This window comes from Bacillus sp. F19 (assembly GCA_023823795.1).
Taxonomy (GTDB): Bacteria; Bacillota; Bacilli; order Bacillales; family Bacillaceae; genus Bacillus_P.
Window position 1 is genome coordinate 4728099 of sequence record CP085710.1, and the last position, 57671, is coordinate 4785769.

Below are 57671 nucleotides of genomic sequence, written 5' to 3' on the forward strand. Positions count from 1 at the left end.
GATCCGTTCATTTTCCACTTGCTTGATGGCCTGTACATAGATTTGTTCCTGCTTGAGTGTTTGCTGCAACACAGTCAGGTCTTTTGTTTTCAAGGCTTCTGTTTTTGTTTGCGCTAATTGGTATAGCTGCCGATTCAGCCCGAGCAGCTTCTCAAGCTTTAGAATTAATGACTGTGCTGACACTGCAAGTCCTCCCGAAATCTATTTTTGGTAATGTTTGATGATGCTGTTTGCGATAGCTTTTGGATCAATGGAATAGGTGCCGGTTTCTACTTGCTTTTTTATTGCAGCTACCTTTTCTTGTCGTGCCTGGTCAATGGCATTTTGCTGCTGAAGCTCTTTTGCCTTTGATGATATTTCAACCTTATCCTGCTTTTTAGCCGGCTGCGCTGCTTCCTGCTGCTTTTCTGCAGTTCGTTTATAAGGATTTATCCCTGCTGAGTTTAAGTGATTAATCTTCATCCCTTTTCCTCCATTCTTTCGTTCTTTCTCGTTACTTTCTATATCGGCTGAAATTAATTGTTATTAATAAATTTAGTTATTTTCAGGCTGAAAGGTATAGTAGGTCGCCTGCTTCTCTGTGACTTTTTGCCGGCGTTCTTCTTCCTGTTCTAATTCAAACAGCTGAGTTTTAATGTCTTCCCCGCAAGAAATACAAAGCTTATTTTCTCTGATCAGCTTTCCGCATTTCTGACAATGATAACCGAGGTTCGGGAAGTTGGCGAGCTGAATTCTGCCCTGTCTGATAAATTTCAGAATCAGCTCCTCTTCAACTCCCGTATGCTCTTCGACATTTGATAGAGTTGCTGTTCGATTTTTACTCTGCTTTATAAACCCGTAAACGAATTCGAATTTACGTTCTTCTTCTTTATAACATGCATCACAAACCGTTTTAAATTGTGTTTTCACAAATAGCTGGTAGCATTCCGGACAGTTCGATAGTTCTCCCATTCGATGATTCTCCTATCATTGTAATATATCTTTACTATCGGAATCAGTTTGAAAACGTTTAGCCTCGAACGAGCGTAAGAGAAGAAACACTTTCAGCACCATGGTCTATAAGCAGTTTGGCTGCGTGTCTGATCGTGGTTCCTGTTGTATAAATATCGTCAATCAGAAGAAGGTTTTCTCCGGAAAATTCAGAGTTGCTATTTATGAAAAAAACATTTTCAGTCTGCAGGCGTTCGGTTCTTGTTTTCTTAGATTGTTTTTCTAAGTGAATACGCATGAGAGGTTCGTGAATTGGGGCATGGAGTAAGTCAGCAAGCAAGCGTGCCTGATTGAATCCGCGTTCATAAAGCCGCTCTTTACTGAGAGGAATGGGGACAAGAAGGGAATTCTTTGAGAAATGCTTAGAGAAGATGTTTTGAAAGGGCTCGTAAAAGAGGTCAGCTAATTGTGCATCGCCTCTATATTTGTATCTGGCGATTAAATCTTTCATAAATTCATTGTATTGATAAACAGAATGATTACTCGCAAGGACGCTGCCAAACAGGGGATCTGCTTGCCATCTTACACAGTCATAGCAAGCTTTTGCCTCAGATTGGGGCCGATCGCACATTGGACATACAGTACCTTCAATCAAACAGAACTTAGATGAACAATCAGCACAGCATGCACTCTCTTGTTCATCTAAAAAAAATACGCTTCTCCAGGATACAGCTTTTTCAAGCTCACCCTGGCAAATAAGACATCTGTTCATTACTCACCTCTGACATAAGTTTCGCACTTCGGTGTATCGGAGACCATCTTTGCACATTCTGCTAATTTGACAATTAAAGTCGTCATTTGCTGTTTGTCGACAAATTCTGCTTTCACATAAGCAACCTTATCCGGGTTGGTTAGGTATCTCGGCTGAATCCTGTTTAAAACAAGGGCAAGCACGTCATTTAAGCATTCCTCACACGTACAATTCATCTGCAGAGCAGTCTTATATTCATCTAATAAATCGACCATGATTCGTTCCATCGCATTAACTACCACCGCTCTACCCCCATCCACATTATCTTGTAGATGATTATGCCACAGAAGGAATATGTTGGATAGAAATAATACCTTAAACAGTTACAAAGTCACTCTTTTCGCCTCAGCATTCATCATTTGGATATGCTTTTTGGCACGAATCATCGCTTCTGTTTTACCGTAATGAAAAAATCGCACATCTCCGCTTGGGTGCTTCGCACTTCTGCCGACACGGCCGGCAATTTGCACCAGCGCACTCTCTGTAAAAACATTGTCCTCTGCTCCCAGCACAGCAACATCAGAATTAGGAATGGTGACTCCTCTTTCTAAAATAGTGGTGGTAATAATAATGGGAATCACTCCATCTCGGAAGCGCTGAACCTTTTCTTTACGAGCAGGGTCTTCTGCAAAAACCCCTTCTATTAAAGGATCCTGCTTTTTTAATAGAGCCGTCGTTTCTTCTAATAACGGTATGGATGGAACGAATAGGAAGGCTTGTTTTTTTGATTCCAAATGGGAGGAAATCCATTCTTGAACGTTTAATGGGAGTTTGTCTTTTTGAAGTGCCCTTTTATAATTCCCGCACCATGAAAAGACAGGTAAAGGAAGCGGATGACCGTGGTATCTTTGAGGGATTTTGACTTGATTGGCAATCTTTTTCTTCAGGCTGCTGGAAGGTGTTGCCGTTAAATAGATGAGGGAGCTTTGTTCTTTTCTTGCCCGTCCCGCAGCAAACTGGAGACTTTGATCAGCTGAGTAAGGAAATGCATCTACTTCATCTATGACCATTAAATCAAACGTTTGTTCAAAACGGAGAAGCTGGTGAGTCGTGGATATGGTGAGGTTAGCCTGCTTATATCGGTCTTCGCTCCCTCCATATAGAGCAGCAATTTCCGCTTGAGGAAAAACGGACTGAAACCTTGGGGCAAGTTCCAGGACAACATCCATGCGCGGCGTTGCGATGCAGACTTGCTTGTTCTCTAATAAAGCTTTTTCAATTCCTTTGAAAAGCATTTCTGTTTTCCCTGCACCGCATACAGCCCAAATCAGCAAATCGCTTTGATTTTTCAGCGCATGCAGCATTCGGTCTGACCCTTTTTGCTGCTCTCTTGATAGCTTTCCTTCCCAGTGCATCGCCTTAAATTTTTTATGCTGAATGTGTGATTCAGGACCAGCCCACCTAAGTAATGGCGTGCATTCACTGACTCTTCCCATAAGAATGCAAGAGCGGCAATACGAGCAATGTTCACCGCACCTTGCACACTTAAAGGAGCCGATCAAGCTTTGATCACTGTTGTTGCAGCGATTGCATCTAAGCCGTTTATTTGTTTTCTCCAAGCCATACGCATACTCAATATAGCCGTTTTCATAATGCCGGTGTATGATTTCTAACGGAAATGGAATTTCATCTATGAGCAGTTTTCTTCCCTGAAGGTGTTTTTGGAGGTCATTGGAATATGTAAACGATGGATTGATTTGGCTAACACGGAGGTGATGCTTTGAAATAGGCAATCCTTCTTTGTTATTCTCTGTGGGTTTCAACAATCCGTTATGTATGTGAAATTTCATTCTTCATTGAACTTGATTTTTCTGAATCTTTTTTCCGCACTGATGGGAGTTCGATTTAGTTGTCTTGCAATATCCCGGAATTTAACACCTTGCTTTCTTAAGTCCATTAACTTTTTGTCCTCTAATGTTGTCCAATGACGGTAGGCGCGTTTCTGTAAGTCAATTTCCTGCATGTGACCACTCCTCTAGTTTAATAAAGCATTATCTAAAGTATGTTAAATTCTGCAGAAATTGTCTAGTCTTGTCACATTAATTACAAAATGCGGAAAACAAATTTTCGGTGCGAATTTCGTTATTTTTTCGTTGATTTTTTAAAATTTGTTGTTTCGACAAGCGAAATAGTATGGAGGTCTCCTATCAAGGAAAAGGCACAGAAATCGGAAGCCGTTGAGCCTTGTTTTTGAAGAGAATTAATTATCAATTCTTCATTTTGGCTTTCAATAAAATTATTTTCTCGTGTGGGACACTTTTATGAGATCTAAGATTTCCCAAAATAATTCCCGGACTTTCCGATTCCAAGACTTTTCCTATTAATTACGAGACTTTCCGCGTTAATTCCTAGACTTTCCGCGTTAATTCCGAGACTTTTAGAAATCATTCCTCAAAATTGTGAAGAAATGCAGATTCATCAAAAAAACTGACCCAAAAAGCAGCATGTTGCAACTTTTTGAGTCAGCCTCTTATCTCTTATACCACCCAAGTCCTATTGCTCCTTCACCTAAATGCGTGCCGATAACCGGTCCGAAATAGCTGATGGAGTATTCTACATGGGGATACTTTGCTTCAAGTTCTTCTTTCATTTGCTGAGCTTCATCCGGGCGATTGGCATGAATGATGGCCGCACGCATCGGGTCTCCAGCGCCAGCGACTTCATCGAAAAGCTCATAAATGCGGTTGATTGCTTTTTTGCGTGTGCGGATTTTTTCAAAAGGGACGATCAGTTTGTCAACAAAATGCAGAATTGGCTTTACCTGCAGCAGGCTGCCGATCAGTGCCTGTGCGCCGCTTAAACGTCCGCCGCGCTGAAGATGTGATAAATCATCTACCATGAAATAAGCTTGAATTGATTTTTTCACTTCGTTTAGACGTGTCATTATTTCCTCAGGTTTAATGCCTTCTGCAGCAAGCTCCGCTGCCTCAATGGCATAAAAACCCTGGACCATGCAGCTGACTTCCGAATCGAATGCATAAACATCAATGTTATCGACCATTTGACCTGCTGACACAGCTCCGTTGTAGGTACCACTGATTCCACTTGATAAATGAACACTGATCACTGCATCATATTCCTTAGAAAGTTCTTCAAATAATTCAACAAATTTGCCAGCAGACGGCTGTGAAGTAGTCGGAAGCTCGCCTCTGTTTCTGACTTCTTCGTAAAAGTCTGCAGCGGTTATTTCAACTTCCTCCCGGTATACTTCCCCGCCAAAAATCACGCTCAGCGGAATCATCTGAATATTTAACCGCTCACGTGTTTCTTTTGGAATATAAGCTGTGCTATCCGTAACTATTGCCGTTTTCATATATGTACCTTCCTTGTAATCGACTTCTCTTAATGTACTTTTCATTCTATAAGATAATGCTTCTAATTTCATTACTTTGTATGTAAATAAATGGTGAAGAAATAAGAAAAGTGCAAGCGCCCGTTTAGCGCAGGCAGACAGAGAAGAATCCGGCAGAAAAGTCCGGGTTTGACTTTTTGCCGGATTTGTTCTGGCCGAGGAGTTGGGCGCTTCCGCTTGCCATCAATGCGCAAAACTTTATACTTTCTTATTTTTAAATAAATCCCTGCTATCTACTATAACAGGGATTTGCGAGATATAGATATGCAACTTTTAAAAAGCGCCGTGAAAAAGCAAAAAACCTGCCGAAGCAGGTTTTATCGCACTTCCACCCAGCCGTTTTTGATAGCAACGACTACTGCTTGAGTACGGTCATTTACGTTCATTTTTTGAAGAATGTTGCTTACGTGATTCTTAACTGTTTTTTCACTGATGAAAAGGGCTTCGCCGATGCCGCGGTTGCTTTTTCCGTCCGCAAGCATTTGCAGCACTTCACATTCACGGCGAGTTAAAATATGTAATGGGCGTCTGATTTCAGTCGTGATGGTTGTTGTGCCCCCGCCTGATCCGCTTGTAGCAAGACGTCTGAATTCATTCACAAGGTTATGTGTTACTTTAGGATGCAAGTATGACCCGCCATCAGAAACGACTTTTACAGCTTCGATCAGTGTGTCTGCATCCATTTCTTTTAACAAATAGCCGCGAGCGCCTGTTTTCAAAGCGTGAGTTACATAGTTCTCATCGTCGTGAATCGACAGGATGATTACTTTTGTTTCTGGATTTGATTCCACCAGCTGTTTTGTAGCTTCCACGCCGTTTACTTTCGGCATGTTGATGTCCATGATGACAACATCAGGCTTGCTGTCTTCAACGATGGCTAATGCATCTTCGCCGTCATCGCCTTCTGATACAACTTCAAAGCTTGGTTCGAAATCCAAGATTCGTTTAACGCCTTCTCGGAATAATTGGTGATCATCGATAATCGCAATTCTTGTCTTCATGCATACGCCTCCCATTTTTTATTCTAGTCTATTACACGGTGATGTCGTCAATATGCCTTTGGTCTATTTTTTCAGACATTGAGAGGCACCTGTATCATAATGAATGTCCCAAGACCTATTTTAGAATCGATTGTGATTCGGCCGTTTAAGAGCTCTACACGCTCTCTCATCCCAAGGAGACCGAATGATTTCTTCTGATTTTGCTTCATTTCTCTTGTATCGAAGCCTTTTCCGTTATCTTTGATCATCAGAATAATATTATTCTGATTCACCTCAACTTTAACCTGAATCTCACGGGCTTCGGCGTGCTTTAAAGCATTCGTGACTGCTTCCTGAGCCAGTCTGAATAACGCTACTTCAAAGCGGGGCGGAAGCCTGTTTTCTTCAAAATCGCCGAGGCTTGAAAATAAGATACGGGTTTTCCCGTTATACTCTTCGATTGTATAAAGGTACTTTCTGAGGGTTGGTATGAGTCCAAGGTCATCCAGTGCCATTGGCCTTAAATCATAAATAATCCTCCGAACCTCATACAGGGCATTGCGGACATTTTGGCGAAGGCTGCGGATTTCTTTAAAACCTTCGTCAGACCCCCGCTCTCTGAAGATCCGTTCAATCAGCTCTGAACGCATCATCACGTTCGCAAGCATCTGAGCAGGCCCATCGTGAATTTCCCTTGAAACGCGCTTGCGCTCCTCTTCCTGTGCTTCAATGATCCTTAGACCAAAAACCTGCTTCTGCTGTGCATCCTCAATCAGCATGCCGACCTGACGAAGATCCTGATGCAGATAATTCAAGACAACAGATATTTGGCTCACAAGCACCTCTGCCCGTTCAATCGTTTCCTGAAGCCCAAGCAGCCTTCTCTCTAAATCATCCCGCCGATCTCTGAGCTGCTTCTCTTTTTGCTGAAGCATGGTGAGCTCCACCTGAAGCTTGTGGGCCTTCTCATAGGCTTCCCTGATCTCTTCCTCGCTGAATTGCTTAAAGTGCTTGCTCACCTCAGACAGACGCTTTCTGGCAAACCTGGCGTGAACCTCAAGCTTGTCTCCCTGTTCAATCACATCATTAACCTGTATCTTAATTTGTTTTAATTCTTCTACAAGCTCTTCATATTGCTGACGGGACTGCTCGCCGATCTTAAAAATTTCGCCTTTGCTGCCGTCAACCGTCGCTACCATCTTATCCAGAATTTGATCAAGCACCTTGCAGTCAAGCTTCTTGGAGTCCACTATATCTCCTCCACTAATAATGGGTTAAAATAAACTTCACACAATATTCCACAATATAATGATTGAAGTGAAAATTTTGTCGCTTTATAATATAAGAATGTGCATTTATAATTCCATTTGCCTTCTATAAGCTTGCAAGGAGGTGTACAAGCATGCTTTCACACTATTATACCGTAAAAGGATACGGAGAGCATGAAATATCCATTCAGAAATCACGTTTTATTTGTTATATAAACCGCGCAACAACCGAAGAAGAGGCGCAAGCCTTCATTCAGCAGATAAAAAAGAAGCATTGGGATGCGACACATAACTGCTCAGCCTATTTAATCGGCGAACACGATCTGATTCAAAAAGCAAATGACGACGGAGAACCAAGCGGAACCGCCGGCGTGCCTATCCTTGAAGTGCTTAAAAAGAGACAATTAAAAGATACAGTTGCCGTTGTCACCCGTTATTTTGGAGGCATAAAGCTCGGCGCAGGCGGACTGATCCGCGCATACGGGAGCTCAACCTCTGAAGCCCTGAATGCAATCGGCATTGTCGAGTGTAAGTTAACGCGCGTGATGCATACTAAGATTGATTATACATGGCTTGGAAAAGTGGAAAATGAACTCAGAAATTCACACTATCAGCTTAACGAAATTCATTACCTTGATAACGTTGAGGTGGAGACGTTTGTCGAAGAAGGCCAAAAGGATCAATTCATAGAATGGATGACAGAGCTGACAAATGGCCAGGGTGAAATCATCGAAGGTACTCAAATCTATTTAGAACAGCCAAAAATTTAAACGGACAGAGGAGTAATTTATGAATAGGCAGGAAGTTAAGAAAATAAAGAAAAAGAAGAAAAAAAGCGTTTTTAAACGAATATTATTTTTGTTCTTCATACTATTTCTATTAGTTGGCGGATATGCAGGCTATGTCTTTTATCAAACCTATCAGGCCGCTAACAATTCATATGATGATTTAGGAAGAGATAAATCCAAATTGCGCGATGAGGCCGTGAGCATCTCTAACGATCCTGTTTCCATTTTGTTAATGGGGGTTGAAAATTACTCAAGCGGAGGATCCGGCGGACGGGCTGATACACTTATGGTAGCTACTTTTAATCCAAAGGATCAGACGATGAAATTATTAAGTCTTCCGCGCGATACACGCGTAGAAATCCCAGGTAAAGAAACAAAGCGCAAAATCAATTCTGCCTATTCAACTGGCGGAAAAGAACTGACAATTGAAACGGTCGAAGGTTTCTTGGATATTCCAATTGATTATTATGCAACAGTTAACTTCGAAGGCTTTAAAAACATCATCGATATCATAGGCGGCATTACAGTGGACGTTCCTTTTGATTTCACACAAAACAGTGATGATCCAAAAGCCGAAAAACTTGAGTTTACTGAAGGACCAATGAAAATGGATGGAAGATACGCTTTGGCCTATGCAAGAATGAGGCTGCAGGATCCTAACAATGACATTGGCAGAAATGAAAGACAGCAGCAGGTTGTAAAAGAAGTCATCAATGAGATTGTATCAGCAGGCACTCTTCTGAAGGTTGATCAGCTGACAAGTGAAATTGGAAAGAACGTAGAAACCAACATGACAATGTCAGAGCTATTAGGTTTTTATAAAAAGTACAACAACTTTAACACGGATAAGATTGAAACTGTGAAGCTTGAAGGCGTAGGAGAATACATCGGCAACGCCGCTTACTGGATTCCAGATGATACAAGCTTAGAAGAAGTCAAAGACGAGTTAAAAGACCATTTAGAGCTTAAATCAGCTGAAGACGATAACTTAGACAGCAATTAATACCGAAAAGCTCCAGCCTTACATGGCTGGAGCTTTCTTTATTTTATAACAAAGCTTTAGCGAAGAGAGAACAGTAAACGACTTTCCTTGCTTTAATGAAAATTTGGCGTCAATCCACGCAGAGCACCCAACTCGCAGAAAATGACATTCATTTAGCAAAAAACCTTATCCAATTCGCAAGAATCCCTGTTCAATTCGCAAAAACGGGCTTCCAACTCGCAAACCTTAATTTCAACGGATAAACTGCATTAAAAATGCCTGTTTTGGCTATTTTATCGATGCTGCTGCTGAAAACGAATGATTTTTAGCTGTGTAGGCATCTCCCTCTCGTATATCAGAGCACGCAACTAGCAAAAAACCTTATCCAATTCGCAAGAATCCATGTTCAATTCGCAAAAACGGGCTTCCAACTCGCAAACCTTACTTTCAACGGATAAACTGCATTAAAATGCCTGTTTTGGCTATTTTATCGATGCTGCTGCTGAAAACGAATGATTTTCCGCTGTGTGTAGGCATCTCCCTCCCGTTTCAGAGCACGCAACTAGCAAAAAACGACATTCATTTAGCAAAAAACCTTATCCAATTCGCAAGAATCCCTGTTCAACTCGCAGAAATGGGCTTCCAACTCGCAAACCTTACTTTCAACGGATAAACTGCATTAAAAATGCCTGTTTTGGCTATTTTATCGATGTTGCTGCTGAAAACGAATGATTTTCCGCTGTGTGTAGGCATCTCCCTCTCGTTTCAGAGCACGCAACTAGCAAAAAACCTTATCCAATTCGCAAGAATCCATGTTCAATTCGCAAAAACGGGCTTCCAACTCGCAAACCTTACTTTCAACGGATAAACTGCATTAAAAATGCCTGTTTTGGCTATTTTATCGATGCTGCTGCTGAAAACGAATGATTTTCCGCTGTGTAGGCATCTCCCTCTCGTATATCAGAGCACGCAACTAGCAAAAAACGACATTCATTTAGCAAAAAACCTTATCCAATTCGCAAGAATCCATGTTCAATTCGCAAAAACGGGCTTCCAACTCGCAAACCTTACTTTCAACGGATAAAATCCCTGTTCAACTCGCAGAAATGGGCTTCCAACTCGCAAACCTTACTTTCAACGGATAAACTGCATTAAAAATGCCTGTTTTGGCTATTTTATCGATGTTGCTGCTGAAAACGAATGATTTTCCGCTGTGTGTAGGCATCTCCCTCTCGTTTCAGAGCACGCAACTAGCAAAAAACGACATTCATTTAGCAAAAAACCTTATCCAATTCGCAAGAATCCCTGTTTAACTTGCAAAAATAGGTTTCCAACTCGCAAACCTTACTTTCAACGGATAAACTGCATTAAAATGCCTGTTTTGGCTATTTTATCGATGCTGCTGCTGAAAACGAATGATTTTCCGCTGTGTGTAGGCATCTCCCTCTCGTTTCAGAGCACGCAACTAGCAAAAAACCTTATCCAATTCGCAAGAATCCATGTTCAACTCGCAAAAATGGGCTTCCAACTCGCAAACCTTACTTTCAACGGATAAACTGCATTAAAATGCCTGTTTTGGCTATTTTATCGATGTTGCTGCTGAAAACGAATGATTTTCCGTTATGTGTAGGCATCTCCCTCTCGTTTCAGATCACATAACTAGCAATAACCGACATTCATTTAGCAAAAAACCTTATCCAATTCGCAAGAATCCATGTTCAACTCACAAAAATGGGCTTCCAACTCGCAAACCTTGATTTCAACGGATATACTGGATTAAAATGCCTGTGTTGACTATTTTATCGATGCCGCTGTGTAGACATCTACCTCTCGTTTCAGAGTACACAACTAGCAAAAAACCTTATCCAACTCGCAAGAATCCCTGTTCAACTCTCAGAAATGGGCTTCCAACTCGCTTAAGCTCCATTTCCAGTGAAGAAAACAAAAAAACCGCACAGCAGCAGCTATGCGGAATTAATTATCTTTTTGAGGCTTTGGCTTAGCCATAAGCTTTCTGAATGCATTTATAAGCGGTTTATGGCCTTCCCCGATTAATCCGACGAGCTCAGCTGTTATCTGGATGAAGAACAGCAGAATCATCATAATTAAGAGAGCCATCCACATCGTTGCATTTGAGAAAAGAATAGCCGACAGACCAAAGCATGCGCTGAAGAAGTAAATAAGCAGCACGGACTTTCTGTGGCTGAATCCCATGTCCACTAAACAATAGTGCAAATGAAGCTTATCGGGTGCAGCGATGTTCTGTCTGTTCACCAGTCTTCGCACAATCGCAAAAAGTGTGTCAAAAATAGGTATAGCCAAAACAATGATCGGAATAATAAAACCGAATAATGTGATGTTTTTAAATAATCCCATTGTCGACAGAATAGAGATGGAATATCCGAGGAACAGCGCTCCGGTATCTCCCATAAAAATCTTCGCCGGGTAGAAATTGTGAATCAGGAATCCGAGCGTGCTTCCGATCAGAATCACACACAGGGATACAACTGCAAATTGAAAATTAGTAAACGCCATGATCAGGATACTGGTCATCGCAATTGATGAAACGCCCGCTGCCAGCCCGTCTAATCCATCGATCAAATTGATGGCATTTGTGACGCCGACGATCCAGAGAATGGTTACAGGATAGCTCCAATAATCAAGATAGATCAGTCCGAAAAATGGAAGGGTAATCTTGTTAATAAGCAATCCGGATGAGACAACGACTGCTGCTGCAGCCAACTGCCCTGCAAGCTTATACTTTGCCGAAAGAGTAAAGCGATCATCAAGAATACCAATGATGATAATGATGAAAGCACCGATTATAATCTCTTTCATATACATTGATTCAGGACGCAAGTACAGGTAGCCTGCCACAACTCCGATAAAGATGGCAAGACCGCCAAGCCTTGGCATTAGGCCCTGATGGATTTTTCGCTTGTTGGGCTTATCAACCGCCCCGATTTTTATCGCAAGTTTTTTTATAAGTGGCGTAATAGATACAGCCACTATAAACGATATTATAAAAGCTATAATATATTTAGAATAATCTAACATGCTTACACCAACTTGTGTGAGATATTTTCACTTCCTCCATCATAGCAAAAATATATAAACTTGCAATTATTATTTTGTTAAGATTTTGTACGCTTTATTCTAAGTATGAACTCTTTTTGAACAAAATCATAATCGCTATTGCTGCTTCAGCAATTTTTTATAAAATGAGACTAACTTTTTTTCTTCAGTTTCCCAATTATAGGTTGTTTCGAAACTCTTTCTTCCATTTACACCAAAATCTTTTGTCTTTTCCGGATCATGCAGGAGCACATTCAATGCTCCAGCAATGGATTCAGGCTTCTCAGGATCAATCAAAAGTCCGCTGTGTGAATTCTCTACCACTTTCCGGTAATGAGGGAAATCAGAAGCCAGAATCGCAACGCCTGCTGCCATGTATTCAAATAGTTTATTGGGCAGACAAACCAAATGATTGAGCTCAGGCAAGTAAGGAATAATACCTATTGAAGCCTTTGACAGATAGGTTTCGATTTCTGAATAAGGCACACTTCCCATAAACTCCACCCGGTCAGCCAATCCATAATCTTTTACCTTCTGTTTGATTTTCCGTTCGAATGCTTCAGACTCAAATCTTCCAACAAAAACAAACCTTGCATCCGGATGCTTTACCGCTGCCAGTGAAAAGGCCTCTGTTAACTGTTCAATCCCTCTGATAGGAGTTATTCCGCCAAGATAAAGAATCATGTCAGGATCTTTCAGCGCAGAGTGATTGAGCGTGAACATCTCAGTCAAAGGATAGTTTTCAATCTTGCAGGAGTTATATCTCTGATACCTCTCTCCTACTTCGTCCGTCGTATAAATAACACCTGACAAAATAGGCAGAGAAATTCTCTCAATGGCTTCGTAAATGAAACGGACAGGTTTTTTCATCCAGCTTTTCAAGTATTTTTTGCTCATAATCGCATTAGGGTAATGCTCATGGGCATCAAAGATTACAGGCTTTCCGGTAAAAATACGAAGCAGAACCCCAACTGGAATAAGCTCTGGATCATGAAAATGATAAAGGTCCGCATTTGTATTTCTTGCTGCTTTGAAAACGGTAAACGTATGTAAAAAACGCTTGAATTCCTGCTTTGGCTTTTCGATTGGAATAAGCGCTATTGAATCTTCCAGCATCTTCTCAGGCTTCGGTGCGACAAGTGAAACATCATACCCCGCCTTAACAAGAGATTTGCATTGCTTATGATAAATACGGCCGTCATATGCGTTATGAACAGACGTGATTACGCAGATTTTCTTCATAGATATCCATTCCTTTTTAAAGTTATAGCAGAGTATAGCGTTTAGCGCATTGATGTTCTCTCAACTCTAAGTTGTAACTTTTCAATTTATACTTTACACTATTATATTGACATATCCTAATTTTTAATAGAAAGGGATCACTATGAAAATCGTTTATATAACACAGCACTTTCCGCCTGAAATTGGTGCAGCACAAGGCCGTGCCTTTGATTTGAGTACGAATCTTTCAAACTTAGGGCATGATCTGCATGTGCTTACGGCCTTTCCAAATCATGAGTCAACTTCTAAATTGTACAGCAAAGAGAAGGTGAACAAGCTTTCCGTTTATCGCTCTTTTCGCATACGTGATACTAAAAAAAGCTCAATCCGGCGTTTAGCCAACTACTTGTCATTCATGTGCTCAAGCATCTTCAGCGGCTTGTTCGTTAAAAAACCGGATATTGTTTATGCAACCTCCCCCCAGCTCTTTCAAGGGGTTACCGGGTATGTGCTGAGCCGCATTCATAGAACAAAGTTCGTTTTTGAAGTCCGTGATTTATGGGTAGACTTCGCTGAAATTTTAGGCCAATTTAAAAACAAAAAATTACTGAATCTCGCCAGAAAGCTTGAGAATTTCATTTATAAAAAAGCGGATCTGATCGTTGTCGTCACTCACGGCTACAAAGATCGTCTGATAGACCTGGGTATTTCAGCAGAAAAGATCATCGTCATTCCAAACGGAGTGAATCCAAATACCTTAAAACCTGTTATAAAAAGGAACGATGTGAAAACGGAATACGGGATCGAAGATAAATTCCTCGTTCTTTATACAGGCAATATTGGGGCAGCGCAAGGTCTTCAGACCATCATAACAGCTGCGGTAAAGCTGAAGGGTGACCCTTCTGTCTGCTTTATGTTCATAGGTGAAGGTGTTGAAAAAGAAGCTTTAATGGAACAAGTGAAAGCAAATGAGTTAACCAACGTGCTCTTTCTCGACAGCAAAAGAAAAGAAGAATTGGCTTCCTACTACGACAGCGCTGATCTTGGCATTGTCAGTTTAAAAAAGCACCCATTATTCGAAATCACCATTCCATCCAAGGTGTTCGATTATATGGCGGTTTCACTGCCGGTACTGATCGGTGTTGAGGGTGAAGCCAGAGAGATCGTTGAGAAAAATCATGCCGGCTTCACATTTGAACCAGAGAATCCGGAAGACTTTATCCGTGTACTCAAGCTCGCCCAAAGCCAGCCTGAAACAATTAAAGAAATGAAGAAAAACCTGCGTCACCATCTTCTTCAATCTTTTAATAGAGAAACACAGGCAGCAGAGCTTTCTCAAGCCCTGCAAGACTACATTGAATCTCAAAGCATCAGCCGCATAAAAAAGACGACCTGATTTCAGCATCAGGTCGTTTTTTTTTTGATTTAAAAGAAATATAAAGTTTTGCGCTTTACTTGTCCAGCTCCACCGCCCAACTCCTCGGCCAGAACGGATCCGCCAAAAAAGTCAAACCTGGACTTTTCTGCCGGATCCTTATCTGTCTGTCGGAGCTAAACGGGCGGTTCCGCTTTTCTTATTATACTTGGAAAGGATCAGGCTTTTCATCACGCTTTTTGAAATAGTGCAGAATGGCTTCCACGATACGTCTGGAAGCTTCTCCGTCTCCATATGGATTAGAGGCTTTCGACATCTCTTCATAGCGTTCTTTATTGTTAAGCAGCTCGTAAGCAAGCTTATAGATCGTTTCCTCATCAGTACCTGCAAGCTTCAATGTTCCTGCTTCAATTCCTTCAGGGCGCTCTGTTGTGTCCCGCAAGACAAGAACAGGCACTCCAAGAGATGGCGCTTCTTCCTGTACGCCGCCTGAATCTGTAAGGATAATATGAGCCTTAGAAGCGAAGTTATGGAAATCATAAACGCCAAGCGGTTCGATTAAATGAATTCTAGGATCATTGCCAAGGATTTCATCCGCTATTTCACGAACAGCCGGATTTAAATGGACAGGATAAACTACCTGTACATCATTATGCTCTGTGATCAGGCGTTTAATCGCACGGAACATGTTTCTCATCGGCTCCCCTAAGTTCTCGCGGCGGTGAGCTGTTAATAGAATCATGCGGTCAGATCCTACCTTTTCAAGCACCTCATGAGTATAGGAATCCTTAACAGTTGTTTTTAAAGCATCAATCGCAGTGTTGCCTGTTATGTAAATCGTCTCGCCTTTTTTATTTTCCTGAAGCAGATTGGCCTCCGCTTTGTCCGTTGGAGCAAAATGAAGATCTGCAATCACACCTGTAATTTGACGATTAACCTCTTCAGGGAATGGAGAGTATTTGTTCCATGTTCTTAGTCCTGCTTCTACATGCCCGACAGCAATTTGATTATAAAATGCAGCTAAGCTTGCAACAAACGTTGTCGTTGTATCGCCATGAACCAGTACAAGATCAGGCTTAATTTCCTTCATCACTTCATCTAAGCCTTCGAGCGCCTTTGTTGTTACACCTGTCAGCGTCTGGCGGTCCTTCATAATGTTCAGATCATGATCTGGAGTCACTTCAAATAATTCCAATACCTGATCAAGCATTTGGCGATGCTGGGCAGTTACAGTAACGATTGAATCAATTTCATCCGGATACTTTTCAAGTTCAAGCACAAGCGGTGCCATTTTAATGGCTTCAGGTCTTGTACCGAAAATAGTCATGACTTTTAATTTGCGATCCATATATACGTAACTCCTTTTATAGTCCAATTTATGCAGCTAGTCTTATTATATCACGTGCCTGAAAAAGAGTATTTTTCTTTATTATTAGAATTTCATTTCATTTTAATTAAATATTTATAAAAAAGATGTGGTGCTTTAACCCCACACCACTACGATAAATTGTCATACATCTGTATCAGCTTTTTACTTTCTGCATCCCAAGTTAAAACCTCTCTGGCAAGCAGGCAGTTTTGCTGATAGTAAGAATATTGATTCATAATCTCCATAATGCCATTTACAATGCCTTCCGGAGTTTCCTCTGCCAGCACGCCGGTTTTGTACTCGCCAATAATGACAGACTTGCCGGGATGATTGGAAGAAACAGCAGGAACGCCTGCCTGAAGGTATTCAAAGATTTTATTAGGCGTTGAATAATAATTGTTCTTAGAAACCTTCTCATACATCACAAGGCCGATGTCAGCCTTCGCTGTATAATGAATTAAATCCTCAGAAGATACCTGATCGTGAAAAAAGACCCGGTCTGACAGTCCAAGAGATTGAGTACGGCTGACCAGCTCTTCTTTCAAAATACCCGAACCAATCATCACAAGTTTAAAGGTTTCAGGAAGCTTAGCCATCGCCTCAATGATCAATTCGAGTCCCCGGTACGGAGAAAATCCGCCTTGATAGAGCAGAATCGTATCTTCTTCCTTAAACCTATAATCCCAGTCAATTTGCTTATCCTGATTCAGGAAATCCTTGTGAAAAAGAGGAATATTTTGAATGAGCACACATGGTTTTTCACCGTTTTTTTCAAATAGATAATCTCTCAGATAAGGATTCACAGTAATAAGATAGTCTATCTTTTGAAAAAGCCGTTTTTCCATTCTGTATCCTACAATGCGGTCGAGCTGATTTCGCCCGGCCATCTCGTTAAAGATTTCATGTGAATCATAGATTAGCTTTGCAGAGAGATCATTTGAGAGCATGTGCCCCTGCCACAGCGTATTTAAATCATGACAATGAACGGCATCAATCAAGACATCTTTTAAATTCGCTTTGACCTTTTTATAAAATTCATAGTAGGCAAGGTAGTCTTTAGGAATTTTAACAATCGGCAGTCTGGCTGTGCGGACGATCAGCTTTTTTACTGCTGATTGTCTTGTTTGACCGCCGGCATTCCCTTTAGACATAGTTGCTTTCATGCTTTTAACTGTAATGTCAATCCGAACCAAGTGAATGTTTTTATGTAAAAAAGGAGCAGGCTCCTGGAATTCTCTGACGCAGGCTAAGTATACGGCATGTCCTGCATCAGCTAATGCCAAGGCCTCTCTTTTTACTCTCGCATCATAAGGAATATCCTTATACAGCAGCATGAGAATATTCATTATCTTGCCTTTTTCATAAACTCATCATATTCCTTGACGATCGGGCCTGTTTCTCCAACAGCCTTTTGCTCGCCAAGGTGAATCCAGACAACACGGTCACAGATCGCTCTTACTAGATTCGATGAGTGGGTTACAAGAATAACCGTTCTTTCTTGTTTGATTTTCTCCATAATTGCTTCACGGCATTTTAGCTGAAAAGCCGTGTCGCCTACTCCTAAAACTTCATCGATGAGAAGAATTTCAGGATCAAGCGAAATAGCAGTAGCAAAAGCGAGTCTTGATTTCATTCCTGCAGAATACGTACGGACAGGTTTATAGATAAAATCGCCAAGCTCGGAGAATTCTATAATATCATCGATTTTTTCATCAATCGTTTTCTTTTTATGACCTAAAAGGAGGCCATTCAGATAGATATTCTCGATCCCCGGCAGCTCAGGCTGAAATCCCGCTCCCAATGAAAGAAGAACTGGATGCTCCTCGTCCATGATGCTGAACTCGCCTTTATCTGGAGAAATCAGGCCGCTGAGCAGCTTTAAGAGTGTACTTTTACCAGAACCGTTTCGGCCGATTACGCCAAGAACCTCGCCTTTTTTCACTTCGAAGTTCAGGCCTTTCAGCGCCCAGAACCGGTCCTCTTTTTTATGAACACTGATTAGTTTTTTAAATGGTTTTTCTGTATGCTCCGGGTACGAAACCCAAAGATCTTTTACTTCAATTATATTTTCACTCAATTAAATCACCTTAGCATATTCTTTTTCATTTTTGTTCAGCAAACGGATGCCTAAATATAAAACGGCCATTGAAAGAATGGTTAAGATAGCCAGCGGCATGAACTCTGGAGGTTTTCCATACACCAGAATGTCCCGATATGATTCTATAAAAACCGTTAAAGGATTCAGATAAAGCAGCGGAATTAATTTTTCCGGAACGGTATTCAATTCAAACAATACAGGGGACAGATACATCATAGTCCTTGTAATATACTGCATCATGTTTTTCACATCGCGGATAAAGACACCAAGATGTGCCAAGAAAATCATACCCCCTAATAAACAAAACGCATTCAGGACAAAGATGAGCGGGAAATACAGTACGTACCACGTAAAGTCGATACCGTAAATAGCCAAAAACAAAAAGAGAACGACTACACTTATCAAATATTTAATACAGTTAACAAGCAAGCGAACCAATATGAAAATAATTTTCGGTACATACACCTGCTGCAGAATATTCCCTTTGGAGGAAATGGAGTTCGTTCCATCTACTAGAGCAGCAGTGAAAAATTTCAGAGGAATTAAACCAGTAAAGATGACGACTGGATAATCTGGCGTGCCTCTATCTAGTATGACAACGACTAATAAGTAGAAAATTGCCATATAAAAAATCGGATCCAGAATCCACCATAGAAAACCAAAATATGTCCTTGAGTTATTCGCTTTAAAGTCTGAAGTAGTCAAGTGATATATTAAATCTTTATTGTTTTTTATGGTTTTTATTGTATCTAATAGCATAAGATGTTCTCCTAACTAGCAAAATGTTGCACCTTAATAATAATATACTTACTTAAATCACCTTTCAAGTTTTACTCCAAATTGTAAAAGGATTGACATGAATTGAAATCGCAGAATAGGAACCCGCTGTACTCTATGGAAATTATTGTCTGCCCGATAGTGCGCTAAAAGCTCTGGATGATACCTCATGATTCCCCAACGAAGCTCTAAACCCAGAATCGGATAACCATTGAGAGCGTATGATGCCCCAAGTAACTCAAAACCCCGAATTGGGTAACCATTGAGAGCGTATGTTACCCCATAACCGCTCAAAACAAAACTAGGGTAACCAAAGTAACCGGATGTTACCCCGTAACTGCTCAAGCCGCAAAATCCGGTAACCACAGAAAGCTCCTTAACAGGCTAAAATTGTCTTTTCTAGCGCAAGACCAACACCAGCTAAAAGGATTTCCCTTTATTTTATCTGTCTAGATTACCCCTAAATTTCGCAGCCCAAAACCTTACAGCAGAATAAAAAAAGACCATAAACGAATATGGTCCATTGGATTCAAGTTTGACTTACTTTACAAATTTATAAAGGTTTCCGAAGTTGATATACGTGATCTCTTCCGGGCACTCTTTTACAATGTTTTTCGTGTCAAAAATTCTCTTTGTTTTCATGCCTGCAAAGTCAGCTGCTTCGACTGATTTGAATTCGTTGTGGTCTGTCAGAACTAAAACAAGATCAGAATGGTTAACTGCTGCTTTAAGGTCTTTTTCTACCCAATCTTTTTGAACATGCGGGTCGTAAGCGATCACTTCGTTTGCACCAGCCATTTTTAACTGCTGGTAGATATCCATTGCAGGACTTTCACGAATGTCGTCTACGTTTCCTTTGTATGTCAGACCGAATACAGTGATTTTTTTATCATCTAAGCCGCCAAGCATTTTAGATACGTTTTCTACAACAAATGAAGGCATCGAAACGTTGATATCACGTGCCTGATAGATAAGCTTCGCCTGTTCAGGAGCTTCAGCAACGATGAAATACGGGTCAACAGCTAAGCAATGTCCGCCAACGCCCGGTCCAGGGTGATGAAGGTTTACACGGGGATGCTTGTTGGCCATTTCGATTACATCAAGTGCATTGATATCAAGCTCGGTACAGATTTTCACAAGCTCATTTGCAAGTGAAATGTTTACGTCACGGAATGTATTTTCCATAAGCTTGGACATTTCCGCTGTTTTTGCATCTGTTAAAATAAGCTCGCCTTCAACAAAAGTGCTGTATACTTTTGCTCCGGCTTTTTTACAAGCTTCTGTCACACCGCCGATGATGCGGTTATTGTGAATTAATTCGTGCATAATTTGTCCAGGAAGCACGCGCTCTGGGCAATGTACTAAGAAGATATCTTCCCCGATCGTAAAGCCGTGTTTTTCAAGCAGCGGTTTTACATGATCGTCCGTTGTACGCGGAGCGATTGTTGATTCAACAATAACAGTGTTGTTTTTTTCCAAGTAAGGAATCATCATTTCAACAGCGCTTAAAACATATTTTAAATCTACAGATCTATATTGATCATCTTTATTTGGAGTTGGAACAGCAATAATGAATACATCTGCTTTTTCAGGTTTCGTTGCCGCCTTGAATTTGCCGGATGCCATAACCTCTTCTAATGCATCCTGCAGTCCAGGCTCTTCGATATGAATTTTGCCCTGGTTTAATGAATCAACTACTTGCTGCTGAACATCTACACCAAGCACGCTAACGCCATGCTTTGCAAACATTATAGAAGTTGGCAGTCCAATATAACCAAGACCAAGTGTTGCGATCTTCATGTGAATTCTCCTCCAGTTGGTTGTTCAAAAAATTTCTCTCATACAACAGTACAGCTTTGAAAACAGCATGTCAATGATTTGAGTTACCGCTGCTCTAAGAGAACTTTCTCATATTTCGTTTCTGTTATTTCTTTAAGTTCTGCCTGAATCATTTTGTTTTTTCCGCATTGATACCTGACGATATGTGCAGCTTCTTCGGATTTTTGCAAAAATGCTTTCGGATGATAATAAAGGTATTCAATGGCTTCGGCTAGACCCATATAATCCTCGCCTTCAGCTAAAAACCCGCAAGAATCATCTATGAATTCAGGAATGGCATATACACCGGATGTTACAGGCACCAATCCGCTCGACATCGCCTCTCCAAGGGAAACACCTTGAGAGTCCATTCTGGACGGGCTCAAAAAGATGCCATGTGACTTATGCTGTTCAGCTATTTCCTGCTGAGATAAGAAATAGTTATGAAGATGAACATTTGGGATGTCTCTGATTGGCTCTACCACTTCATTAAATAACGGTCCCTGCCCGTAGATGTCAAAGGTAAGATCATTAAAAAACGGCTTGTCTTTTAACACAAGAATGGCTTTTACGGTCAAATCATTCGCATACGTCCTTGAAGCAAACGGCCTGATTGTTAAAATCCGTTTTCTTTGCTCTTCCGGTTTCTCTACATAATTAAACAATTCATCATCAATTGCATTGTGGATGATGCTGTAGTTTTTAATGATCGTATTTGTATCTTTTTCAGCAACATTTTCTTTGTACCATTTTGAGACGAAGATAAATTTAATATCGTCATCATTTGTCGTATAAAGATCCGCCATAAAGTCAAGCTGCTCCTGGTTCCTTTTTGCATACTCAAGGCTATTGCGTATTTCTTTGGTGCTTTGGTAGAAATTAAACCAGCGGCGGTACCATTTCGTCGTTTCGAACCCGTGAACCCAGATAAGCTTCGGAGTATAACGGGCTTTTGACTTTCTGACAGCTCTGTACATTCTTTCATTTATGAAGTGAAATAATACTTTCTTGTAGGGCTTTGCATTTAAAAGGTTCGTAAGCGCTTCTTCCCCGCCTATAAAGACAGGTACACCATCATATACATAATGAGCAATACTTGCAGGTGACGTATTCAGCCGGTAAATGGCTGCATTAATTCCGCTTTCTTTATACGCAAGCACCCGTTTATGCACGAACATGTTTTGGTAATACGTGTTCTTTTCAGGATAAACATTTGTCACAATCAGGTAATCCGCCTCAGGATATCTCAAAAACAATTCCTTCTGGCTTTCTTCAGTCGGAACATTGTAGGCAATAACAGAAAAATCCGTAATCACTGCTTCTCCGGTTCCTGAAAGCCTAAGTCCCAATGAATAGCTGGCTACATTTTTCGGAAAGCTCAGGTTCATTTCACTGCCTAATGGATTGTACTGAACATACACCTTATTGTTATCTTTGTCATAACCGACGATAACCTGCTGTACCTGCACGCCGCTGTACGTTTTTCCGTCAATTTTGGCAATATACGTGTACTCAGCGTTCAAGCTGCGGTCAACTTTATTACTTTTATCGTAGTAAAGGATGATCGGATTGGCGTCTTTCTTAAGCTGAGTGATCTTAATATCCAGACGGTCACTGCCCTCTATCTGTACATCAAAGCTTGACGTTGTTTTTTTGGGCCATTTATCAAAAAAGGAATCCGTTTTAACCGGCTCTTTTGTTATCAAGACTGTCCCCTCCCGTCCTCAAATAAAAAATTTGAGACTTACCTCTATTTTCTGCGTTTCAGTTCCCAATATTTCAATTGTAATTTTCCAAGTTTGGAATTTTGCAGTCTTGTCAATTTCGTTCTGAGCTCATTTATTGTCCGGTCTTTTTGTTCTAAAAGCTTTTTCTGCTCTTCCTGACCTGCTGAAATCGTTTCAATGGATATACCAGTTGCCGTTAAACTTGCAGCTTTCTGTTTACTGATGAGCTGACCCAGGTTTTCGCGGGATTCAATGTCATCGGCAATTGCTGCCAGAATTTCCTTGAATTCTTTTTCCATTTCCTTCTTATCTTGAATCAGACGGTCTGCTAACTTGCTTAATCGTTCACATTCGTCTTTATCTGTGCCCGTCATCTGATGATTCGCTGTCTCCATCGTTTTCATCCAGCTCCTTTCAAAAACAACCCCGGTCTTAGGCACTATATTGCTGACTTCATTGTCAGCTGCGCCTGGGAAATTTTTTTGAAACCATTTTTTCAAAAACGCCTGCAGCTGCTTTTGCATCGTCAAGAGGTGATAAGTAGGTAATGCCGTCACTTTGGCCTAAAATACTTCCTTCTTCATACACACCCCAAATATCAGTGCCGCTGCCTTTATAATCACTAAGTTTTGAAGGCAGGTAAGGATTTATAGGCTTGTTGTCTTTCGTAGTTGAGTCATTAACAACTAAGCAGTCAAATTTTGTGCATAGGTTCAGGAACGTATAGAAGTCGACAAAGCCATTGACAATAATGGAATCTTCAAGCGGATCATTTTTCAGCTGATCCTCTAGTTCTGTAGGTTTAGCGGTAAATACATGGATAAGCACCTTGCGCTGTGTATCCTCGTTCGCTTCTTTTAACCCTGAGAACAAATCGTTCAAGTTTCTCTTGCTGTAAAAATTACCGAAGTAGGCAACATTTACATGGTCATCCGAAAGCAGAGGATAATTAAACTCCTCCATATGATAATAACGTTCAGGCAGTGTCGGATGCGGCTCTATGACCGCTTTTTGCTTGATGATTGGCTTGATTTCCTCAATCGGGAACATGTCCATCATATATTGATACTGATTTTTGTTGGTGAAAATTAATTCATCCGCAAAGATATACGGAAGGTATTCACACCATACGAACAAACTGCTGTCGTTTGGTGAAGGGTATCCAGCTTTTTTCACATCTGCTTCCAGCTGTTTTAAATACCCCTGATCTGTGATATCAACAAGACGTTTCTTCGCTTCAATGTCATAGATCAAAGGATCTGAAAACTCAGCAATCCACTTCGTTTGCGGATATTTCTTTTTGTATTCATACGCTAAAAAGTGGGAGGCAGCCCACATTGCACGGCTGAAGACCTGCTTATGAACACCATTTTTCTCAACCAATTCGTTTGCGCCTTTCATGCCCATGTCTACAAACGTTTTTATATGGGCCCAGTGAGAAAAGCTTGAAGGTGAATTGATTGGAAGCCTTGTATGAATTAAATCATCCACCATTTGGTTCAATGATGTATTTCTTGTGCGGACTTTGTCCATCGTATTATAGATAACATCAGATACCTTGCCTGCTTCCCTCATACGTTTCGCCATAACGTTTCCGGCTGTGTCGTTATAAGGCGGGAAGCAATAAGAAACGACCAATTGTTCTACCTTGTCCTTGTTAAGGAGATGATAAGGGAAGTAAGTCAGTCTTTTGGATGAAACTTCTTCAATAATCCGGTCGTATTCATCTTTATGCTGTTCATAGTATTTTACAATGAACGAACTTTGTGCGTTTATTTTACGCTCGACGAAATCGCGTTTTCCATGCAAAAGATCAGGAATCTGCAGAAGTTCATTCAGTTTCGCAATAACATCTGCACGCTGTCTTACATTAAAGTCAAACGTCATAGCTTGTCTGGAGATTGAGTTTTCTCTAAGCGTTCTGTAATAGACTGCCTTTTTGGTTATTGGCGCTACAATAAATTCCAAGTCATTTTTAATAAGGAGCTCCGAGAAGAATACAACGTCTTCGCCGCTTTGCAGACTCTCATCAAACTTGTACTTTTGCACAAATAAAGTCGGAATCAGCTTACATGCGTTAATCGTTAAGACTGTATGAAGCTTCATGAAAGGACTTTGCTTGCTGATGACGGATTTTAAAATCTGACGATTAATTGGATTGGAAGATTGTACATTCCCGTCTGGCTCAACGTTAAAAATTTGAGAAATCACCACGGAATTCGGCTTTGCCTGCTTGTACATGTCTTCTAGAAAATTCTCTGACAGATAATCGTCATCATCAAGGAATGTGCAGTATTCACGTGAAGCAAGTGAAATTCCTTTGTTTCGTGCTATTGATGCTCCTGCTTCATCCATTGTAATGACACGGATGTTTGTCAGATTTCTTTCAGAAATCAGCTGATTGATCAGGTCTTCCGTGCGGTCTTTTTCTCCGTTGATAACAACAATGACTTCAAATAATGAAGCATCAAGGGTCTGATCAGCCAGGGATTTTAAGCATTTAACAATGACATTTTCACCTTTGTAGGTAGGCAAAATAATGCTGATGCCTTTATCATAAAGAGGCTTGTCATTCTTCCGGACATGTTCCTCTTCAATGTCATACCCCATTTTCATAGCTCGTGTTAGTCGGACTTTCTCTAAACGTTTGAGTATTTCCACTTTAAGCATTATTTCTTACCTCTTCCGGCTATTTTTTTCTTTAATTCCCAATACTTTAATTGAACTCTGCCAAATCGGGATTTTCTCAGAACATTATAGCGATGCTCCAGATTCGTTACTTTTCTGTTCAGATCTTCAATTTTGTTTGAATAGGCGAGTGCAGCTTTCAATGCTTCTTCTTCACGGTTAAGCACCTCGACCGTTTCAATTTGCAGCTGACGGATGTATTCATCCTTTTCAGCGATTTGCCTATTAAGGTCTTCGTATAACACTTCTATTTTTTCAGATGATTTTTTCACTTTTTGTATTTCTTTTAGTTCTTTTTCATTTTTCGCAGCTTGACCAGCAAGCGTTCCGATGCGCTGCATATAATCTCTTTCCAGCCAATAAAATCCCTGCTCTAATTGCTTCGTGTTTTCTGCTGTATAAAAAGATTGATTATTTTCTTGAACAGCTGTGCAAATTACACCTGTCCACCTGCCCAAATACTCAAAGGATTCAATTTTGAAATGAGCACCTAATTGTTCAGCTAATAATGAGTAATAATAAGTACGTTTATGATCTATGAAATCATTAATGCCAAAAGGAACGGTTACGATTAATCTTCCGCCCGGCTTTAAATGCGACATCGTTTTTTTCAAAAAGGAATCAGGGTCACTGATATGTTCAAGAACTTCAGTAAGCAAAATCGTATCGTAATTTGTGTCTATGTCCTGATCTGTCATAAAGTTAGAAACTTTAAATGAAACGGAGTCTTGTACAGACGGATGTTCTTTACCAAGCTCTGTTTTTGCATATTCTACTGACTCATGTGAGATATCGATTCCATCTACTTTTTTGCCTTCCCGACCTAATAGTATGGCATTTATACCCTGTGAGCAACCAATATCAAGCACTTTGCTGCCTAAGACATGTGTAACAATCCAATTTATGCGCTCTCTTGTTTTCTTGCTGAAATCTGTTCCTAAAGCTCCATAATATGCTTCATTAACACGATCTATAATAAGTTTACTCAAAGAAACTCCTCCAATTAGCTATGTGAAATGGCAATGACGTAATTTCCATTCTCTTTGATTGTAGTTTTTGCAGATTTATTCTATGTATTCTGTAAGGCCCTACTTATTATATCGAAAATTGTCTTTCGTTAACAACCATAAAAAAAAGCCCGCAATCAAAAACGAAGATTGTTTAAAGATATTGTAAAATATGGATGATGGAAACAGCTACCCAAACTTTTATGGTAACAAAAGTTTGGGTATTATGTCATTTTTGCATCAGAACTAAGTTACGGAGTTTTATTGTAAATCTCAAGGTGTTTTTTCAGTTCATCAGAAACTGTACGAAGCTTTTCTTTGTCAGGTATATAATAGTAAGTACCATCAATTGTTTTACCTTTTCCTTCAATTTTGTGCTGCTCTATATTTTTCCGGGCATCTTTATAATTTGATTGAATCTCCCACATATCATCGAAAGCCAAGTTTGTTTTTACATTATTTTCAACGACTTTAACCATCTCGCCAAATTTCGTGATGGAGGATATGTTTGCGCCTTTTTGTATTATAGCTTCAATTACTTGCTGTTGCCGCATTTGCCGGCCGAAGTCTCCTCGCGGATCTTTACTCCTCATCCGAGAATACCTCAGTGCTTTTTCACCATCCAAATGAAGACGACCTTTTGGGTAATGCACACTGTAATAAGTGAAATCTAAATCATTATTTACTTCCACCCCTCCTACTGCATCAACAATTTCTTTAAAACTTTTCATATTTACCTTCACAAAATAATCTACAGGAACATCTAAGAGATTTTCCACAGAACGAATGGTCATCTCAGTGCCGCCAATCGCATAAGCGGCGTTAATTTTGTCTGTCGTCCCGTTTCCTTTGATCTTTGTGTACGTATCGCGAGGGATACTCATCATATGCATCGATTCGGAATGAGGATTAATCGTTAATAAAATCAATGAATCGGACCGCCCGCGTTTTTGACCTGCAGGTTTATCGATCCCCATTAGCAAAACAGATATCGGATTACCTTCTTTGAAGTTAATTTTTTCTAATCGTTTTTCAGATTTTTTCCGGTCGATATCTTCTTGAATATTTGCCACGGTTGACGTTGCCATGTGCCATAAATAATACGTATAACTGCCTGACCCTAAAATTAATACGCAAATAATTGTTAAAATAATTAGCAGAACTTTTTTTCGATTTTTAGTACCCATTATGACCTCACTTTAAAACCTATTAAAATTGAGTATTTTTCATCAATCTTTGTTACTTATAAAATATAAAAATCATTTGAAATTAAACATGGCTAAGCTGCAGGTTTAGAATCAGTTTGATAATTTCGTCCTGTTCGGGCAACTTTGTTCCATTTTTTATTGAAGAAATAAGAAATGCTTCCATACATTACGAAGTACATCGTTACAAATCGATAGACGAAAATGTCAAAGATGATGGCAGACAATAACCGGGGTACATCTTTCTTTCGAAACGAAAACCCGTGGTATTTCCCCATTCTAATTGCCACCAAATCGTACGCTGCCCCAAATAAAAAAATGTACATCAAATAGAATAATAGATAATGAACATAGGAAGATGGAGGGTTCAATATCCCATTTACCACTACGATGCCTGTCATGGCATAAGAAGCGATGGTGCCTACTAGAAATGACTCAAAAATGTAAAAGAAAGAAACGGCTTTAGTAAGTAAGGTTTTCATGAAAAAGGGCTGGAAATGGATAAAGCAATCAATAAATGCTTTTTGCCATCGTACACGCTGCTTGATTAAATCCTTCCAGGTTTCAGGCAATTCGGTATAACTAACAGCTTCCGGCAGAAAAATAATTTTCTTGTTTTTTTGTTTCGATATGTGCCTATGGATGCGCAGCGTGATGTCAATGTCTTCCCCAATTGTTGATCGGTAACCACCCACATCCAGAAGTACTTGTTTCCTGAAAATTCCAAACGCTCCCGATATGATAGCTAGAGCATGAAAGCGTGCAAGAGACACCTTTGTAATATAGAATGCTTTTAGGAAATCCAAAGTTTGAACTCGTATTAGCATGTTTGCACGGAGTAAAGACAAACGATTTAAAGGTTTAGATGTTTTTGTTTGCAAAACATGCACCATTCCGCCGGCTGCAACGACATCATTATCCTCAAAAGTATCGTTAACAACTGATAAGGCCTGATTTGTCAAAATGGTATCGGCATCTAGTGTGATCACCATATTTTTACTGGAATATTCTATCCCTGCATTTAAAGAATCAGCTTTTCCGCCATTCAATTTATCTATGACGTAAATATTAGGGTAGAGCTCGGACTGATAAAATTCCTCAACCTTTTCATGAGACAGTCTTTTAAGCGGAGATTTTGAACATGGTTTTAACTTTAGAAATCTATTCAAAAAACACATTGTTGCGTCCGTTGAACCGTCATTGATATAAATGACTTCAAATTGAGAATAAGATAATGATTTCATGCTTTTAATCGAAGTTTCTATAATTCCCTGTTCGTTGTAACAAGGGACTAAGATGCTTATTCCCTTATCTATTTTTAGGATTTGTTTGAGCTCTTCGTTTTGACCACGAAACCATGGTAAACAATGGAGTAAATGGAGCACAGGAAACACAACACATAAAAAGAACAAAATTTCGACAAAAATATCCAAAAAAACACTCCTTTATTGACATTAGCAAAGCAATTATTACCCTACTTTCACTAATATCTTTTCATAGGGCCTATATTTTTGCGAGAGTAAAATGGTGAAAGAATACTAAATGCCTACTCACTTTGAGGAGATGTGTCGAAAAAAGTGGAAAAATATTTCTTTGAATAATTAGGTTGCCCTATACAAAATGGGGGTCTTTTTTAAGATAATATGACTGTATTGTTTTGTCGCTATAGTGTGCTATGCTTTTTTAGACGATGATTTTCCGTCCTCCGTAATGGAGGGCGTTTTATTTTTTGTAAAGGGGTGACTATAATCCGCAATTAGATGTTAAAAATTCCAAGTCTAATATAATAAAAGTTTAGAAGATCGCTTTCCGTTTTTAAGTGTAACTTTCAAAGTATTGTGATCAGATGAGGTGAAATCATGTTTAAAAAAGCGACCGGTTTAATAGCATTTATCTTAGTTTGTTTGCCCATGTTTGGGAAACCTGCAATGGCTGAAACTTACACAGTTCAACCAGGAGACACCCTTTCGAAAATATCCGACAAGTATGGAACATCAGTAGATAAGGTGGTAAACCAGAACAAATTACTATCTACTATACTTGAGCAAGGACAACAATTAGAAATTCCTAAAACATATAGAGTTAGTGAAGGGGACACACTCTATAAAATTTCAGTTAAACTCGGCATTTCTATACCTGAGTTATTACTAGCAGCCAACCCGAAAATTAAAAATTCTCATTGGATTTATCCTGGACAAATAATAAATATTCCATTAAAAAATGAAATGATTTATATGGGTAATCCCAGTAAGAAAAGAATTGCCCTTACTTTTGACGACGGTCCAGAAGATATCTATACTCCTCAAATTTTAGATATCTTAAGACAAAAAGATGTGAAGGCAACTTTCTTTGTGGTAGGGAAGCAGGCAAGGGAGTATCCTGAACGACTAAAACAAATTTACAGAGAGGGTCATGTTATAGGCAACCATACATGGGATCACCCGCATGTACCTGATCTCACGAACCAACAATTAATCGAAAACGTACAGTCCACTACCGCAGAAATTGAGAAAATTACAGGGGTAAAAACGAATTTATTCCGACCTCCATATGGTGAAATTAAAGATCGACAGGTAGCACTTCTTAATAATCGTGGATACAGTTCAATCATGTGGACGGCAGATACAATGGATTGGAGTGGAGTGTCTGCCGAAGATATTCTATCAAGAGTGAAGCAAAATGTGAGCCCTGGGGTCATAATCCTTCAACATAACTACCATGTATCGGGGCAATTTGAAACTGTTAAGGCATTGCCTCAAATCATTGACCAATTACGTGCACAGGGCTATGAGTTTGTTACAGTTCCAAAACTCTTAGATAAATAAGAATCAAATATAAAAATAAATACCTTACAATAGGGTAAACTCTATTGGGACTTTTTTAATACACACCAGTTTATCGAAGAATAAGGATTTCCATATAAGTCTTCATTTGGTCCAATTGGTGCTGTAGCCGATAAATTGTTTTTGGAGAAGTATATGAGAGCATTTATTGTTTCTCGTGCAAAGGCACTGAAAAAGATTTCCGGAAATATGGATTTACCTTTTTGTAGTAAGATGTTACAAATGGAGGAACTATCCAATGAAGAAATTTGATGAATTACCAAAATCTATTAAGAAAACAATTCGTTATATTAACCAAGATGTTAATTCGATTAAAAAGCTAGAACATTTAGAAACACTAATTGATTTATATATACAAAAAAGAAAAAAGCATCTAAGTAAAAAAGCATAATAGAATTAACTCAAAAATTTATTTATTAATTTTTTATTTTAAATTATGACAGTTGGTGAGACGGATTGAATATTTCTTTTGATGATTGCAATTTTGAATTGAAGTTTGTATAAACCTGTCTATAGGTAGATTATTGATATATAGTGTGAAACTATGATAGAGTACTGCCCGGGACTTACCGCACAGCCTGCTCAGCTTATAAATCGAGTGAATCCGGGAAATCTTTAGGGTTATTTAGAAAAAAATGTATGGATGTTAATTTGGAGATAGTTGGAAAAAAGAAAGTAAAGTGATGCAACCGGCCAGTATTTCATTTGGTACAGCAAGTAAAAAATCCATTCCGGCAAGTATTTTTCCGGTTTTGGACAGTATCCGGAAGTTTGGGACAAAAAAACAGAAAAAAAAGCCGTCCTCAAGTGTGATGCATCACTTAAGAACAGCCCTCATTAGTCCGTTTTGATTATCTCTTTGCGTCCGACGGATACATAGGTCATCCATTCAGGAATATCTCTCAGCGGATAGATGTTTCTTCCATCAATCAAGATTGGGGTGTTCATTTTTTCCTGATAGATGTCCATAGGAAACATACGAACTTCATCCCACTCGGTCACAATAAAAGCAGCGTCCGCACCCGTGATTGCTTCAGCAAGATTGTCACAATATGTGATCGATTCCTTTAAAACCTTCCGAGCTTCATTCAGAGCAATCGGATCATACCCTGTTACGACCGCACCTTCCTTAACCAACTCCTTCGCAATCACAAGCGAAGCAGCTTCTCTGACATCATCTGTATTAGGTTTGAAGGCTAAACCGAGAAGAGCGATTTTTTTACCTTCAAGAGAACCCAAATGCTTTTTTGCAGACTCGATTAATTTTAACGGCTGGCGATTGTTTACGGTAATGACTGAATCCAGCAGATCAAACTTATGCTGTACGTTGCCCGCTAATTGGACGAGGGCTTTCGTATCTTTTGGAAAACAGGAGCCGCCATATCCGATTCCGGCCTTTAAAAATTGCGATCCAATTCTTGAGTCTTTGCCAATGCCTTCCGCCACATCTTCAATGTCCGCACCTAATTTTTCGCAGATGTTGGCAATTTCATTGATAAAGCTGATTTTTGTTGCCAAAAACGCATTCGCAGCATATTTAATCATTTCAGCGCTTCTTATATCCGTCCGTACTACAGGAATACCCAGCGGTTTATAGATTTCTTCAAGCGCATCCCCGGCAAAAAACGAGCGTGATCCAATGACGATGCGATCTCCGTGAAAAGTATCATGAATGGCAGAGCCTTCTCTGAGAAATTCAGGATTAGAAGCGACTTCTGCATGGGTGGAAGGCGACTTATGCTGATTAACGATCTCAAGAATATGTTCATTCGTGCCGACGGGAACGGTGCTCTTAACGACGATAATCACATCGTTTTGAATCTGTTCAGCGATTTGAACAGCAGCCGCTTCAACATAAGTCAAATTAGCAGAACCATCCTCATTTTCAGGCGTGCCGACAGCGATGAAGATGATTTCGCTCTCTCCATACGCTGTGCTGGAATCTGCTGTAAAAGTCAGCCTTCCGGATTGAACGTTTTTCTTCATTAATTCCTCTAGACCCGGTTCATAAATAGGAGACACTCCATTATTCAGCATGGCAACTTTCTTTCTATCGATATCCACACACGTTACTTTGTGGCCGATCTCAGCTAAGCATACACCCGTGACCAGCCCGACGTATCCAGTTCCAGCAACTGATATTCTCACTGCATAATCCCCTGACCTCTCTCTAACTATTTGAAACTTTATTTTTTATGTACTGCAGAATATCTTCTCTCAGCTCATCGTTATCCATGGCAAAATCGATTGTCGCCTGAATAAAGCCAAGCTTGTCTCCTACATCATATCTTTTGCCGATGAAATGATACGCCGTTACTTCTTCTTTATGGGCGAGCTCTTTTAAAGCATCTGTTAATTGAATTTCTCCGCCTGAACCAGGTTTAAGCTTTGCGAGAATATCAAAAATTTCCGGACGCAAGATATATCGTCCTAAAATAGCTGTATTAGACGGGGCATCTTCCCGTTTTGGCTTTTCTACTAAATCTTTCACTTTATAAACATTGTCAGCCTTTTTTTCTTGTTGATCGTAGCTTACAATTCCATACTTCGATACATCTTCAGTCTTCACATTCTGCACTCCGATTACCGTGCTTTGGAATCGATCATAAACATCAATTAACTGCTTTAAGCAAGGAACATCGGATTGAACAATGTCGTCTCCAAGCATAACAGCGAAAGGTTCATTTCCGATGAATCTTCTGGCGCAATAAATGGCATGCCCAAGACCAAGAGGCTCTTTTTGACGGATGTAATGAATATTGGCAAGCTCTGAAATGCCCTGGACCTTGCTGAGCAAATCCCATTTTTCTTTTTTAATAAGCGTCTCTTCAAGCTCATAGGATTTATCAAAATGATCTTCAATCGCCCGTTTTCCTCGTCCGGAAACGATTAGGATATCCTCAATTCCGGAAGCAACCGCTTCTTCAATGATGTATTGAATGGTAGGTTTATCAACTATAGGCAGCATTTCTTTAGGCTGGGCCTTCGTAGCAGGCAAAAACCTTGTTCCCAAACCCGCAGCCGGTATGATCGCTTTTTTTACATGCATGTGTCTACCCCCTGATTATGTCAAAAGTCTCTCTCTTTATATTACAACATCTATACAGTCTATTCCTTTAACGTTTTATAAATGTTTGGTAAACACGAAAAGCGGAACCGACTGTTTAGCTCAGGCATGGCAGATAAGAAGCCGACAGACAGATAAGAATTCCCCCGAAAAGTCGGGGTTTGACTTTCCTGAGGGAATTTGTTCTGGCCGAGGGGTTAGGAGGTGGTCCTAGTGGTCCCGCACTTTTTGTTAATAATAGCATCATTCTGAAAGAATAAAAAAACTGACTCCTAATACGTTTTTCAACGGTTTTAGGGTCAGTTTCTATTAATAACTTCTATTGAAGAAACCAGTTTTGCAGACTGCTGCGCGTTTGCTCAGAGATGGCTCCTTTTCCGCCAAGGTAATGAATATGCGGAATGAATGTCATGTGATCGTAAATGTAGCTTGAGACAGGTACCGGAACTGTATCTTTTTCTACTAGAATGATTGGCGCGCGACTGTTCGCTGCGAGTACGGATCCAGGAAGAGCGTCAATAAATTCCGTACCCCTTGCAAAGAAGACTTTGCGGTTGTCCAGATTGTATTTTTTCACGATATTTACGCTGGTTTCATACCGGTTTTTTCCGTAAACGCGATCAACATTGCCTGCACCTACTAAAACTTCTAGCTGTGCTTGAACTTTTGCTGAGACAGCTGTCTCACCGCCGACAATCGTTACTTTGCGTACACCGCTGCCTCTTATATAATCCGTTACTGCATTTGGAACAGCTGCTGTTTTTGTGTAAAGAATCGGTATTTGTTCAGCAGCTGCATACGATGCAATCGATAAAGCATCCGGTGAGTCACTGCTGTCAGATGTGATAAAGATCGAGCCTGAGTGGCCTACTTGTTTTGCCACAGCAGCTGCCGTAACATACCGTTCTGATCCGCTGATGCGGTGAACGTTTGCAGCGATAGCCTTAAGCTCGGCTTCGACTGCATCCGAAATTGCTGATTTACCGCCAAGAATATAGATGTTTGCAGGATTCAGATTCGCTAATGTTTGTTTAACTGAATCAGATAATTGATTAGGGTTGGATAATAGCAGTGGTGCATTGTATTTCTTTGCAAGGACGCTGCCAGTTAATGCATCTACCGGGTTGTCTCCTCTTCCGATAAAGACCGTGTTTGCAGATAACCAGCCGAATTCAGCAATGGCTGCACTTGTTTCATAGCGATCTTTGCCTTCAATTTCTTCTACGACTTGATCGATATAATTATCATAGTTTGTGCCTGGGTAATAGAAATTGGTGATTTCCATGTAATTTTGTTTTTGATCGGACATTGCCTTTGCGCCGTACTGGCTCATTCCGACTCCATGGCCAAACCCGCGGCCATTAAACGTATAGACACCTTTTTCATATGTCAGCGAATCAATCAGATGACTTTTGAAATCCATTGTGCCGAACATAGAGCGAAGTGTAGAGATGTTAACGTTTATACCTTCTTTTATGACAGTTTCGATCTTGCCGTCTTTCATTTGATAGGTGCCATTAGCATTTTTGACATAAAATTCAATGCGGTAGCTTCCTGTTTTACGTCGATCTCCGCTTGTTTTTTCATTAGAAACAGCAAGCTTCGTCACTTTAACAATTTTAAGGTCTTTGCCCGTGAAGTTTTTGTCTGTTTTTAACCAGGTCTTAATATTGTTTGAATACTTTGCGTCTTTTTCTTTGACCGTTCCCCACCAATTGCCTGGCTTTGTTAAATCAAGCAATGCCGGGTCAATTTGTGATTCGTTCATGCTGATTGTCCAGCTTATTCTGGGATCATAAGGATCATTTTTTGCAGGAAAATAAGAAAGCGGTGTTCCGCCCGTCCATACATTTGCATTATTTTCTGTTCTTCCTCCATTGCTTGAACTGTACAGTGCGTCAATCAAGCTGCCATTGATCTTCAGAACTTGGCCTTTTGTGCGGTTTACCGCTTCATTCGTATTGTTATAAAGGGAAGATGTCCAAATATACCCTTCATATTTTTGAAAGCTCACCGTATCATCGATCGTTTGGTTCATTCTTTTTAATGCGTACGTTCTAGCTGTTACAGTTTGAGCTTTTAATGCCTCAACAGACCAGCTTGCAGGCATTTCGCCCGGTACAACCCCTTTTAAATAATCTTCAAGCGGCAGCTCATTTTCCGGACGGACATATTGACTGTTTTCAACCTTGAATTTCATCGTGCCTAAATAAGAACGGCCATTGATCTTTATATAATTTTCTGTACCGTATTTTGCAGGCATAAACACTGCAGAACTGTTTAGAGTCTTTTTCTTAACGCTGCCATTATACAAGGACAATGCGCCATTTTCATTTTTTATTTTATAGGTATAGCCTTCTTTTAGCTTAAAATCATTTTCCCCAGACAAATAGTATTCACCTTCAACCAATACCGTTACTTCTTTGGCATTGCCGACATAGTGTTTGAGATTAACAGACACTTCTGAAGGATTACTATTAGCAGCAAACGCATTTTCTTCCGCAAACAAAAAGAATAGTGTTAATGCAACAATTGACATAAAAACTTTATTCAAAAGTAGTTCCTCCGCTACGATAGATTGAGAGCTTTTAACATTAATAGCTTATTCCACAGAAGATAAGCTTGACTCACCTTTATACCCATTTTCACCAGTAAGTTCAAAGTCTTCTTTTACAAGTCCGAGATTAGGAGCATAATATCTTGTAAAGATAGTTTCCTCATCTACTACTTCATTTGATATTTTCTGAATGACGAAAACATTTTTCTGTTTACCGTAAGGTGTTTCGACAGCGGCTGATTTTTCAAGCAGTTTCCAATCCGCACCATCACCCAGCAGCTTTTCGTTCATATTTGGCTCAAATGAATCCAGCAGACTGACAGAATGATCCTGCAGATCACGCTCCTCATATACGAGGGTAATCTCGGAACCTGTCCATTTAAAAATTTGAGTGGTTGTAGAGTCACCCAATGTCAGGGCAATTTGAACAAACTCTTCATTAGCTGCCACTACATTTTCTGTGAGTAAAACGACACCGTCTTCTTTAAATTGTTTTTTCGCTCCTGTCTCAGGACGATATTCCAAATATGGACCTGCCGTACTTTGTTCACTCTCCATTTTTTTATCGGTATTTTCTGGAGATTCTTTAGGATTTTCCGTATTTTCTTCTGAACTAACTCCGCTTACACCGTCTGAATTCTGACCATTTTCTTCTGCCTGATCTTGATCAGGCTCTTCTTTTGCCGGTGTTTGAGTTTGATCAGGCTCTTCATTAACCGGTTCTTCTTTTTCAATAGGTTCAGTCACTGAAGCTTTCTTCTCTTCCTGCCTCTCTTGTTTTCCTGCCTCTTCCTCACTTGCTGCACATCCTGTTAAAAATAAGAGAATCAGAGAAAATATAGACAGCATTTTTTTCATATTAATCATCCTTGACTTAAGAAAGATTCGGGCTAATGCGGGCCCGAATCGATCTGAATTATCTTACTCTGTTGAAAATCTCGCTTGTTATCACATCAGGTACGGCTCCGCCGATAAGCGTAACTTCCTTCATATGATGCTTGCCGCCATATTCCATGATGTATGTTTCCAGAGATTTATTAAACGTTGAACCTGTCAGGATCAGCGGTGCCTTTGTTACTAACGATAAAGGCGCTGCTGATAATGCATCCGGGAAATTGGCTCCGGTTGATACTAAAATAGAATCTGAGTTTAGATATGGATCAAAACGCCACAGCACTTTTGCAAGTGTTTCATAGCGGTCTTTACCAGCTAAACGTGCATAGCTTGATGGAGCTGCATTTTTCACCTGTGCATCAATATTTGAAGTGAGAACGGCATTTCCTCCAAGGATAAGAGCCTGCTTGCCTTTAAGCTTCAGTCTTGCCTCACTTGAAAGACTGTTTGTATCGGACAGCATAATGGCCCAGTTTTTCTGAGCAGCTATAGGCGCTGCGCCAAGAGCATCCGGATAGTTGCGTCCTGATGTGACAAAGTAGCCATCTACATTTCCGATTTGATTTAGAATAAGCTGATTTGTCTCGAATCGATTCGCTCCGCTTATTCTTTCAACCGTCAATTTCATTGATTGAAGCTGTGTGGCAATCCCTTTAGAGACGGCACCTTCACCGCCAATGATGATCGCTTTTTTTGCTTTTAGACGGGTGATTTCATTTGTTATGTAAGAATCCATTCCAGTTCCTTTTACTAAAAGGATTGGCGCTGCTCCATGCTTTCTTGATAGCGGACCTGCTGATAATGCATCAGCATATCCTGTGCCTGTTGCAATAATGATGGTTTTATCCGGTTTGCTGTCTGCAAAACCTGCAGGATACATTTTCTTTGAAACATTGATTGCTGTTTGATAACGATCCGCACCAACTAATTTCGTTAATGGCAGCTTTCTCGTAACTTTATCGTTTGCGATATTTGTGAATACTACTTCACCTGACTTATTATTTACAACTCTCGCATTTGGCGCATTTTTTCCTGCAATGTAACGAGCGTGCTCAAAATCGACGTAGCTTGCTTTCTTTGCACCATTTACATAGAGATCATATTTTTTAGGCAGGAAGTTCGACCAAAGGGTAAAGCCGTTGCTTTTATAGACAAGTCTCGTATTCTTGTAGCGTTGTGCAAAAGCCATAGCTTCGCTTGATGTATAGAACTCTCCTAATTTTCCATTTGTTCTGTGGTGCACTTCATATAGAGTGCTTGTTTTATAGATATCTTTTTGAGCATTCTTATCAAACACTCTGACTGGTTTCGTCTGTTTTTTGGCAAATTGCAGAGCCTGATCCTTCGATTTCGTCGTTAATAATTTATGATTGCTCATATCGTATACTTCGAAGACTTTAAAGTAATTCACGACGGATGAAGCGATGGCTTGAGCTGCCTTATTTTGAAAATCTGACGTTTTAATTCGTGCTTCTTCCTCGCGATTGGTCATAAAGCCCATTTCTACTAGGACAGCAGGCATTTGTGCATTGCGGATGACATAGAAGCTTTGATCATCGGCAATTCCTCTGTCGATTGAACCTAAATTAGCTAAAACAGTTGGATGAATTTCACCTGCTAAACGCTTATTATCTGCTAAGTATTTGATTTGCAGGGGATCGTGAGGATATTCTTCCTTTGCGTGGTCTACGCCATTATAAAAGTAGGTTTCGTATCCTTTTACGTAGGGGTTGCTTGGATGAGCATTATGGTGAATGGAAATAAATACACTGTTATCATTATTCCCTTTTGCAAATTGGTTGGCCTTTTGCATTCTGAGATCAAAGTCACCGCCATCTGTGCTACCGTCCGCATTCTTCAAATATGGTGCAAATTCCATATCTGTATCTCTTGTTAAATAAACTTTAATGCCGCTGGTTTTAAGGTAATCCCTCACTTTTTGCGACACAATCAAATTGGCTTTTTTTTCGCAAAAACCAGTCGTGTTCCCAGTTAAACCGCATGTACCGCTGAATTTTCCTCCATGACCAGGGTCAATAACAAGGACTTTTTCAGCAAAACCTGTATTCGGGGCGAATAAGAGCATTAAAAATAGAAAGATGCCCATTGCCCATGACTTGCTGCTTTTCATCATTCACTCTCCCTTTTCTACATTTTTCGCTACCACTCTCATATTATAGCACCCGAAATCTATCAATTTTATTAAATTATGGTTAATGCGATAAATAGGAATTTGGACATTATATAGCCATAGATCTTTTGGCAGTTAAGCAAAAAGAAGCTGCTGGGCAATTAGGCCCGGCAGCTTGAAGGTACGGTAATTTATTGAATTAATTTGTGGATTTCGGAAAGGACCTCATCAGATACAGCCCCTTTTCCTCCAAACACTTTCACTTGTCCAATTTCATTGCCTCCGAAGAAGTTTTTAACTTCTGAAGATAATGTTTTGCCAACAAGGATTACTCCGCTTTCATGCTTAGCGGCTAACGCTGCTCCTGCTAATGCATCTGCAAAGTTTTGTCCAGTTGCGGCATATACCACATCCAATGATGGCTCAAAGTACTCTGCCAGCATTACACTTGTAGCATAGCGGTCTTTGCCATACACTCTTTCAGCATCTGGAAGCTTTTTATAAACACTGTCAGAAAGAGCCACTTGGCCTCCGACTACCAATGTATGTTCAACTCCCAGTTCTTCAAGAACCTTACTTGACGCAGCAGGAAGTTTATCTTTTTGAGACAATACGATTGGCATACCGTACTGACCTGCATAAGAAGCAACAGCCAGAGCATCTGCAAAACTTGTCCCGTTTATAACAACTGCATCTTCTGAACCATCCGGAGCTACTTCTTTAGCTATTGCTGCTGCAGTTGCCCAGCGGTCTTTACCGAAGATGCGGTCTACTTCAAGCCCCATATTTTCTAATTGATCTTCTACTTTTACAGAAACAGCGCTTGTTCCGCCAAGGATCACAACTGTTTCTGCACCCAACCTTTCAAGCTCAGCTTTTGCAGCTCCTGATAACCCTTTTGAATCTGTTAATAATATTGGAGCATCATATTGAGCTGCAAGTGGAACACCTGCTAATGCATCAGCAAATTCCTGTCCTTTTGCAAGGAAGACAAGCTCCGAGCTTTCCCAGCCTTCGGAACTGATGGCTGCTGCTGTTTCATAGCGGTTTTCTCCGCTGATGCGGCTCACTTTATCATCTCCGCGGTATACTTTTACTTCTTTAACCGTCTTGTGGCCGGCTAGATCAGTGGCTTCTACCATGAATGTATTTTCACCAGGCTGAAGCGCAACTTCTGTCTTGATTTCTTTCTCAATGCCTCTCATTTCATAAGGCTCTCTCAGCATGTTGTAGAAGACCTCGTCTCCGTCAACAGCAACACGAAGCTCTTCAAAATTATCAGAAACATTTGTTGTTAATGTTGTTTTTTCTGTTGCAGCACTTACGCTTGCAGGTGCTTTTACAGAAAGCTCAGGTGCAGTTGTGTCAACGAAGAATTGCTTTAAGAAAGAAATTTCGTTGCCTGCTTCATCTGTACCAGCGATGCGGATTTTATGGAATCCGTCTTCTAGTGTAAGAGTTGTTTCAAACTCATAGCGTTTTAATTCAGCATTCCATTTCAATTCAACAGATTTGCCGTCTACAGTGAAGTTGGTCACTTTAGACTCATCTGTTACATAGCCTTTTACAGGAACTTCATTTGTATCATATGTTCCAAGAGCTACAGGAAGCTCGGCAATGATTGATGGGATTGTCCCATCATTTACACCTTTGAACTCTTTTGCAGATGTGTTGCCTGCATTGTCAGCTGTAAGAACCGTTACAGTTGAACCTGTCGCAAGGTTCTCAAGCTTGAATTCTGTTGTTGCAGGAGCAAGCGTTAATGGATTTCCATCTTTATCTTCCCCTACTACAGATTGGCCGTTAACAAGAACATCAAAGTATGCAACTCCTGAACGCTCATCCGCTGCATCGAATGTTACCTTGTTATCTTTAAACTCTGCATTTAAAGTTGGCTGAATTGTATCCACGATAACAGGAACTTGAACCTTTTGAGGCGCTTTCCCTGCAAAGTCTACTGTTGCGGCAATTTCAAAGTAATATTGGCCGTCTTTTACAAGAGCGTTTTTCACCTTTCCATCCCATTGGTTTGCAGGATTTAGAGTGTAAGGCGTGTATCTTCCGTCGTAGTAATGCTTGCGTACTTCAACTTCCGAACGGATGGTACGCAATTTGTTTTTGTTCTCATCTAGAACATTGTATTTAACTTCTTTAGCGTTTCGCAGGAATGAAAGAACCGGAATTAACTGGTCATTGCTGCCGTCTCCATTTGGTGAGATCGCAATTTTACGGGCATCGAATGGAACTTCTTCATTAAAAGCATCGTATCCAAGGTAGTTGACGTCTTCGCCAGCCTGCGCTACAACTCCAGCCACACCGTAGAATGTTTCGTTTTCTAAATCAAAGTTCATTGCATCAAGTATTGGAGCTTTGCCCCAGTCTCCATTGAACCCTACATAAGGGACTGTAAGCTGTGATAAACCTTCAGCAGAGAATGTCACGAATCCTTCTACAAAGTATCCGTTTTTGAAGACATCCTTCACTGGAACAGGAGTTTCAAAGTCGTCCCCTAAGACTTTTGCATTTGCAGTATCAAGTGTTACTTTTACTGTTTTTGTTTCTCCGGCAGCAACTTCTACTTTCGCAGTGTCCTTGCCGTCTACTTTAATAACAGCATCTATTAATTTTTGGGTTTCAAGCTCATCATCGTTATATCCGAGAGATCCTTTATTAGCGAAATCCGTTTGAACATTTGCTTTTACATCATAAGAAACGGCTTTGTCACTGAAGTTTTCAAGATCAAGAGAAAATTCTACTTTATCTCCCACTTCTTTCAGTGCCACTTTTCCTTCACCTGTTTCTGATTCTGTTACAACTGCAGGTGTATTTAGTGCAGAATAGAGTTTCATTAATCCCGCACCTTGACGGCGAGGAGAATAAGGAAGTTCCCATCCAAAAGCGTCATTAACCACTCCTTTATCGATAACAGGCTGAGACGTATTCATTAAGATGTTTTTCGCCATAAGGACACGATCTGCACCTTCTAAATTGAATAACTCGTCTACGCGCTCAAGAACAATCGCAGATCCTCCAGCCACATGAGGTGCAGCCATCGACGTTCCGCTCATAATTCCGTATTGATTATCATTGAATGTAGATAAGATTTTCCCGCCCGGAGCTGTGATTTCAGGTTTGAAATCAAGGTTAGGAGTCACACCCCACGAAGTGAAGGCAGACATTTTTCCTGCATCAGCATTTGGAGCAGCTACTTTGTCATCTCCAAATGTTACTTCTAGTTTCTTGCCTTCCTTCGCTTCAGCTTCAAGGGCATTACCATCTGCAATGCTTAAAGAAACTAATGGAATCGAAGGTTTCTCCAAAGCCATGCTCACATAGTCGCCATGTGCAGGCAATCCGCGGATGATCACACCTGCAGCGCCTTGTGCTTCAGCCGTTTTTTGGATATTTGCATAGAAATATCCTCCTGTACGAACGGCAAAGACAACTTTACCTTTTACATCTTTTTCATCATATTGTGCTGGCTGTCCATCTCCTACATACACAATATCAAGCTTTTGACCTTTGAACTTATCAAGGAATTTCGGTCCGTCCTGCTTTTGGTACCCAATTGTTCCAAAATCAGCGCCGTCTACTTGAACTTTCATCGCATCAAGATCAATTGTTGAATTTTCTATGGAAGCAACCTGCAGCGAATCATAAGAAAGACCTGGGGATCCAACTACTCCCACATCAGGATTGCTTGCATAAGGATTTGCCCAGCCGTTTCCTAGATGAGCTGAGTTACCTGCAGAAACAGACATGACCACTCCGTTTTCCACTGCTCTTGCAATAGCTTGCTGCTCAGGATCTTCTGGCAGCACGAATGATGCAGTTGAGCCTAAGCTCATATTCAATACATCTGCACCTAATTGAATGGAATCATCAATTGCTTTCACATAGATATCGCTCCATGTAGAAGGCATTTCAGGATCGTTTCCGAAAACTTTCAGAGCTAAAAGCTGCGCCTCAGGAGCCACGCCTTTTAAGCCGCCGTTCTCTTCATCTCCATTTGCGCCAACTGTTCCCCCTACGTGCATTCCGTGCATCGATGCGCCTGGTCCTAAATCAAGAATTTCTTCATTTTCGTCCATATAGTTATAACCATAAGGCACTTTTTCTGTGTAATACTTTCCTGGCAAGTTAAGGTCTGAAACAGCATCACCTACAGAACCTTCTGTTAAAGCAGGAACTGTATCATCACTTAGAATCATGTCTCTGTGACTTGGATCGATCCCTGTATCGATGATACCTACGATCATTCCTTCACCGTCATAGCCTAAATCCCAAGACTCGCGTGCTTCAACTAAGTCTTTACTGTATTTCATTTCAGGCTCTGCAGCCGGACGCTCGTATTCATGAGCGATCGTTACTTTGTTAACGCCTGTTAATTTTTCAAGCAAAGCGATCTTTCCATATTCAACTTCTCCGGAGAAGCCGTTGACTACAGTTGTAAATTCCTGCTCGAATTTCATTCCGATGCTTTTAGTAGCTATTTGGTTTTTAACCGCTTTTTGCTCCTTCAAAGCATTTGCTTTCAGCTCTTCCTGCTTTGATTTTGCAAGAGCATCGAATTTCTTTTCTTGCTTTGTTGCATATGTAATTGCGGGCTCGCCCTCGACTTCGACAATTACACGAACTTTGTCCGTACTCTTATATTGTTTTTCAGCGTCTGATTTTTTAATAGATTGCTTGCCGGCATTTTTCTTAACCTCAGTATTGGCATTTCCCTTTTGCGGTGTCGGAACCGCTGCTAATGCTGCATTTGAGAAAACCAGCAAGAAAGCGAACAGTAAAAATAACGATCTTTTCAGTTTAACCTTCAACTACTTGACCCCCCTAGTAATTTAGCAGTGTGTTTTACTAAAAAAATACTAATTTATCCCTCCTTTAACATATATAGAAATTATTTACTCTCTTATTTTATTTGTAAAATATTGAATAGTCAAACATTTACGAAAACTTTTATTCACTAGTATTCCAAAGACAAATTCCGACAAAAACCAGGACCTTACGATGCTGGTTATACATTGATACATCAATGTTTTAAAGCGAAAAATAGATAAGAAATGCTGGCAGCTCTGCTTCTAAACAAACATTATAAATATCCATTGATCTGTATATTGAGATGGAATTTTGACGGAGGGGCTAAAGTCCTGATGCCGTTCGACTTTACTCAGCCATTTTTCAACACTTTTCCCGGGGAATTATTTTTATTTTACGAAATTCTTTATAAAATGCAGAAAGACTGTCAGATGAGAACCTGACAGTCTAAATCTAGCAGCAGAGTTTAATTTTTTAATAGGTTGATCATTTCATTTTCGATGTCAGCATTTACTGCTCCCTGACCGCCAAGAATAGTAGCTGCTTGATACTTGTCGATTAAAGTTTTTGATGATGTATCATTTACAAGTAAAACGGATGCATTATTCTTTGATGCGAGGACCGCTCCCGAGAGAGCATCAGGGAATTGATCCCCTCTTGCTGTGAAGATTTCGTTTTGCCCCAGTTTTAATTGCTGGGCAACTTGTATGCTTGTTTCGTAACGATTTTTCCCGCTGATTCTTATTGGATTTTTGCTTTTCAGCTCATTAAATACTTTAGCTGAAATGGCATTTTCCCCTCCGATTACGACTGTCTTAGATATTGTTGTTAATGACTTTTTAATCTTTTCAGGGATAGTATCCACTTCGCTGAGCAGAATTGGGTAGCCTTTTTTAGATGCATAAGCCGCAACAGATATAGCATCAGGGAAATTTCTTCCTGTGGCAACAATAGCTGTAGCGGATGGCAGGCTTTCTGCAATTTTAGCTGAAGTTTCAAATCGATTAGATCCCGAAATACGGGTAACTGATAAACCTAATCCCCGAAGCTCGCCTTCTATCTCTAAAGGTATTGCTCCATTTCCGCCTAGAATAATGACCTTTTTGGCTCCTAATCTTGTGATTTCCAGTTTAGCCGGAAGATTATTCTTTGATTGAATGGTATTAGATTTGCCGTCTACTAAAAGAAGAGGTGCATGATATTTTGCAGCTAAAGGCGTTCCTGATAACGCATCGGGAAAATCTCTTCCAGTCGCAAGAACCACTGTATCGGACTGCTTCCAGCCCTCTTTAGAGATTTCTGCAGCTGTATGATAGCGGCTCTCGCCTTCCAATCTTGTTAAAATACGCTTTAAATAACTGGATGCCACATATCCTTTGGTTTGTGAATCTTTCACCTGAACTGGATACCAGACGAAATGGTTAGATGAACCGGCACTGCTGTCATAAACAAATTCCCCAGTGGGTTTTACAGCAATCCCTTTTCCTGCTTTAACTACAGGAGAAGACCCAGTTGCGCCCTGACGAATCTTCGGCTCTGCGGCATCTTCGTTAAACGTGATAAGAGTATCGTTTTTATTAAAAAGATGCTTTGTTTCTGTCATTTGAGCATTCAGTTTAAAATCTGTTTTATTGAAAGTAATATTTTCACTAGATTCACAAGTATAAGTGAAATCTGCAGGCAACATATCAATTAAAGCAATCTTAGTATTGATTTCCTGTATTCCTTTGCCTATATCAGTCTTAATCAGTTCATATAGTTCTTCCTGATAAGCTCCAGAATTTCTTTCTCCATTCCCTTCACATATTGCGAGGGGACTGTTCTCGGGTTTGATTCCGCAGAGAAATACCATCTTTCCAGATATGTACTTGGATCGTCCTTTTGCACGAGAGGTGCAGATTGATTGGAGCCGACAGGTACAGTCAGGTAGTCTTTTAATCTCTTAACCCCAGAGTAGATATTAAAAATCGCATTCTTTTTCAAATTTTCTTCATCTGCTGCAGGGTATACCGTTATCTGCATGATACCAATACCGCCATCGCCAGATAGAATAGGTTCTCCGTTTTTAAATTGCTGCCAGTCTATGCTTTCTTTAGTCGCAACTGCCTTTACAATTTCCGCAGGAACTTCAAGCTCCAGGGCAACATTCGTCAAAAGACAGTTTCCTGTTTGATAAGGGATGAACTTCCCGTATTCTGTTTGCGGATTATACTTGCACTTTTGGCTGACTTTTTGCTGCACGCTATTAAAATCAGGCGTGCTTGCCTGTGACAGTGACGGCAGCAGGAAAACAAAAACAAAAGACATAAACATGAAAAGAGTGATTTTTTTTAGATACATGCACTTTGCCTCCAAAATGTAGATTCTAGTAAAATCTTAACATATAACCCGACAGGTTTGGCATTAGTTTCCAAAATAAGATTAAAAAAATAGATCCCTTTTAATAGGATCTATTCCACGGTTTTCACAAAGTAATTTGTTAAGGATTCTGCCACTATTCTACTTTCTACCATAGAGATGATAGATTCTCCCTGCAAACAAGGATAAGGAAATTTATCATTCATTTATCAAAATTTTACTGTTTTCATAAAAAAGCGGTGAGTCTTGCTCACCGCTTAATTAATGACGCTCTTCACTCCTAAGTAACGCGGTTCAAAGTATACGTTATCCATTGTGGAAATCGTTACGCCTTTTGAAGAACTTGCATGAATAAACTCATTATTGCCGATGAATATTCCTACATGCGACGGGCCTGCTTTATACGTTTCAAAGAATACAAGATCGCCTTTTTCCGGAACGGCTACTACTGTTGCCTCACTCCATTGATCAACCGTAGTTCTTGGAAGATCCACTCCATGCTTGTCAAAAACATATTGTGTATACCCGCTGCAGTCAAACCCTGAAGTTGTTGTGCCGCCGTATTTGTAAGGCACGCCTTGGAGGGATTTTGCCGTTTCAATAAGCTTGTCTACTGGAAAATAAATCGAGGTAAGCACACTGTCGCTGATTGCACCCGATCCGCCGATCACGGTGACGGTCTGTACATTTTTAGCATCGATTAATTTTCCAATTTCAGCTGGAAGGGTTGATTGATTTGTAAGAAGCATTGGAATGTTTTGCTTTGCTGCATAGATAGAACCTGTTAATGCATCAGCATACGTCTTACCAGACACAAGTAAGGCACGCGACGCAGAGAAGCTTGCAAACTTAGCGGCTACCTTTGCTGATGTGTCATAGCGGTTCGCTCCTGCAATTCGCTCAGGGTACGGAAGCTGCGAAGCTGTGCCCGATGCAATAACGCCTGTTCCGCCGATTACATATGATTTAGTAAAACCCTTTACGTAGTTTTTCACTGACACTGGGACGCCTGTATTCTTTACCAGCAGGATGGGTGAGCCCTGCCTCGCAGCAACCGCAGATGCTGAAAGACTATCTGGAAAATTGCTTCCGTTTGCAATGAATGCTTTTTTAGTTGTAGATCCTAATTTTTTAGCAATAGCTACAGATGTTTCGTAGCGATCGGAGCCGGATATACGCTGTACAGTCAGGCCCATTGCTTCGAGTTTGCCGGCTACTGCTGCAGAAACTGCACTTTCACCGCCGAGTATGTATGCATTTTTAGCATGTAATCTTGTAATTTCATTAGTAATTGCTGCAGGCATTGCGTCTTTTCCCGTTAAAAGGATTGGCGCATTAAGCTTGTAAGCAAGCGGTCCTCCTGCTAAAGCATCAGGGAAGTTGTTTCCGACTGCAATAATGACATTGGATGTACCGTTCGGAAAGGTCTTCTTTGAAACCTCTGCTGACGTTTTATAACGATCCTGACCATAGATTCTGCTTGTTGTCCCTGCTTCTGCCTGTTCCGGCTGAGAGATCAAAAGAATCATCAAAAGACTGAGACAGCTCAACATTGTAATAGTTATTCGCTTCATACCATTCTCCTATGATGTTTTTACCCTTTCATATTATATAACAGTTTAATAGTCAGACAGTTTACAAGTATGTTACAAATCGTTGCCTCATTCGATGATAGACAACAAAAAGACAGCGTTTCCGCTGCCTATTGCTTACTATTTACGCCTTTTTTCGACGCGCTGCATATAAGGCAGCACCCGCCATCATGAGGATTGTTCCAAAAAAGACTGACTGATACATTGTTGTTGCTGTCTTCGGAAGTTCATTCTCCCTGATGCCAGAAGCTGGTTTTGCTTTCTCAGGCAAAATTGGCTGATTCGCGTTTTCTTTTTCTGGCTGCTCTTCTTTATCTGGAGTTTCTTCACCAGTCTCCGGTGTCTCACCTGTCTCAGGTTTTTCAGATCCTAAAACAAACTGCAGCGGATTTTTCAAATAGTCTTGCTCTTCTTCAATTTCAAATTCATATTCGTATTCGACGCTTTCACTGTAAACAAAGAGGCTGTAGACACCGACTTTCAGATTGAATTTCCCTTCAGCTGCCTGAAGGTCATCAATCAGCTGGCCATTCTCATCAGAGTAGCCTTCATATACAGCGTCTTCATTGTTTTCATCAATTCCGGCTATCATAAACTCGGCTTCGCCAACCGGCTGTTCTGCCTCATTTATCAGATAAAGCTCAGCCTGCTTCATCCCTTCTTCGTCTTCTGGCAGAGTCGTTACTTCGATCGACGCGAGATTTCCAAACTCTTCTGTTTCACCATAAACTTCAATGAGATATGTTGTACCAGGCTCTAAATCGGTTAACTTGTATGATGTTTTTGATGCAGGCAAAGGCTTTTCTTCTCCTGTATATACTCCATCGACGATTACCGTATAAGATCCTTCTGATCCTTCAAACATTTTATCCCACGAGAAAGAAATGGTATGCTGAGTCACATCTTCAATATGGATCTCAGGATAATTCGTAATGTCAATCTGAACTGTTACGCCTCTCTCTCTCAATTCCTGAACGACAAGGTCAGCATCAGATCCTGCGGACAGATCAAGCGTATTGATTCCGTAGAGTGAGACCAGGCTCAAGGCATCAAGATCCAACAGCTCATCAATATTTGTTAACTCTGTTCTTTCCAATGTGACAACTTCCAGTGACTCAAATCTTTCTAATCCAGTTAAATCTTTCAATGGATTTTTGGACATTTCCAGAGAGATAAGCCCTTCTAAATCAGCATCTCCTAAATGTTCAATCTGATTATCATGCAGCACTAACTCTTCTAACTCATCCAGATTAGAAAAAGCGGAAAGGTTCTTGATCTTATTATGAGAAAGATCAAGATAAGCAAGCTGTTCTGATCCCTTTAAAAACGAAAGATCTTTAAGCTGGTTATTTCTAATAGAGAGGGAAACCAGGTTTTCCATTTCTGCAATCTTTTCATAGCTTTTCAGTTTTGTGTTTTCGATCGATAAATCGAAAATGGATAGCCCGCTAAGAGGGGATAAATCCAGTTCAGACTCATTGTTAAAAATATAGACATACATTAGGTTTGAGGCATATTCCAAGCCAGTTAAATCTTTAATATCCATATCTGCAAGGAATAAATCCTGAAGACGCTCCATATCACTGGCGCGAATATCCCGGCTTAAGCCAAGCTGTTCTTTAATCATGTCTCTTAATTTGTCATCATTAAATTGAACAACAGGACCTTCAGGGGATTTCTCTGTTGTTTCAGTTGTTTCAGCACTGAACAGCAGCTGTCCCTCTGAATCATAAGCCTGAACTTCTATATGATAGGAAGTGTCTGGAGCAAGACCTCTGATCCAATAACTGTACTCATAGCCGTCTACTTTATCTGCTATTCCTTCACCATTGACTAGGACTTTGTAATGATCCAGTTCTTCTTCCCCAAAGTAATCCCATGAGATTTCAAGTGAGTCTTCCGTTGCTCTTGAAGCATAAATCCAAAACTCTTCTTCCTCATAATACTCATACTCAACATTAACACCTTTATCCCTGAGCTGTGTGATGACATCCAAAGACTCTGATCCATCTGTTAGATCAAGCGTTTCTATTTCCATTAAGAAAACCATAACCAAATCATCAAGCGCAAGCAATGGCTTTATGCTTTCTATCGATGTTAACGAAAGATCCAGGTATTGCAGATCTTTTAAAGCAGTCAGCTCTTCAATTCCTGTAATCGATTCATTTTCGCTCAGACTGAGTTCGGTTAATCCTGTTAATCTTTCAATCCCGTTAAGGGAGGAAAGATCATTGCCTCCTATATAAAGAGAGCCTAATTGCTCAAGCGCAGGCAGTTCAGTAAGATCATCCAATCCATTATAAGCAAGACTAAGTGCGCTCAGCTCTTTCAGTGAAGCAAGGACAGAGAGATCTTTAATCCCTGTATCAGAAAGGTCTAAATACTGCAGGTTCGGCCATTTCTTTATGGATGAAAAATCCTGCAGACGGTTTCCGTCCAAAAGAAGGAAGGTAATTCCTGTCAGGCTTTCAATTGGTTTAAGGTTTTTAAGATCATTTCCTGATAAGCCAAGCATTTGAAGATTCTTGGCTGTTTCCAGGCCAGATAAATCACGAATCCCGGCACCCGTCAGGTCAAGCTCTGTCAGATGCTCCATATCGCTCTCTACGATGTCCCGTTTAAAGCCAAAGTACTCTTTCATAGCTTTTTTAAGATTAGCATCTGCAAAAATCACTTTTTCCCCAGACGGAGTTTTTAAGGTAGAGAACATGCCGTTCGTAAAACCGAGCAGCTTCCCTTCCTTACTGAAAGCCTGTACGGAGAAAGAATACTGAGTATCAGGATTCAAGCCTGATGCAACGTAGCTGTAAGACTTTTTGCTTGTTTCTATTTTTTCTTTTTTTCCATTGATAGTCACTTCATAAGCAGCAAGGCGCCCCTCGCCATCATACTCCCATTCAATAGCTGTGTTAAGATCTCCCGGCTTAACTTGAGTGATATACATGTTCAGGCTGTCGTCATATACAAATTCCACCGAGTCTCTAAAAAGGCCGGTCTCATCAAGGATATCGATATAGCAAGATCCATAAATAATGACCTTTTGCAGAGATGGAAGGTTAGCCATCCCTTTAATACTCTTAACATCTGTATAAGACAGATTGATTTCCTCAAGCTGATGAAATGATTCTAAAACAGACACATCTTTAACGCCTGTCCAGCTTAAATCCAAAAGCTTTAAATTCGTCAGCTTCTGAATGTGTTTAAGATCCTTGAAGCTTGTGTCTGCAAGCAGCAGACTGTGTAAGTTCGTTAACGAATTAAGCGGTGAAAAATCAGATGCACCAGACATCGATAAATCCAGGTACCCGAGCTTGGTAAATGATTTTAACGCCTCAAAACTATTCAATCTGTTTCCTGCAAGTTCTAAATGCTGCAAATTCACTGCATATTCGAGTCCGGACAAATCCTGAATTTCATATGGAGAAGCATTTAAATAAGTCAGTTTCTCTAAATCACTTTCCGTGACATCCCTTTGAATCCGAAGCTGCTCCTGTACGGCAAGCTTTAGGTTTTTATCCTTAAACTCAATCGTTTTACCTTTAGCCGCTTCCTTCGTTTTCCCTTTAACTGCTGCTTCGCTGATCATCTTTCTATCTTTATCGAATGCGGCCGCTTTTACCTCATATTCAGTGGCTGCCTTCAAATCAGTGAAGATATTTTCTGTTTCATTTGTTTTCTCTGCCATTAATTTTCCGTCCAGATACACATCATAAGAAACAGCGCCGTCTAAAAACCAGCTTGCTTCAAACGATGAATCATTTACTTGGTAAAAGAACACTGTGTAATTTGGTTTTTGCGCTTCTTCTGTTTGAGCACTTGTTTCTTTCGTATCGAGAAGCTTGTCTCCTGCTATCACTTTCATTGTGAATGCGTAGGTTGTGTCAGGCGCTAGATCCATAGAGACGTATTCGCCCGCCTCACTGAAGCTTTGAACAAATTTCCCGTCCTGAAACAATTGATATTCCACTTTTTCAGTGACATTGTATTTTGGCCAGGACACGATAATAGATGTGCCTTCAGCTCTTGCATTTAAGATAAATTTATCATCGATCACAACAGGTTCACCCGGGTTAACAGGAGTTCCGCTGTCATCAATGCCTTTTTTGTACACAACAGTAATAGCATCTGTCTGAACGGATTCGTCCCCAGCGAGCTTTACAAGATAGGTATACGTTTCGTTTTCCTTTACGTCTTCATCAATGTATTCGTATGTTCTCGCAGTTGAACCATCTCTATTTTTCAGTTCATCTACAAGCTTGGCTTCAATCCCATTCTCCTGATCATTTTTCTTCAGGACAAATGTTTCAGGTTCAACAGTCACCGATGTGGCTGTCCACAATAACTGAATCCCTTTCCCTGTGTTTTTATACGAATGAAACCCAATTAGCGTCCCTGCTTCAGCTGCCGCCGTATAAGGCAATGCCATGGTAATAAGCAAAGATAAAATCATAAAAACCGACAGCATTCTTTTCATAGTAATTTTGTAATCCCCCTAGTTTCTTATAAACATATAAACCTATTATAGTTTTGAAAAAATCGCTTGTATATTTTATTCTATAGACAAAAATCTACAAATTCATGAAACTTTCCGCTCATGAACAACGTCTCATTGTAAGATATCTCTTATTATTACAAAAAAAAGTATTGTTTCCATGATTCGGTAAAAATATAATGTGTATAGGCTATTAATTCAATTAAAGGATGGTACTATGAGAGAGAACCGAAACAAAAAGCGCAAATGGCTTTGGATTGTGCTCAGCATCATTGGATTGCTCGTGCTGGGTACTGGAGGCTATGCCTTTTATTTGTATAAAACTGCATCAGATACTGTTGCGAAAATTCAAGAGGATATTGGAAGGGATGTATCTGAAAAACGTCCTGAAGCTGTGGCTTTTAAAGAGAAAGACCCTATTTCTGTGCTTCTATTAGGTGTTGATGAAAGAAAAGGAGACCGCGGACGCTCTGATTCATTAATTCTATTAACAGTCAATCCGAATAAAAAATCCATGAACATGGTCAGCATACCTCGTGATACACGAACGGAAATCATCGGAAAAGGCAAAGAAGATAAAATCAACCATGCTTATGCTTTCGGCGGCACTGAAATGGCCATTAATACCGTTGAGAACTTCCTTGACGTGCCTGTTGATTATTTTGTGAAGGTCAACATGGAAAGCTTTAAAGATATTGTAGATGCAGTCGGCGGTGTAGATGTTAATAACACGCTTGATTTTACTTATGAAGGTGAAACTTTCAACAAAGGCACTATTTCATTAGATGGTGAGAGTGCCCTTAAATACACAAGAATGCGTTATGAAGACCCGCGCGGTGACTTTGGACGCCAAGATCGCCAGCGTCAGGTCATACAGGCAGTTATCTCTAAGGGAGCTAACATTTCTTCTCTAACAAAGTTTGGGGAGATGTTCAAAGTTGTTGAAAATAACGTGAAAACGAACTTGGACATGAACGAAATGTGGAGCATTCAAGAAAATTATAAAGAAGCCCGTAATTCAATGGAACAGCATCAGGTAAAAGGAAAAGGCGATATGATTGGCGGAGTTTATTATTATATTGTGCCTGAAGAAGAACGAATCGGATTATCCAATCAGCTGAAAGAGCATTTGGAGCTTGAACCCAGCACGGCATCTTCTAATTAATGGAAAGAGCGAATTTCATATGAAATTCGCTCTTTTTTATGAAGAAAAGATGATAGAAAAAAAGACGAAGATTTATCTGCCTTCGCCTTTACAATATAATCAGCTGTTGATCTTCACCCATTCAATCAGCTTAGGATTTTTCAACCAAATATATTCATTCTCATAAACATATTGAACGGCTTCATTTTGATCTCCAATTCCAAAGAAATCAGGTGGAGCAGGAAGCCTTTTCTTGCCTGTCAGATAATCAAAAACAAATGGATTAATCTCTCTCGCCTTATTGACAAGCTGCTTTAAAATAGAAGTGACTCCATTTAGAGCAAATTCTAGTAAAACTCGATTGTAAGCTCCTGATGCCATATGACTTTCATCATACTTCTCCATCAATTTTTCAGCCTGCTTGTACATTCCTAAATCCATATACATGACAAAGAGTGTGTTGCGTACTCCCTGGTTATCATTTTCATCGAGGGCAAGCAATTCCTCACATTGCTTAATGGCTATTTCCAAGTTTCCCGCTGCAGCTTCAAGCACTGCATAATTAAATTTCGCCCGCATATAAGGTCTAGTTTCAGTGAGACCCCAGAACATCCCTTTGTTCTGTATAAAATAGTCCTTACCAAGATCTGTTTCTCCAGCTTCCATTCCCTTTTTGAAGAATTGCAGCTGTTTCTTGAAGTCCCGCTCGGCTTCCCCCAGAATATTGTATGCATCAGGGTGGTAAGGATAAATTTTAATAGCTTCTTCGGCAAGCTTTAATCTCTTCGCCGGATCACTTTCCATGGCCTGAAAAATCAATTTATGTGCTTGATCGCGAGCAGAAGCATGATGTGAAGATGTTTCATGTTGAAGATCCTGCAAATTCTGCTCCATCTCACCTTTTATCTCCCGATACAGCTTAGAAAGGGAGCTTGCGCTTACTCCATACATCTCAGCAAGTGCCTTCTGAGTCAGTCCCGTCTTATGAATGTGTTTTTCGATGAAATAATGCATAGCAGCTGCATAAATTTCATGTTTCTTAATAGTTGGATTCAACCGGTGGAAATAAGAGTGCATAAGCTGTACTGCAAGCTTCCTTACTTTCAGTGATTCAATGTCCTCAAGATAATCTCCTGCAGTCAGTTTTTCTTCTAATAAACGGACTGAGAGCTCATAGTTCATATTATCCCAGACAAGCTCTTTTTCTGACTCAGCTTTCTTCTCTACAGGCACTGTCAGCATGGAAATAATCATCTCTGGGTAGTTATCTTCCATAAATGCTTTCGGATCGATGAATTCACTTTCCTTAAATAAATCTAATGTCAGCTCCGTATTGTGTGCTGTTTGATTTTTCTCAAACTCAAGCTGCATCAAATAATAAGAGTGGTACTCCCCATATGGAAGCAGATAGCCAAGAAGCAGACCGCCCTCTTCAAAAGAGGATGCTCCCTGTGTTACTTTCACTTTCTTTTCTTCATTAGAAAAAATGTCTCTTACAGTAAACCACTCGTCATCCAGGATGTTTTCAATAACAGAAAAGGACGGTGCAGCTTCTGTCCATTGTTCAAGCTGAGACATAGTCGACGGTCTTACTTCTTCTTTCTGCTTCTTCTGAACAAAGGCCTCAATCACCCGCCCGTGAACAAATGAGACGGAAAAGACAGCCCATACTAATAGAGCACCATATACATTTTGATGCTCATCACGATCAAGCTTACCCATTTTTTCTTTAACTGCTTCATCCATTTGCCTTGAAAAATTTGCAGAAGCAAATTCCATCAATTCGACCTGAAGCTTCTCAAGCTCCTCATGGCGGATAGCCTCAAGCGAAGTTTCTTTCTTCATACAGCATTTCTTATATTTTTTCCCGCTGCCGCAATGGCACGGGTCGTTGCGTCCGATATCCATTTTTTAACTCCTTTTATTACTAATTCCCTTGTCTATTGTGCCAGTAAATCGAGCAGAATTCAATGTACGCAAGAAATCACGCAAAATTAAAACCATTTCAATATGAAAAACTGCAAACAACAGGTCTGCGGTTTTGTACGATTTTAATATGAATCATTTTTCTCCCTATTTAAAGTAAGAACCGTCACCTCACTCCTCACCCCAAACCGATAATTCCAATGCGCCTGTCCAATTCCTTTTGAAATATAAAGATAAGACCCTTTAATCTTATGGAAGCCTTGGTAAATCCCTCGCCTCGCTAGCTCTCCCTTTGAGATAAATGTAAAGAAGAATGGAACATTGAATTGCTTTCCATGCAAGTGGCCGGAAAGCATTAAATCAAATGGATCTGCAACTTCAGCTATATCATTTGGATCATGACATAGAACAACATTCGGCTTATCCCCTCTTACATTTGAAAATGCTTTAGTCAATCCGAGCTCATCTTCTCTATAAAAATCCAACCCTATCAAAGTAAAGTCTGTAAGTTCAATCGATTCATTTACAAGAACCTTTACTTGGTTTTCTTCGAGCCATGACCGCAGCCGCAAACTCAGCTGAAAAGTCCGATAGTCGTGATTGCCAAGTACCGCATACACTTCAATCCCATATTCATTGAATACATCTAAGTAAGGTTTAATGCGCGGAATATGCTTTTCTCTAGCCGTAAAATCACCAGTAATAAACACATAATCAGGTTTTTCCTTTTGAAGCAATGCTTTCATTTTTTCAGGGTGAATCCGATTTCTTTCAATATGAAGATCTGATAACTGCAGGATCTTTTTATCAATTCCAAGAGGAACATCAATATGTTCCACTTTCAGCCATTGTGTCGGCAATATAAAAAATAAATAGAACAGCCCCGCACATCCGATAAGACCAATCAATAATTCAGCCATGATATACCCCATTTTTTTCTATTTGTTCTATTTTACTAAAGACAAGAAGGATTTAGTATAAAAAGCAGCCAAATTCCCAAAGGAACTTGGCTGCTTTCTGTTAATAAACTTCATACCCCTCATATGACTCAGCTATACATGAAGATAGTTCCCACATCTCTTCTTGACGGTCCAAATAAGTCAGTACGAGCTGCTGGGCATGTCCGGATTTGGCCAAAAAGCTTTCGACACTTCCATGAATCTCAATTTCCTCTCTATTTCTGCATTCAATAAATGTTCTATTGTTTTTCTCAAAAGCCCGCTTCACATGATGATAGGAGACCCACAAACACTCTTCACTGTCTGGTGATAAAGTCGGAAGCATACATATCCTGTAGCCCGGCGATAAACAGACCGGGAGCATTTTTTTGCCCGGCAAAATAAGCTTCGCTGCATCAACCATCCCCTGATAAGAGGCCCCGGCATGCACACAGCTGAGATTAATAATTTCTCTAGGTGACATCTTCACAATCAGCTTTCTGTACAGCTCATGAACAACAGACCACAACTCCCCATTTTCCGTGTACATCGGTTTCAAAACCATTGTTTCTCTCCAAACTCCATAGCTTTCTTTCATCAGCATTCTCTCCACCTCAATCTTCTGTTTTTATCATGAAAAATTTTCCACAACATTATTTTACAGAAAAATTCCGTGAAAGAAACAAAAACTAGGAAAATTTAACTAGAACTAAACATTACATTTACACTAGATTAAAACAAACAAAGAGACCTCCAATCTAGAGGCCTCACTCATATTCCCACACAATCTTCCAATCTTCCTTATCCTTCACTGCATATACATCCTGAAGAACATCAAATGTTCCGAACTTACTTTTAAAAGTCTGCCTGACTTTAATGAGGCGCGCCTCATTAAACACAGGCGCTCCTTTTGCCATCCTCCACCTTCGAACCTTCTTCTGCTTTAAAATTTCAAAAGAAAACGTCGTCACCCCGTAATGGCTCATATAGATATGAGACCGCTCTGTCACATAAGCATTTTTTGTAAAACGATCCTGCATCAATGGGTGAAACAGATCCCAGGCGCCACCAAAATTTCCAGTCTGTTCAGCTGTATAAAAGAGCTGCACAGCCTTTTTCGGCGCAGATGGCGTGAATAAATGAAACAGCCCGATCAGCAGGAGAATCACAGCTCCGATCATTACGATTGGAATAAGAGGGAAAGGTTTACGCCTTCGCATGATAATCACCCTTTTAAGCATGTCTTAGAAAGTGTATGAGGGAGTTTTAAGGATAATACGAAAAGGTTTGTAAAATAAAAAAAGACCTTTCGAGTGAAAGGTCACACTAAACCGTTTTACTTCTCATAAGCTCATGGCAACACTGACCCTTAACCCTGCCCTAAACGCAGGCTTTGAACAGGTGTCAATTATTTAGAAGATAGCAGTCCATTATAAT

The 57671-nt window shown here is 40.2% G+C and carries 43 protein-coding genes and 1 pseudogene (1 of these 44 only partly in view); 7 read left to right on the forward strand and 37 right to left on the reverse strand.

Annotation, left to right across the window (positions count from 1 at the left end; translation table 11 throughout):
* The 10 genes from LIT25_24380 to LIT25_24425 form a co-directional block, all read right to left on the reverse strand.
* Positions 1 to 183: the 5' end (the start) of a flagellar protein FlgN gene (locus LIT25_24380; GenBank protein USK33602.1), read on the reverse strand. 297 nt of this gene lie to the left of the window's left edge; 183 of the gene's 480 nt are visible here — the first part of the coding sequence; the start codon lies at positions 181 to 183; the stop codon falls past the left edge of the window.
* A gap of 18 nt (positions 184 to 201) precedes the next feature.
* Positions 202 to 462 (reverse strand): flagellar biosynthesis anti-sigma factor FlgM, encoded by a 261-nt coding sequence (flgM, locus tag LIT25_24385; protein USK33603.1) that lies wholly within the window; start codon positions 460 to 462, stop codon positions 202 to 204.
* Between the two features lie 72 nt (positions 463 to 534).
* Positions 535 to 951: a hypothetical protein gene (locus LIT25_24390; protein USK33604.1), complete on the reverse strand. Its 417-nt coding sequence runs from the start codon at positions 949 to 951 to the stop codon at positions 535 to 537.
* A gap of 58 nt (positions 952 to 1009) precedes the next feature.
* Positions 1010 to 1702, reverse strand: coding sequence for a ComF family protein (locus tag LIT25_24395; protein ID USK33605.1), 693 nt, complete (start codon positions 1700 to 1702; stop codon positions 1010 to 1012).
* On the reverse strand, positions 1702 to 1983 hold the full coding sequence (locus tag LIT25_24400) for a late competence development ComFB family protein (GenBank protein USK33606.1): 282 nt from the start codon (positions 1981 to 1983) through the stop codon (positions 1702 to 1704). The genes LIT25_24395 and LIT25_24400 overlap by 1 nt, the downstream gene beginning before the upstream one ends.
* A gap of 81 nt (positions 1984 to 2064) precedes the next feature.
* Positions 2065 to 3531: a DEAD/DEAH box helicase gene (locus LIT25_24405; protein ID USK33607.1), complete on the reverse strand. Its 1467-nt coding sequence runs from the start codon at positions 3529 to 3531 to the stop codon at positions 2065 to 2067.
* Positions 3528 to 3704: a hypothetical protein gene (locus tag LIT25_24410; protein USK33608.1), complete on the reverse strand. Its 177-nt coding sequence runs from the start codon at positions 3702 to 3704 to the stop codon at positions 3528 to 3530. Before LIT25_24410 ends, LIT25_24405 begins: the two co-directional genes overlap by 4 nt.
* A 507-nt stretch (positions 3705 to 4211) precedes the next feature.
* Positions 4212 to 5054 carry a DegV family protein gene (locus LIT25_24415; protein ID USK33609.1) on the reverse strand — a complete coding sequence of 281 codons (843 nt, stop codon included), beginning with the start codon at positions 5052 to 5054 and terminating at the stop codon, positions 4212 to 4214.
* A 356-nt stretch (positions 5055 to 5410) separates the two neighbouring features.
* Positions 5411 to 6094 (reverse strand): response regulator transcription factor, encoded by a 684-nt coding sequence (locus tag LIT25_24420; GenBank protein ID USK33610.1) that lies wholly within the window; start codon positions 6092 to 6094, stop codon positions 5411 to 5413.
* A gap of 71 nt (positions 6095 to 6165) precedes the next feature.
* The gene (locus LIT25_24425) at positions 6166 to 7323 is read right to left on the reverse strand and encodes a sensor histidine kinase (GenBank protein USK33611.1); all 1158 of its coding nucleotides are present in this window, start codon (positions 7321 to 7323) and stop codon (positions 6166 to 6168) included.
* A gap of 152 nt (positions 7324 to 7475) precedes the next feature.
* Between LIT25_24425 and LIT25_24430 the strand changes: the two genes are divergently transcribed.
* Both LIT25_24430 and LIT25_24435 read left to right on the forward strand, forming a co-directional pair.
* Entirely contained in the window at positions 7476 to 8111 is a 636-nt protein-coding gene (locus LIT25_24430) for a YigZ family protein (GenBank protein ID USK33612.1), read from the forward strand.
* 19 nt (positions 8112 to 8130) lie between these two features.
* The gene (locus tag LIT25_24435) at positions 8131 to 9132 is read left to right on the forward strand and encodes an LCP family protein (GenBank protein USK33613.1); all 1002 of its coding nucleotides are present in this window, start codon (positions 8131 to 8133) and stop codon (positions 9130 to 9132) included.
* A gap of 1953 nt (positions 9133 to 11085) precedes the next feature.
* Here the strand turns inward: LIT25_24435 and LIT25_24440 are convergent.
* On the reverse strand, positions 11086 to 12168 hold the full coding sequence (locus LIT25_24440; GenBank protein ID USK33614.1) for an undecaprenyl/decaprenyl-phosphate alpha-N-acetylglucosaminyl 1-phosphate transferase: 1083 nt from the start codon (positions 12166 to 12168) through the stop codon (positions 11086 to 11088).
* A gap of 135 nt (positions 12169 to 12303) precedes the next feature.
* Positions 12304 to 13428 carry a glycosyltransferase family 4 protein gene (locus LIT25_24445; GenBank protein ID USK33615.1) on the reverse strand — a complete coding sequence of 375 codons (1125 nt, stop codon included), beginning with the start codon at positions 13426 to 13428 and terminating at the stop codon, positions 12304 to 12306.
* 142 nt (positions 13429 to 13570) lie between these two features.
* Between LIT25_24445 and LIT25_24450 the strand changes: the two genes are divergently transcribed.
* The gene (locus LIT25_24450; GenBank protein USK33616.1) at positions 13571 to 14803 is read left to right on the forward strand and encodes a glycosyltransferase family 4 protein; all 1233 of its coding nucleotides are present in this window, start codon (positions 13571 to 13573) and stop codon (positions 14801 to 14803) included.
* A 181-nt stretch (positions 14804 to 14984) separates the two neighbouring features.
* Here LIT25_24450 and wecB read toward each other — a convergent pair whose 3' ends face one another.
* The 11 genes from wecB to LIT25_24505 form a co-directional block, all read right to left on the reverse strand.
* On the reverse strand, positions 14985 to 16130 hold the full coding sequence (gene wecB, locus LIT25_24455) for a UDP-N-acetylglucosamine 2-epimerase (non-hydrolyzing) (protein USK33617.1): 1146 nt from the start codon (positions 16128 to 16130) through the stop codon (positions 14985 to 14987).
* Positions 16131 to 16279: 149 nt separating this feature from the next.
* Positions 16280 to 17497, reverse strand: coding sequence for a glycosyltransferase (locus LIT25_24460; protein USK33618.1), 1218 nt, complete (start codon positions 17495 to 17497; stop codon positions 16280 to 16282).
* Positions 17497 to 18228, reverse strand: coding sequence for an ABC transporter ATP-binding protein (locus LIT25_24465; protein USK33619.1), 732 nt, complete (start codon positions 18226 to 18228; stop codon positions 17497 to 17499). Before LIT25_24465 ends, LIT25_24460 begins: the two co-directional genes overlap by 1 nt.
* A complete protein-coding gene (locus tag LIT25_24470; GenBank protein USK33620.1) occupies positions 18229 to 19008 on the reverse strand; it encodes an ABC transporter permease in 780 nt (259 codons plus the stop codon).
* Positions 19009 to 19566: 558 nt separating this feature from the next.
* On the reverse strand, positions 19567 to 20826 hold the full coding sequence (locus LIT25_24475; GenBank protein ID USK33621.1) for a nucleotide sugar dehydrogenase: 1260 nt from the start codon (positions 20824 to 20826) through the stop codon (positions 19567 to 19569).
* Between the two features lie 83 nt (positions 20827 to 20909).
* Positions 20910 to 22550: a glycosyltransferase family 4 protein gene (locus tag LIT25_24480; protein ID USK33622.1), complete on the reverse strand. Its 1641-nt coding sequence runs from the start codon at positions 22548 to 22550 to the stop codon at positions 20910 to 20912.
* A gap of 44 nt (positions 22551 to 22594) precedes the next feature.
* Positions 22595 to 23071 (reverse strand): hypothetical protein, encoded by a 477-nt coding sequence (locus LIT25_24485; GenBank protein USK33623.1) that lies wholly within the window; start codon positions 23069 to 23071, stop codon positions 22595 to 22597.
* A complete protein-coding gene (locus tag LIT25_24490; protein ID USK33624.1) occupies positions 23031 to 25241 on the reverse strand; it encodes a glycosyltransferase in 2211 nt (736 codons plus the stop codon). Before LIT25_24490 ends, LIT25_24485 begins: the two co-directional genes overlap by 41 nt.
* Positions 25241 to 26248: a methyltransferase domain-containing protein gene (locus LIT25_24495; protein ID USK33625.1), complete on the reverse strand. Its 1008-nt coding sequence runs from the start codon at positions 26246 to 26248 to the stop codon at positions 25241 to 25243. Before LIT25_24495 ends, LIT25_24490 begins: the two co-directional genes overlap by 1 nt.
* Before the next feature lie 269 nt (positions 26249 to 26517).
* Positions 26518 to 27453, reverse strand: a complete 936-nt coding sequence (locus LIT25_24500) for a LytR family transcriptional regulator (protein ID USK33626.1) — start codon at positions 27451 to 27453, stop codon at positions 26518 to 26520.
* Between the two features lie 92 nt (positions 27454 to 27545).
* Positions 27546 to 28904, reverse strand: coding sequence for a glycosyltransferase (locus LIT25_24505; GenBank protein ID USK33627.1), 1359 nt, complete (start codon positions 28902 to 28904; stop codon positions 27546 to 27548).
* Between the two features lie 426 nt (positions 28905 to 29330).
* Here LIT25_24505 and LIT25_24510 point away from each other — a divergent pair, with 426 nt between their 5' ends.
* The 3 genes and pseudogenes from LIT25_24510 to LIT25_24520 all read left to right on the forward strand — a co-directional run bounded on the left by LIT25_24510 (position 29331) and on the right by LIT25_24520 (position 30705).
* Positions 29331 to 30296, forward strand: a complete 966-nt coding sequence (locus LIT25_24510) for a polysaccharide deacetylase family protein (protein ID USK33628.1) — start codon at positions 29331 to 29333, stop codon at positions 30294 to 30296.
* Positions 30297 to 30347: 51 nt separating this feature from the next.
* Positions 30348 to 30566, forward strand: a pseudogene (locus LIT25_24515) (hypothetical protein).
* On the forward strand, positions 30553 to 30705 hold the full coding sequence (locus tag LIT25_24520) for a LytR family transcriptional regulator (protein USK33629.1): 153 nt from the start codon (positions 30553 to 30555) through the stop codon (positions 30703 to 30705). The pseudogene LIT25_24515 and the gene LIT25_24520 overlap by 14 nt, the downstream one beginning before the upstream one ends.
* 446 nt (positions 30706 to 31151) lie before the next feature.
* On the opposite strand, the gene LIT25_24525 is transcribed toward LIT25_24520, so the two are convergent.
* The 10 genes from LIT25_24525 to LIT25_24570 all read right to left on the reverse strand — a co-directional run bounded on the left by LIT25_24525 (position 31152) and on the right by LIT25_24570 (position 52208).
* Positions 31152 to 32462, reverse strand: a complete 1311-nt coding sequence (locus tag LIT25_24525) for a UDP-glucose/GDP-mannose dehydrogenase family protein (protein USK33630.1) — start codon at positions 32460 to 32462, stop codon at positions 31152 to 31154.
* A 22-nt stretch (positions 32463 to 32484) separates the two neighbouring features.
* Complete coding sequence (gene galU / locus LIT25_24530; GenBank protein ID USK33631.1) at positions 32485 to 33363, reverse strand: UTP--glucose-1-phosphate uridylyltransferase GalU; 879 nt, start codon at positions 33361 to 33363, stop codon at positions 32485 to 32487.
* A 337-nt stretch (positions 33364 to 33700) separates the two neighbouring features.
* A complete protein-coding gene (locus LIT25_24535) occupies positions 33701 to 35935 on the reverse strand; it encodes a SpoIID/LytB domain-containing protein (GenBank protein USK33632.1) in 2235 nt (744 codons plus the stop codon).
* A 48-nt stretch (positions 35936 to 35983) separates the two neighbouring features.
* Positions 35984 to 36796: a hypothetical protein gene (locus LIT25_24540; GenBank protein USK33633.1), complete on the reverse strand. Its 813-nt coding sequence runs from the start codon at positions 36794 to 36796 to the stop codon at positions 35984 to 35986.
* A 58-nt stretch (positions 36797 to 36854) separates the two neighbouring features.
* Positions 36855 to 38963 carry a cell wall-binding repeat-containing protein gene (locus LIT25_24545; GenBank protein USK33634.1) on the reverse strand — a complete coding sequence of 703 codons (2109 nt, stop codon included), beginning with the start codon at positions 38961 to 38963 and terminating at the stop codon, positions 36855 to 36857.
* Between the two features lie 191 nt (positions 38964 to 39154).
* Positions 39155 to 43786 (reverse strand): cell wall-binding repeat-containing protein, encoded by a 4632-nt coding sequence (locus LIT25_24550; protein ID USK33635.1) that lies wholly within the window; start codon positions 43784 to 43786, stop codon positions 39155 to 39157.
* Between the two features lie 464 nt (positions 43787 to 44250).
* Positions 44251 to 45636 carry a cell wall-binding repeat-containing protein gene (locus tag LIT25_24555; GenBank protein ID USK33636.1) on the reverse strand — a complete coding sequence of 462 codons (1386 nt, stop codon included), beginning with the start codon at positions 45634 to 45636 and terminating at the stop codon, positions 44251 to 44253.
* The gene (locus LIT25_24560) at positions 45531 to 46124 is read right to left on the reverse strand and encodes a hypothetical protein (GenBank protein ID USK33637.1); all 594 of its coding nucleotides are present in this window, start codon (positions 46122 to 46124) and stop codon (positions 45531 to 45533) included. Before LIT25_24560 ends, LIT25_24555 begins: the two co-directional genes overlap by 106 nt.
* A 275-nt stretch (positions 46125 to 46399) precedes the next feature.
* Entirely contained in the window at positions 46400 to 47716 is a 1317-nt protein-coding gene (locus tag LIT25_24565; GenBank protein USK33638.1) for a cell wall-binding repeat-containing protein, read from the reverse strand.
* 142 nt (positions 47717 to 47858) lie between these two features.
* A complete protein-coding gene (locus LIT25_24570) occupies positions 47859 to 52208 on the reverse strand; it encodes a leucine-rich repeat domain-containing protein (protein ID USK33639.1) in 4350 nt (1449 codons plus the stop codon).
* 235 nt (positions 52209 to 52443) lie between these two features.
* Here LIT25_24570 and LIT25_24575 point away from each other — a divergent pair, with 235 nt between their 5' ends.
* Positions 52444 to 53391, forward strand: coding sequence for a LytR family transcriptional regulator (locus LIT25_24575; GenBank protein ID USK33640.1), 948 nt, complete (start codon positions 52444 to 52446; stop codon positions 53389 to 53391).
* A gap of 99 nt (positions 53392 to 53490) precedes the next feature.
* On the opposite strand, the gene LIT25_24580 is transcribed toward LIT25_24575, so the two are convergent.
* The 4 genes from LIT25_24580 to LIT25_24595 form a co-directional block, all read right to left on the reverse strand.
* Complete coding sequence (locus LIT25_24580; protein USK33641.1) at positions 53491 to 55278, reverse strand: SEC-C domain-containing protein; 1788 nt, start codon at positions 55276 to 55278, stop codon at positions 53491 to 53493.
* Positions 55279 to 55421: 143 nt separating this feature from the next.
* Positions 55422 to 56216, reverse strand: coding sequence for a metallophosphoesterase (locus tag LIT25_24585; GenBank protein ID USK33642.1), 795 nt, complete (start codon positions 56214 to 56216; stop codon positions 55422 to 55424).
* Between the two features lie 100 nt (positions 56217 to 56316).
* On the reverse strand, positions 56317 to 56838 hold the full coding sequence (locus tag LIT25_24590; GenBank protein ID USK33643.1) for a competence protein ComK: 522 nt from the start codon (positions 56836 to 56838) through the stop codon (positions 56317 to 56319).
* A 163-nt stretch (positions 56839 to 57001) separates the two neighbouring features.
* Positions 57002 to 57454 carry a hypothetical protein gene (locus LIT25_24595; GenBank protein ID USK33644.1) on the reverse strand — a complete coding sequence of 151 codons (453 nt, stop codon included), beginning with the start codon at positions 57452 to 57454 and terminating at the stop codon, positions 57002 to 57004.
* Positions 57455 to 57671: the final 217 nt, after the last annotated feature.

Coding starts and splice junctions, on each gene's coding strand:
- flgM (USK33603.1), bottom strand. CDS start 462: ATGAAGATTAATCACTTAAACTCAGCAGGGATAAATCCTTATAAACGA.
- LIT25_24390 (USK33604.1), bottom strand. CDS start 951: ATGGGAGAACTATCGAACTGTCCGGAATGCTACCAGCTATTTGTGAAA.
- LIT25_24395 (USK33605.1), bottom strand. CDS start 1,702: ATGAACAGATGTCTTATTTGCCAGGGTGAGCTTGAAAAAGCTGTATCC.
- LIT25_24405 (USK33607.1), bottom strand. CDS start 3,531: ATGAAATTTCACATACATAACGGATTGTTGAAACCCACAGAGAATAAC.
- LIT25_24410 (USK33608.1), bottom strand. CDS start 3,704: ATGCAGGAAATTGACTTACAGAAACGCGCCTACCGTCATTGGACAACA.
- LIT25_24415 (USK33609.1), bottom strand. CDS start 5,054: ATGAAAACGGCAATAGTTACGGATAGCACAGCTTATATTCCAAAAGAA.
- LIT25_24420 (USK33610.1), bottom strand. CDS start 6,094: ATGAAGACAAGAATTGCGATTATCGATGATCACCAATTATTCCGAGAA.
- LIT25_24430 (USK33612.1), top strand. CDS start 7,476: ATGCTTTCACACTATTATACCGTAAAAGGATACGGAGAGCATGAAATA.
- LIT25_24435 (USK33613.1), top strand. CDS start 8,131: ATGAATAGGCAGGAAGTTAAGAAAATAAAGAAAAAGAAGAAAAAAAGC.
- LIT25_24440 (USK33614.1), bottom strand. CDS start 12,168: ATGTTAGATTATTCTAAATATATTATAGCTTTTATAATATCGTTTATA.
- LIT25_24445 (USK33615.1), bottom strand. CDS start 13,428: ATGAAGAAAATCTGCGTAATCACGTCTGTTCATAACGCATATGACGGC.
- LIT25_24450 (USK33616.1), top strand. CDS start 13,571: ATGAAAATCGTTTATATAACACAGCACTTTCCGCCTGAAATTGGTGCA.
- wecB (USK33617.1), bottom strand. CDS start 16,130: ATGGATCGCAAATTAAAAGTCATGACTATTTTCGGTACAAGACCTGAA.
- LIT25_24460 (USK33618.1), bottom strand. CDS start 17,497: ATGAATATTCTCATGCTGCTGTATAAGGATATTCCTTATGATGCGAGA.
- LIT25_24470 (USK33620.1), bottom strand. CDS start 19,008: ATGCTATTAGATACAATAAAAACCATAAAAAACAATAAAGATTTAATA.
- LIT25_24475 (USK33621.1), bottom strand. CDS start 20,826: ATGAAGATCGCAACACTTGGTCTTGGTTATATTGGACTGCCAACTTCT.
- LIT25_24490 (USK33624.1), bottom strand. CDS start 25,241: ATGCTTAAAGTGGAAATACTCAAACGTTTAGAGAAAGTCCGACTAACA.
- LIT25_24500 (USK33626.1), bottom strand. CDS start 27,453: ATGGGTACTAAAAATCGAAAAAAAGTTCTGCTAATTATTTTAACAATT.
- LIT25_24510 (USK33628.1), top strand. CDS start 29,331: ATGTTTAAAAAAGCGACCGGTTTAATAGCATTTATCTTAGTTTGTTTG.
- LIT25_24520 (USK33629.1), top strand. CDS start 30,553: ATGAAGAAATTTGATGAATTACCAAAATCTATTAAGAAAACAATTCGT.
- galU (USK33631.1), bottom strand. CDS start 33,363: ATGCATGTAAAAAAAGCGATCATACCGGCTGCGGGTTTGGGAACAAGG.
- LIT25_24540 (USK33633.1), bottom strand. CDS start 36,796: ATGAAAAAAATGCTGTCTATATTTTCTCTGATTCTCTTATTTTTAACA.
- LIT25_24545 (USK33634.1), bottom strand. CDS start 38,963: ATGAAAAGCAGCAAGTCATGGGCAATGGGCATCTTTCTATTTTTAATG.
- LIT25_24555 (USK33636.1), bottom strand. CDS start 45,636: ATGGTATTTCTCTGCGGAATCAAACCCGAGAACAGTCCCCTCGCAATA.
- LIT25_24560 (USK33637.1), bottom strand. CDS start 46,124: ATGTATCTAAAAAAAATCACTCTTTTCATGTTTATGTCTTTTGTTTTT.
- LIT25_24565 (USK33638.1), bottom strand. CDS start 47,716: ATGAAGCGAATAACTATTACAATGTTGAGCTGTCTCAGTCTTTTGATG.
- LIT25_24570 (USK33639.1), bottom strand. CDS start 52,208: ATGAAAAGAATGCTGTCGGTTTTTATGATTTTATCTTTGCTTATTACC.
- LIT25_24575 (USK33640.1), top strand. CDS start 52,444: ATGAGAGAGAACCGAAACAAAAAGCGCAAATGGCTTTGGATTGTGCTC.
- LIT25_24580 (USK33641.1), bottom strand. CDS start 55,278: ATGGATATCGGACGCAACGACCCGTGCCATTGCGGCAGCGGGAAAAAA.
- LIT25_24585 (USK33642.1), bottom strand. CDS start 56,216: ATGGCTGAATTATTGATTGGTCTTATCGGATGTGCGGGGCTGTTCTAT.
- LIT25_24590 (USK33643.1), bottom strand. CDS start 56,838: ATGCTGATGAAAGAAAGCTATGGAGTTTGGAGAGAAACAATGGTTTTG.
- LIT25_24595 (USK33644.1), bottom strand. CDS start 57,454: ATGCGAAGGCGTAAACCTTTCCCTCTTATTCCAATCGTAATGATCGGA.